57 protein-coding genes (2 of these 57 only partly in view) are annotated in these 55888 nt (G+C 63.1%); 17 read left to right on the forward strand and 40 right to left on the reverse strand.

Annotated features, from left to right (window positions below):
• The 5 genes from ARC23_RS04550 to ARC23_RS21015 all read right to left on the reverse strand — a co-directional run.
• Window positions 1-100: the 5' portion of a hypothetical protein gene (locus ARC23_RS04550; protein WP_057496147.1), read on the reverse strand. The gene continues 755 nt to the left of window position 1, outside the view; 100 of the gene's 855 nt are visible here — the first part of the coding sequence; it begins with the start codon at window positions 98-100; the stop codon falls past the left edge of the window.
• 789 nt (window positions 101-889) lie between these two features.
• Window positions 890-1654 carry a GntR family transcriptional regulator gene (locus ARC23_RS04555; RefSeq protein WP_019338253.1) on the reverse strand — a complete coding sequence of 255 codons (765 nt, stop codon included), beginning with the start codon at window positions 1652-1654 and terminating at the stop codon, window positions 890-892.
• 61 nt (window positions 1655-1715) lie between these two features.
• The gene (locus ARC23_RS04560; RefSeq protein WP_019338252.1) at window positions 1716-3308 is read right to left on the reverse strand and encodes an EAL domain-containing protein; all 1593 of its coding nucleotides are present in this window, start codon (window positions 3306-3308) and stop codon (window positions 1716-1718) included.
• A gap of 52 nt (window positions 3309-3360) precedes the next feature.
• Window positions 3361-5490, reverse strand: coding sequence for a methyl-accepting chemotaxis protein (locus ARC23_RS21285; RefSeq protein ID WP_019338251.1), 2130 nt, complete (start codon window positions 5488-5490; stop codon window positions 3361-3363).
• A gap of 428 nt (window positions 5491-5918) precedes the next feature.
• Window positions 5919-6137 (reverse strand): hypothetical protein, encoded by a 219-nt coding sequence (locus ARC23_RS21015; protein WP_019338250.1) that lies wholly within the window; start codon window positions 6135-6137, stop codon window positions 5919-5921.
• A gap of 678 nt (window positions 6138-6815) precedes the next feature.
• Here ARC23_RS21015 and ARC23_RS20320 point away from each other — a divergent pair.
• Entirely contained in the window at window positions 6816-7202 is a 387-nt protein-coding gene (locus ARC23_RS20320; protein WP_238985198.1) for an HNH endonuclease, read from the forward strand.
• A gap of 117 nt (window positions 7203-7319) precedes the next feature.
• Here ARC23_RS20320 and ARC23_RS04575 read toward each other — a convergent pair whose 3' ends face one another.
• The gene (locus ARC23_RS04575; protein ID WP_152985203.1) at window positions 7320-8006 is read right to left on the reverse strand and encodes a hypothetical protein; all 687 of its coding nucleotides are present in this window, start codon (window positions 8004-8006) and stop codon (window positions 7320-7322) included.
• Between the two features lie 796 nt (window positions 8007-8802).
• Window positions 8803-9903, reverse strand: a complete 1101-nt coding sequence (locus tag ARC23_RS04585; RefSeq protein ID WP_050815688.1) for a pectate lyase family protein — start codon at window positions 9901-9903, stop codon at window positions 8803-8805.
• A gap of 734 nt (window positions 9904-10637) precedes the next feature.
• Here ARC23_RS04585 and ARC23_RS04590 point away from each other — a divergent pair.
• From ARC23_RS04590 to ARC23_RS04630, 9 genes are all read left to right on the forward strand, one after another.
• Window positions 10638-10943, forward strand: coding sequence for a hypothetical protein (locus ARC23_RS04590; protein ID WP_019338245.1), 306 nt, complete (start codon window positions 10638-10640; stop codon window positions 10941-10943).
• On the forward strand, window positions 10930-12426 hold the full coding sequence (gene hxsB / locus ARC23_RS04595) for a His-Xaa-Ser system radical SAM maturase HxsB (protein WP_057496149.1): 1497 nt from the start codon (window positions 10930-10932) through the stop codon (window positions 12424-12426). Before ARC23_RS04590 ends, hxsB begins: the two co-directional genes overlap by 14 nt.
• Window positions 12413-13582 carry a His-Xaa-Ser system radical SAM maturase HxsC gene (gene hxsC / locus ARC23_RS04600; protein WP_057496150.1) on the forward strand — a complete coding sequence of 390 codons (1170 nt, stop codon included), beginning with the start codon at window positions 12413-12415 and terminating at the stop codon, window positions 13580-13582. Before hxsB ends, hxsC begins: the two co-directional genes overlap by 14 nt.
• Window positions 13583-13584: 2 nt before the next feature.
• Window positions 13585-14247 carry a His-Xaa-Ser repeat protein HxsA gene (gene hxsA / locus ARC23_RS20325; protein WP_080393021.1) on the forward strand — a complete coding sequence of 221 codons (663 nt, stop codon included), beginning with the start codon at window positions 13585-13587 and terminating at the stop codon, window positions 14245-14247.
• A 314-nt stretch (window positions 14248-14561) separates the two neighbouring features.
• Window positions 14562-15962 carry a site-specific integrase gene (locus ARC23_RS04610; RefSeq protein ID WP_057496151.1) on the forward strand — a complete coding sequence of 467 codons (1401 nt, stop codon included), beginning with the start codon at window positions 14562-14564 and terminating at the stop codon, window positions 15960-15962.
• A gap of 122 nt (window positions 15963-16084) precedes the next feature.
• A complete protein-coding gene (locus ARC23_RS04615) occupies window positions 16085-16453 on the forward strand; it encodes an H-NS histone family protein (protein ID WP_057496152.1) in 369 nt (122 codons plus the stop codon).
• Between the two features lie 158 nt (window positions 16454-16611).
• Window positions 16612-17385, forward strand: coding sequence for a hypothetical protein (locus ARC23_RS04620; RefSeq protein WP_057496153.1), 774 nt, complete (start codon window positions 16612-16614; stop codon window positions 17383-17385).
• A 268-nt stretch (window positions 17386-17653) separates the two neighbouring features.
• On the forward strand, window positions 17654-18427 hold the full coding sequence (locus tag ARC23_RS04625) for a hypothetical protein (protein ID WP_057496154.1): 774 nt from the start codon (window positions 17654-17656) through the stop codon (window positions 18425-18427).
• Window positions 18428-18774: 347 nt separating this feature from the next.
• Window positions 18775-19467, forward strand: a complete 693-nt coding sequence (locus ARC23_RS04630) for a substrate binding domain-containing protein (protein WP_057496155.1) — start codon at window positions 18775-18777, stop codon at window positions 19465-19467.
• Window positions 19468-19626: 159 nt separating this feature from the next.
• Here ARC23_RS04630 and ARC23_RS21175 read toward each other — a convergent pair whose 3' ends face one another.
• Entirely contained in the window at window positions 19627-20016 is a 390-nt protein-coding gene (locus ARC23_RS21175; protein ID WP_238985192.1) for a hypothetical protein, read from the reverse strand.
• Between the two features lie 403 nt (window positions 20017-20419).
• Window positions 20420-21199, reverse strand: coding sequence for a CHAD domain-containing protein (locus ARC23_RS04645; protein ID WP_019338240.1), 780 nt, complete (start codon window positions 21197-21199; stop codon window positions 20420-20422).
• A 367-nt stretch (window positions 21200-21566) separates the two neighbouring features.
• On the opposite strand from ARC23_RS04645, the gene ARC23_RS04650 reads away from it, so the two are divergent.
• Complete coding sequence (locus ARC23_RS04650; protein ID WP_019338239.1) at window positions 21567-22091, forward strand: DUF1993 domain-containing protein; 525 nt, start codon at window positions 21567-21569, stop codon at window positions 22089-22091.
• Window positions 22092-22305: 214 nt separating this feature from the next.
• Here ARC23_RS04650 and ARC23_RS04655 read toward each other — a convergent pair whose 3' ends face one another.
• The 12 genes from ARC23_RS04655 to ARC23_RS04715 form a co-directional block, all read right to left on the reverse strand.
• On the reverse strand, window positions 22306-23748 hold the full coding sequence (locus tag ARC23_RS04655) for a dihydrolipoyl dehydrogenase (RefSeq protein WP_057496156.1): 1443 nt from the start codon (window positions 23746-23748) through the stop codon (window positions 22306-22308).
• Between the two features lie 115 nt (window positions 23749-23863).
• On the reverse strand, window positions 23864-24229 hold the full coding sequence (locus tag ARC23_RS20330; protein ID WP_080356154.1) for a thioredoxin family protein: 366 nt from the start codon (window positions 24227-24229) through the stop codon (window positions 23864-23866).
• A gap of 57 nt (window positions 24230-24286) precedes the next feature.
• Window positions 24287-24616, reverse strand: a complete 330-nt coding sequence (trxA, locus tag ARC23_RS04665; protein WP_019338236.1) for a thioredoxin — start codon at window positions 24614-24616, stop codon at window positions 24287-24289.
• A gap of 40 nt (window positions 24617-24656) precedes the next feature.
• On the reverse strand, window positions 24657-25778 hold the full coding sequence (locus ARC23_RS04670; RefSeq protein WP_057496157.1) for an alkene reductase: 1122 nt from the start codon (window positions 25776-25778) through the stop codon (window positions 24657-24659).
• A 70-nt stretch (window positions 25779-25848) separates the two neighbouring features.
• On the reverse strand, window positions 25849-26409 hold the full coding sequence (locus ARC23_RS04675) for an OsmC family protein (RefSeq protein ID WP_019338234.1): 561 nt from the start codon (window positions 26407-26409) through the stop codon (window positions 25849-25851).
• A gap of 106 nt (window positions 26410-26515) precedes the next feature.
• Entirely contained in the window at window positions 26516-27196 is a 681-nt protein-coding gene (locus ARC23_RS04680) for a DsbA family oxidoreductase (protein ID WP_057496158.1), read from the reverse strand.
• Window positions 27197-27308: 112 nt separating this feature from the next.
• Window positions 27309-27872 carry a TetR/AcrR family transcriptional regulator gene (locus ARC23_RS04685; protein WP_057496159.1) on the reverse strand — a complete coding sequence of 188 codons (564 nt, stop codon included), beginning with the start codon at window positions 27870-27872 and terminating at the stop codon, window positions 27309-27311.
• Between the two features lie 95 nt (window positions 27873-27967).
• Entirely contained in the window at window positions 27968-28309 is a 342-nt protein-coding gene (locus ARC23_RS04690) for a carboxymuconolactone decarboxylase family protein (RefSeq protein ID WP_057496160.1), read from the reverse strand.
• Between the two features lie 23 nt (window positions 28310-28332).
• The gene (locus ARC23_RS04695) at window positions 28333-29127 is read right to left on the reverse strand and encodes an SDR family NAD(P)-dependent oxidoreductase (protein ID WP_057496161.1); all 795 of its coding nucleotides are present in this window, start codon (window positions 29125-29127) and stop codon (window positions 28333-28335) included.
• A gap of 598 nt (window positions 29128-29725) precedes the next feature.
• Window positions 29726-30220 carry an ABC transporter permease gene (locus ARC23_RS04705; protein ID WP_238985193.1) on the reverse strand — a complete coding sequence of 165 codons (495 nt, stop codon included), beginning with the start codon at window positions 30218-30220 and terminating at the stop codon, window positions 29726-29728.
• Window positions 30221-30265: 45 nt separating this feature from the next.
• Complete coding sequence (locus ARC23_RS04710; RefSeq protein ID WP_049450030.1) at window positions 30266-30628, reverse strand: hypothetical protein; 363 nt, start codon at window positions 30626-30628, stop codon at window positions 30266-30268.
• Entirely contained in the window at window positions 30625-31488 is an 864-nt protein-coding gene (locus ARC23_RS04715) for a hypothetical protein (protein ID WP_057496163.1), read from the reverse strand. Before ARC23_RS04715 ends, ARC23_RS04710 begins: the two co-directional genes overlap by 4 nt.
• Window positions 31489-31635: 147 nt before the next feature.
• On the opposite strand from ARC23_RS04715, the gene ARC23_RS04720 reads away from it, so the two are divergent.
• Complete coding sequence (locus tag ARC23_RS04720; RefSeq protein WP_074726288.1) at window positions 31636-31983, forward strand: helix-turn-helix domain-containing protein; 348 nt, start codon at window positions 31636-31638, stop codon at window positions 31981-31983.
• A 351-nt stretch (window positions 31984-32334) separates the two neighbouring features.
• Here the strand turns inward: ARC23_RS04720 and ARC23_RS04725 are convergent, their stop codons facing one another.
• From ARC23_RS04725 to ARC23_RS04740, 4 genes are all read right to left on the reverse strand, one after another.
• Window positions 32335-32943, reverse strand: coding sequence for a hypothetical protein (locus ARC23_RS04725; protein ID WP_049450024.1), 609 nt, complete (start codon window positions 32941-32943; stop codon window positions 32335-32337).
• Between the two features lie 94 nt (window positions 32944-33037).
• Window positions 33038-33460 (reverse strand): hypothetical protein, encoded by a 423-nt coding sequence (locus tag ARC23_RS04730; RefSeq protein WP_049450022.1) that lies wholly within the window; start codon window positions 33458-33460, stop codon window positions 33038-33040.
• Window positions 33461-33594: 134 nt separating this feature from the next.
• On the reverse strand, window positions 33595-34368 hold the full coding sequence (locus tag ARC23_RS04735; protein WP_057496164.1) for a hypothetical protein: 774 nt from the start codon (window positions 34366-34368) through the stop codon (window positions 33595-33597).
• An 11-nt stretch (window positions 34369-34379) separates the two neighbouring features.
• The gene (locus tag ARC23_RS04740) at window positions 34380-36263 is read right to left on the reverse strand and encodes a site-specific integrase (protein WP_057496315.1); all 1884 of its coding nucleotides are present in this window, start codon (window positions 36261-36263) and stop codon (window positions 34380-34382) included.
• Window positions 36264-36465: 202 nt separating this feature from the next.
• On the opposite strand from ARC23_RS04740, the gene mutS reads away from it, so the two are divergent.
• From mutS to katG, 3 genes are all read left to right on the forward strand, one after another.
• Window positions 36466-39021, forward strand: coding sequence for a DNA mismatch repair protein MutS (gene mutS, locus ARC23_RS04745; RefSeq protein ID WP_057496165.1), 2556 nt, complete (start codon window positions 36466-36468; stop codon window positions 39019-39021).
• A 153-nt stretch (window positions 39022-39174) separates the two neighbouring features.
• A complete protein-coding gene (locus tag ARC23_RS04750) occupies window positions 39175-39774 on the forward strand; it encodes a DUF937 domain-containing protein (RefSeq protein ID WP_057496166.1) in 600 nt (199 codons plus the stop codon).
• Between the two features lie 147 nt (window positions 39775-39921).
• A complete protein-coding gene (gene katG, locus ARC23_RS04755; RefSeq protein ID WP_057496167.1) occupies window positions 39922-42159 on the forward strand; it encodes a catalase/peroxidase HPI in 2238 nt (745 codons plus the stop codon).
• A gap of 222 nt (window positions 42160-42381) precedes the next feature.
• On the opposite strand, the gene ARC23_RS04760 is transcribed toward katG, so the two are convergent.
• Both ARC23_RS04760 and ARC23_RS04765 read right to left on the reverse strand, forming a co-directional pair.
• Window positions 42382-42789 (reverse strand): RNA-binding S4 domain-containing protein, encoded by a 408-nt coding sequence (locus ARC23_RS04760; protein ID WP_057496168.1) that lies wholly within the window; start codon window positions 42787-42789, stop codon window positions 42382-42384.
• 9 nt (window positions 42790-42798) lie between these two features.
• A complete protein-coding gene (locus ARC23_RS04765) occupies window positions 42799-43038 on the reverse strand; it encodes a hypothetical protein (protein WP_057496169.1) in 240 nt (79 codons plus the stop codon).
• Between the two features lie 62 nt (window positions 43039-43100).
• Here ARC23_RS04765 and ARC23_RS04770 point away from each other — a divergent pair, with 62 nt between their 5' ends.
• Window positions 43101-44561 carry an MATE family efflux transporter gene (locus ARC23_RS04770; RefSeq protein ID WP_057496170.1) on the forward strand — a complete coding sequence of 487 codons (1461 nt, stop codon included), beginning with the start codon at window positions 43101-43103 and terminating at the stop codon, window positions 44559-44561.
• A 69-nt stretch (window positions 44562-44630) separates the two neighbouring features.
• On the opposite strand, the gene ARC23_RS04775 is transcribed toward ARC23_RS04770, so the two are convergent.
• The 11 genes from ARC23_RS04775 to ffh form a co-directional block, all read right to left on the reverse strand.
• On the reverse strand, window positions 44631-45038 hold the full coding sequence (locus ARC23_RS04775) for a DUF1801 domain-containing protein (RefSeq protein WP_057496171.1): 408 nt from the start codon (window positions 45036-45038) through the stop codon (window positions 44631-44633).
• A gap of 38 nt (window positions 45039-45076) precedes the next feature.
• Window positions 45077-45511: a DUF1801 domain-containing protein gene (locus ARC23_RS04780; RefSeq protein ID WP_057496172.1), complete on the reverse strand. Its 435-nt coding sequence runs from the start codon at window positions 45509-45511 to the stop codon at window positions 45077-45079.
• Between the two features lie 79 nt (window positions 45512-45590).
• Window positions 45591-45971 carry a DUF6404 family protein gene (locus tag ARC23_RS04785; protein WP_057496173.1) on the reverse strand — a complete coding sequence of 127 codons (381 nt, stop codon included), beginning with the start codon at window positions 45969-45971 and terminating at the stop codon, window positions 45591-45593.
• A gap of 82 nt (window positions 45972-46053) precedes the next feature.
• Entirely contained in the window at window positions 46054-46455 is a 402-nt protein-coding gene (rplS, locus tag ARC23_RS04790) for a 50S ribosomal protein L19 (protein ID WP_005408597.1), read from the reverse strand.
• Window positions 46456-46609: 154 nt separating this feature from the next.
• The gene (gene trmD, locus ARC23_RS04795) at window positions 46610-47368 is read right to left on the reverse strand and encodes a tRNA (guanosine(37)-N1)-methyltransferase TrmD (RefSeq protein WP_057496174.1); all 759 of its coding nucleotides are present in this window, start codon (window positions 47366-47368) and stop codon (window positions 46610-46612) included.
• A gap of 8 nt (window positions 47369-47376) precedes the next feature.
• On the reverse strand, window positions 47377-47889 hold the full coding sequence (rimM, locus tag ARC23_RS04800) for a ribosome maturation factor RimM (protein ID WP_057496175.1): 513 nt from the start codon (window positions 47887-47889) through the stop codon (window positions 47377-47379).
• Between the two features lie 44 nt (window positions 47890-47933).
• Window positions 47934-48194, reverse strand: a complete 261-nt coding sequence (gene rpsP / locus ARC23_RS04805; protein WP_005415733.1) for a 30S ribosomal protein S16 — start codon at window positions 48192-48194, stop codon at window positions 47934-47936.
• Window positions 48195-48293: 99 nt separating this feature from the next.
• Window positions 48294-49106, reverse strand: a complete 813-nt coding sequence (locus tag ARC23_RS04810) for an aminotransferase class IV family protein (RefSeq protein ID WP_057496176.1) — start codon at window positions 49104-49106, stop codon at window positions 48294-48296.
• A complete protein-coding gene (locus ARC23_RS04815) occupies window positions 49103-50179 on the reverse strand; it encodes an NAD(P)H-dependent flavin oxidoreductase (RefSeq protein ID WP_057496177.1) in 1077 nt (358 codons plus the stop codon). The genes ARC23_RS04810 and ARC23_RS04815 overlap by 4 nt, the downstream gene beginning before the upstream one ends.
• An 81-nt stretch (window positions 50180-50260) precedes the next feature.
• Window positions 50261-50695, reverse strand: a complete 435-nt coding sequence (locus ARC23_RS04820; RefSeq protein ID WP_152985205.1) for a hypothetical protein — start codon at window positions 50693-50695, stop codon at window positions 50261-50263.
• A 95-nt stretch (window positions 50696-50790) separates the two neighbouring features.
• The gene (gene ffh / locus ARC23_RS04825; RefSeq protein ID WP_014036403.1) at window positions 50791-52167 is read right to left on the reverse strand and encodes a signal recognition particle protein; all 1377 of its coding nucleotides are present in this window, start codon (window positions 52165-52167) and stop codon (window positions 50791-50793) included.
• Between the two features lie 122 nt (window positions 52168-52289).
• Between ffh and ARC23_RS04830 the strand changes: the two genes are divergently transcribed.
• Window positions 52290-53084: a cytochrome C assembly family protein gene (locus tag ARC23_RS04830; protein ID WP_057496179.1), complete on the forward strand. Its 795-nt coding sequence runs from the start codon at window positions 52290-52292 to the stop codon at window positions 53082-53084.
• A gap of 41 nt (window positions 53085-53125) precedes the next feature.
• Here the strand turns inward: ARC23_RS04830 and ARC23_RS04835 are convergent, their stop codons facing one another.
• The gene (locus ARC23_RS04835) at window positions 53126-53584 is read right to left on the reverse strand and encodes a YqhG/Tai3 family protein (RefSeq protein WP_057496316.1); all 459 of its coding nucleotides are present in this window, start codon (window positions 53582-53584) and stop codon (window positions 53126-53128) included.
• A 103-nt stretch (window positions 53585-53687) separates the two neighbouring features.
• Window positions 53688-55888, reverse strand: partial view of a tetratricopeptide repeat protein gene (locus tag ARC23_RS04840; protein WP_057496180.1) — the 3' portion only. It continues 106 nt past the right edge of the window; 2201 of the gene's 2307 nt are visible here — the last part of the coding sequence; the start codon falls outside the window, past its right edge; it ends in the stop codon at window positions 53688-53690.

Genomic DNA, 55888 nt, shown 5'->3' on the forward strand with positions numbered 1-55888 from the left:
ACACGCGGTCAATGGATCCCCCGTCGGCCAGGACGTCCCGCAGGAAGGAGTAGTCGTCGTGCGGAGTCTGAGTTCTGAGGGGATTGGAATCTTTGAGCATGAGCGACCAGCCTTGAGGAGACGTGTCGCGGTTGCCTGGGCGAGGCCAAGCGCGACACGCTACCGGGCCTCTCCACAGCCTGGCTGGCCAGGCTGAGCACTTGTTTTGGCCCCGGCGCTCAGAAGCGACGCGATGGCCGGAGGCTACCCAAGACGGACATCCTCGTGAATTGGCGCGGAGAGAAGGATTCGAACCTTCCAGCCTCCCCTTGGATACGACATCACAGTGAAGCGCATTCGTCCTTCAACTTGGGTTGCAGCTCTTCCCCAACTGGGCTCCGCGAGAGGCACGCCACCAACCAACCAGACCACAGGACACTTCTGAACCACCCACGGACGGACAAACCGAAGCGCCATCCGTGCGCCTCGCTCCTTTCCTTGGCTTGCTGACCGTCGAACACTGCATCCGGACCCTTGCAAGCATCCGTGCGCCCTTCGTCTTCTGCGTGTGGAACAACGTAATCAATGTGTGTGTTTGAAGTCATATTCAGCTCCTTAGTGATGACATACGCATCGACCACCAGGGAAGCCTGCAACCCAAACCAGGACTCGAACTGCGCCTCCCTGTGCGCCGATGTTGGCACCAAGAAGGGGGGATCAGTGATCCCACGAGCCTAGTATAGATTGCCCACCACGAACTTGATCGCTGCAGGTTGGAGAATCAGACCAAGCCCGTGGGATTCCCCAGACATGTATTGCCGCTGCCCGTTGCACCCGACAAGACAGGCACCGCGCTCATATCAAGATGGCCTTGAGGACCACGGCTTTTCCCCCAGGGCTGCGGCGGTGATCACCCCGAGGGTGGGAGCGCATAGCGCACGCTTTGCCGATAACGGGAACTGGGGTAATGACCAACGGTGACCTCCACCGGCTTGCCCGTCGCCGAGTAGTAGAAGCGAACCACTTGGAGCGCCGGATCGCCTGGCGCTGCCTGTAGCAGCCGCGCGGTGTCCTGGTCGAGGACCGTCGCCGTCACATCTTGGCGGACCTCTGTCACAGCAATCCCGAACATACGCTCCAGGTTCTGATAGATCGGCCCACGAGCGACGTCGGGCGTGATCTGGGCTGCCGCATACTGGGGCGGCAGATAGATCCGCAAGACGCTCATTGGCAAAGGGGCCTGAGGGCGCCGCCGCAAGAAGCATGCCTCCGAGAGCTGGATGCCCCTTCGGCATTCCAGAACCTCGGAAAGGCGCTCGTTGACGGTGATAGGGCCCAGGGAGACCTGGTGCAGTTCGGTCTTTCCAAGAAAGTCGCGAAGGTCTTCCGCGGACGTGATCGGAGCGAAGGCCTCCGCTCCCTGGGGTGCGGGCAGCACGATGGACCCCACGCCAGGCCTGGACGCGATCAGCCCCTGCGATCTCAGCAGTGCAAGGGCCTGGCGGACGGTCTGACGACTGACTCCATGGATTGAGGTGAGGCTCTTTTCTGACGGCAGCGTGCTGCCGACGGCGAAGGCCCCGCTCTCAATGTCACTTGCGAGCGACTGTGCAAGCAGGTGGTAGAGCGGCTTGGAATGGCCATTAGAGGACAATGCTTTATCAGGGATGGTCACTTCGTATCTCTTTCCGTTCCTTTGCGCGCAAGCCTCTGAGACCAGCACGCCTCTGATTTCATCAGGCGGGCGCTGGACTGCCATTGCTGGTGAGCCCAAGCATGTCGTCGGGTAGCGAGTCGGCCTTGCATGGCTTTCCTAGCAACCAGCCTTGGCCAACCGCCTCGGGAACGAGCCGGTGCATCGCCAAGGCCTGCATCTCGGTCTCAACCCCTTCGGCAACAAGAGGCAGACTCAACGCCTTGGCCATCGCACAAATGGCTTCGACGGCGTAGCTTGCCGGTGAAAGGGTGCCCATAGCCCTGGTAAAACGACGGTCCATCTTCAGTCCTGCCAAGGGCAAGTCTGCCAGGTAGGCAAAGTTGGAATACCCCGTCCCAAAGTCATCCAGATACACGCGAAAACCTGCTTGGTCCAGTTGCCCCAGCGCATCGGCAAGATCCTGCTGTGATGCCGTTGACCGCTCCGTAAACTCCAACACTACGTCGGCTGGCGAAACACCGAAAGCTTCGGTTTGCTCGCTCAGGAAATGTCTCAGCTCGCTGTCCAAAATGTCCTGAGCGGACAGATTGATGCTGGCGTAGAAGCCGTCCCCGCGTCGTAGACGAGGCCCCATCTCTTCCAGGCTCTTGACGATCACCAGCTTCGCCAGCGCCGTTCCGAGCCCCTGTTCCTCCGCCATGGGCACGAAGGTATCCGGCGGCACGTCAACGCCGGCCAGGGTACGCCATCGCGCCAAAGCCTCCACGCCCACCATTCGCCGATCTGACAAGCGCCGCAGTGGCTGATAGACCAAATCGATATCGCCGTGCCTGATCGCCCTTGCAAGCATGCGATGAAGCGCTCGTCTTCGTCCCTGAGAGACCTTCAGCAACGCGCCCAAGCCCCCTCCCCCCACCAAAGCGAGGGCGAGTATGGAAGCGATGGTCCATGAAGGCTGATCCCACAGGCTGCCAGCCTGTGCCTGAGACACAACGCAGATATCGAACTCGTTGCTACACGCCCGAGTTGATATGTGACCGGCCAAGGGCGCGGCCAAGCCGTCCTTGCCCAATGTCAGGTCAAACGCATCTCCAAAGGTTTGGAAGTGATGCTTCCCGTCACGACTGATCACCAGCGCGCCTATGCTGCCAAGCGGCATGGAGACCCGGTCAAACGCGGTGGGCGCCGTCGTGACGATGGCACTACCGTAAGACGCTAGGTCGACCTTGATTCGGTCGTCCCCGGGAGCAGGCACGCTCCGCCAGAGCGAATAGCCGCGCACGACGCGGTGAGGTGGACCGAGCTTAACGGGCGTCGGCAGGCGGCCCCACATTGCGGTGCAAAGCAGCCGGCCGCTGATAACCCGCCCAACGTCTTTGATGTAGCGGGAGTGAAAAGCGATCAGCCGCAACTCGGCCAAGTCTCTGGGGCCACAGGGCTCTGCGCCGATCCGCAGCACCCTGTTGAGACCATCGACGCTTGCACGAGCCACATCCTCCGCATGCGCCAGCAGCCCGGTCGTGTAGTCCGCCAGGTCGACTTTGGCGCGTTGGGTTACTGCCAGCTGGGCCGCCCCAAGGGTGACGAGGACGACCGCAGTGCCCAGAAGGTATGGGGCTGATAGATGAAGAGCCCGACGTGTAAATCGCCACCTGGCGGAAGGCTTGCGCATTGGTTCCTCATGGATAGGACCCGCTGGCCACCCGGTGCCCAGCGGGATGAACTCAGCTGGCGTGAACCAAGCGGGGGCGGAATTCTGCGTTGACCTTAAAGAAGGCAACGGCTTGGGCCAGCCCAACGGCCTGCTCTTCTACCGCTCCAGCCGCGGCGGAAGCCTCTTCAACCAGAGCAGCGTTCTGCTGGGTCACCTCATCCATCTGCATCACGGCCTGATTGACCTGTTCGATGCCCGCGGTTTGCTCTTGAGAGGCCGCCGATATCTCCGTGATCATGTCGCGGACACGCTGGACGCTCCCCACCACTTGGTGGATCGTCGACCCCGTCTCACGGACTTCATTGGAGCTGTCCACCACGTCCTGAACCGAACGATCAATCAACTGCTTGATTTCCTTGGCTGCCTCTGCACTGCGCTGTGCCAGCGTTCGCACTTCGCTTGCTACCACCGCAAAGCCTCGGCCTTGGTCGCCGGCCCTGGCCGCCTCCACTGCGGCATTGAGTGCCAAAATGTTTGTCTGGAAAGCGATGCCATCGATGACGGTGGTGATATCGGCGATGCGCTGGGACGAGGCCTCAACCTTCACCATCTTCTCCATCACGCGATCAACGGCTCGCCCGCCCTGAAGGGCCAAGTCGCCGGCGTCAGACGCAAGCCTCGAGGCTTGAATGGCATGATCGGCATTCTGGCGCACGGTCGACGTCAGCTCTTCCATCGATGCGGCCGTCTCTTCCAGATTGGCGGCCTGCTGCTCGGTGCGACGGGAGAGGTCCGCACTACCCTTGCTCACTTCTGAGGCGGACACGCGGATGACGCCAGCCCCGTCTTGAATGCCCCGAACGATCCGGCCCAGCTGCTCAGAGGAGGAGTTCGCTGCATCGCGCATCGTCGCGAACACGCCGCCAAACTCGCCAGAAACGCGGTAAGTCAGATCGCCTTGAGCGACGGCCTCCAACAGTCGTGCGATGTCCGACAGGCTCTTATCACTGACATCGAACATCTGGTTGAGGTTGTCGATCATCTCGCGGAAGCTGTGACTGAAGCCATCTGCGGCGCCGCGCTGAGAGAAGTCTCCCGCCGCAGCGGCTTGGACCAGCCGGCGAATCTCCTCGTTGATGGCCAGCATGTTAGTCCGCGTAGTCTCCATGGCCTCGGTAATGGCGGCCTGATCGCCTGGCAGCAGCGGCATGCGAGCGCTCATGTCCCCGACGGCATAGTGCTGGGCAATGCCTACGATCTGCGAAGTTACTGCGTTGGAGCGCTCCACCATGCCGTTCGTGTCGCCGACCAGTTCACCAAAGGCACCTGGATGGCGAGACTCATCGATGCGGTGCGACGTCCGGCCTTCGGCCTGGGCGGACGCCATTGCCTTTTGATCCGCAATCAGGCCCTTGATGCGCTCCTGCATCGATCGCATGCTTTCAAGCAAGGCAGAAGTCTCGTCTCGGCCTTCCACCTTGATAACGTTTTCAACGTTGCCCGACGCAATGGCGGTTGCGGTTTTGGTCGCCTCGCCCAATGGTATGGTCAGGCTTCTCGTGATGGTGATTGCCAATGCGATGCTGAGCAGGACCGCCAAGACCCCAGCGGCGACCAACATCTTCCGGGCGCTTGCTGCAACGGCCTGAGCGTCTTGGTAGCTCGCGTCAGCCAAACGCTCCTGAAGCTCAGCGTTGGCGAAGATGGCCGCCTGCCATTCGTCGAGCAGGGCGTCTCCTTCACTAAGCAGCTTCGTTGCCGTCGACACGTCGCCGTGCGTCGCAGCTTCGACGACCGCATCGTTGACCCGGCGAGCCGCAAGCCGCTTCTCGGTGATCACTGCACGAATCTTTTTTCCCTCTTCGTCGGCAGGCGTCGCATACAGAGCGTCGCGGGCCTTGTCATAGATGGCCCTTTGCTCTCCGATCTCTTTCAGCAGGGATGCTTGGATCTTCTTGTCCTGCAGCATGATCAGCTCGCGCAATGAAATGCTGATCTGCATGTTTGCACTAGCCATCGTCTTGGAGAGACGGATGCGCTCCATGCTCTCTTTCACGATGGTGTCCATGCTGGTCTCGGCGCGAGACAGCGCCCAAAGGCCAGATGCCACGATCGACATCGCCACCGCGATCAACACCACGAAGGCCGCACCCAATCGGGTGCCGACCCTGTACCGCATCAAGAAATTCTTCACATTCATACCTCTCATGGGGGGAGGAGCACGCTCCTGGCCGACAGCGTCGGCGAGCGAGTGATCGGCCCCACGAAGAACAACCTTAATGCGCCCCATTTATGCAGCTAATTCGCAGAAATGGGCTCACTTAGCGGGCAAATGTCCGCTTTTGACCACAAATAGCACCATTTCAGACAACAGACATCCATCTAGGAGACAGGATTTGTCGCCCGATAGCGACCAACTATCGAAATTGGAGAGCACATGTATCTTTCGTTTGTCCACCATCGGTTGAGGTGAGCATGGCACTGACTTGGAACATGCACTGGTGCTGGGCGACGCCCCGGTAGGTCATACGTGTGGGCGCACCATTAAAGTCGGCGATGACAGTTGAACGGTACGCCCTGGCCAGCCTTAAGGCGCTTCCGCTTCCTAGAGCGCTCCGAGGTCTTTGATCACCGACTGACCTCGCTGAAGGAACCCAGCAGCAACCTTCCCCATGCCACCTTTCGCCCGATGCGCTCGTTGAGCCGATTGGCCTGCAGCCGGCCCGCCTCAAACAGGGCCGGGGTGGCCATCGAGGGCGGCCAGGCCTGGAAGGGCTCACCGGGCGACGAGAGCTGCCCCGTGATCGGCTGGACCACCGCAGGCACGGCCACGTCGGTGTTTGGCATAGGCGGTTGCCACCATGCAACCGTTTTGGCACGACCACCCTCCCAGCACCAACAGCGGCCCTCAGTGTGCTGAGTGACCAAGTCAGTGCATTAGCTCGATCATCCGCCCTAGACTTGAACGGTGGCGAAAGCACGGACCAAGAAGGTTATCTGGGCCAACGGGACAAAAATGATCCCCAAAAGAGCTGAAGGTGGTCCATGGCTGGAGCGGGCACTGGGCCCGGACACGAAATTAACCCTGTCCAGTCCGCTCGCGCAGCCCTCCGCAGTTGGGCCGGATCGGTCAGCAACCACTGCATTGCCCAACAGGGCAGCAAGGTTGATTTCAAAGGCAGCAAGCAGCGGCAAGGAACCGCGCATCGTTTGCTTCCGCCCAAATCGCTCATGCCTGGCACTGTTCTTAGACTCGGGCGCATCAGCAGCACAGCCTTCAAATGCCGAGATGCTCAGCTAGTAGTTGTTTCGGCGATCACCCTCGGCTATAAAATAGACGCCGGTCGCAGAAGCGTCGGTGTTGTGCCCGCATGCCAGTAGGCTCCGGGTGCCCGAGGTCCACCCAATGGGGGCGCGGGAATCCTTTCGATTCCGGAGCCATCCATGACGACCAAGCGCCTCAAATCCCTTCGCACGTCTGCCTTCCATGCCCAGTCCGGCCACTGCTATTACTGCGGCCTGCCGATGTGGCTCGCGTCTCCTTCAGAGCTCGGCATAAAGCCCAGCAGGTCCCGGGCATTTCAGTGTACCGCTGAGCACCTCGTGGCTCGGCAAGATGGGGGCCGGGATGTAATCGGGAACGTGGTGGCCGCACATGCCAGGTGCAACCAAGGTCGCCACAAGCGCCAGGGGCAAGCCCCCTCTCCCGAAGCGTTCCGGGCCTTGGTTCAGAAGCGGCTGGGGGTGGGAAGGTGGTGGTCCAGACTGCCGCCAGGGATTGCGCGCGCTTCTGTAAGCCCCCATCAGGCCACACGGGCCTTCGCTCGACACGTCCAAGGCCAAGGTTCATTTGGCACCTCACGACCAGATCAGCCAACCCATCCACGACTGGCCGGGTGCTGCCTTCAATGAATGGCAACGCACACAGACCACCAACGACTTCAGGCTCAACCTGGTTTGTGTCGTTTATCCAAGGGCAGGAGAAAAGGATCCCTCTCCGGTCACGAGGGAACGGACCCAGATCGCGACTCACGCGGACGGCATAGGAACGAAAGCACCGGACTGGTTGCGAGCTAGGCCTTTCGCATGCTCAGGCCAATCGATGAAGTCGTGGCCCGGGACACCAACGCACATGTGGTAAGCGCACGCCCATGCGGGGACCGCCAATACAAGCCAAGGCGCCCATGGATGCCATTGGGCAAGGGCTGCGATGCCCGAGCCGGCGATGTTCCAGTCCAGCGCCACCAATGCCACGCCAACCCAACTCGCTCCCACCAAGGCGTGCCAGCGCCCTACCTCAGCCGCGCGCTCCGCGAGCTGCTTCTCCACTGTCTTTGGGCGAACCGACTCGTCCATATGAGCCAAGGCCTTCTCGGCTTCCCATTGATGGACATAGCGCTGGGGGTCGGGGTTCTCCTGCACAACTGAGACGTCAAGCCAGCTCTGAATCTTGCGCACAATCGGTCCCAGCACGACCATTACCAACGTTGCGATAGCGGCGGCACCCAGGGTCATGATCACGCTGTAAGCAAGCACCAACAGCAGCCACACACCCGGGCGCGAGGTGACATCGTTCCATTTAAAGGTCCACAGGTTGGATCCCGAGACCGCCACCAAGAACACATCCAAGAGCGCCGCAAACGCCAACAACGCAAGGCATACGCGAAAATCGCGAACCTTTTCCAGCAGATTCAAGTTTTCAGCACTGAAGGCCATGACGTCACTTCCGAACGGGGCGGCTACGATGCCCCAGCCATGTCTCAACAGCTGCGACACCTAGTGCGTAGGCAAGCACCATTCCCACTCCGGGATGCCATCGACCGTGCGTCCGGTAGCAGCTGCCCCCACCCGTAGGAACAGCTGTCCATATGCTGACGAGAACTTGCGAACACGAAAAACGATCCGGGTAACCCCGAGTTCGCGCTGAACTGACTCAGCGAAGCCCCTTAGCAGCGGCTCGCCAAATCCCTTCCCCTCCAGATCCTTCGCCACAGCAAAGTGCCCGACCATGACGGTGCTACCTCTCTGCTGCCATTCGTGGACGTAGCCGGCGTGCCGCCCCGCGAAGTATACGTAGAGGTTAGGGGACGCCTCATTGGCGCTTTCAAAGTGCATGAGACCACTCTGGCTCCTGTAGGTTCGTGCGTAGCGCAAGAACCGCGTTCGCAGCTCCGTCCTCATTCTCTCGGTGCCCCACACGCCTCGCTGACGCCACTCCCACATGCTCATTGATCTCCGTGCAAACGATCAGCGATCCAATCCATCCACCCGGATCGTGACCTATCGCGTTAGCGTTCCAAGCCCCATGTCCTGGGATGAGTTTAAGGGCGTCGGACTCAAGGCGGAGCTGATCGAGGGATGGGGGATTGACGCCCATACACCCACATGACCGGGCCGACAGTGAGATTGCGCCGAAGGCTGAATTCGCACCCGGTTTCAGTCCGTTTTTCTGCGTCCTGCACTAGGAAAGGACACGAGGCCGCATCAAGCGGCCCCGGATCCACGAGCGTTGTCAGAGTTTTCCGGCTCCCGCCTTAGCAAGAACATCAGCCTGGACTTGACTCGCATTGAGCGGGATGTAGGAATACGGCGGCTTCCAGCCGATGTTGCGATTCCAGCTGCAGACCAGAGAGGCACCGTTCAGCACTGAACCGTCATCTCGGTAAACGCTGCCGCCGTAATCTGCGGCGATCTTATCGCAGCTGCTAACGCCGCTGATCTGGAAGACATTTGCCTCTGAGAAGATCTTTGAGTCTTTGCCAACCCCGTGTGCGTGGGAGAATGGATACACCGGGTGAGTGGTGCTCCCGGTGTGGTAGTTGTTGTAAAGATGGACTTGGCCGAAACGCACACGCGGGGCTCTGGCGCTGATGTTCTCAAAGAGCGTGTTGTGGATGGTAACTTTCAACTTGCCGCTGTCTTTGCTACCAGCACCGTCGCTGGAGCCAATGAGATTGTTCTTCTCATGTGAGCGGAATACGGAGTAAGAAACAGTGACAAAGTTGGCACCGTTCTTAACATCCATGGCGCCGTCATGGTGTTGCTTTGGCCTACCGTTGGCAGAGCCGTTCTGATCATCCGTGCGGCGACCGTCAGTGAAAGTCACATGATCGATCCACACATTGCTGGCGCCATCAACGGTCAGTCCGTCCAGCTCCGAATTCCAGTTGCCATCTTTGCCATCGTTGCGGTCCCAGATTGGCTGTGGGTCCCATGGATTCTCGATCGTGACGTTGCGAATGATCACATCATTCTGCTTCACAACCAGGTATCCCTCTCGGATCTGCGCTGTGCTCCCCACGCCGATTAGCGTGGTTTTTTCCGGAATCTCAACCCTGCCCCGGACCTTCATGTCAGCTGTCGTGGTGTAGGCTTTGCCCTCACTCATATCGATCACGCCGGTCACCCGGATGATGCGACCACCGTTGCCGACCGAAGCCTTCAACGCGTTCTTGAGGGTGGCAGCAGAGTTGACGTTGAAAACAGCGGTAGCGGCAGCATTCGAGCCACCGCGCGTTCCGCCGTTTTGGGTTGCCCAGCCGGTCGTTGCGATTTCCCTGCTGCGGTCAGCCTGAGCGTACGCTTGAGTTGCGGTGGCCCCAATGGCCGACATGGTCAGAACGAGTGCAATCTTTGCCAAACGATGTGCGTTTTCCATAGATCAGTCCTTTGTTCCTTTGTGTTCACGGAAACTTCCCAGCCTCATAGGTGAGGCAGTTCAGCTTTCACGGGCCGCCACGACCCCACGGCAGATCTAAACGACTTAGCAATCGAACGCAGCGCATTGGTCCTCTACACATGCCGTTGCACAGGTGCGGGGCGGGAACGCAATCGAGCCCCGCTGTCCCTCCAGTCAACTTAGGACAACTGCAAGATCGCACGGCGTTCGATATGCGGCTGAGACGAGTCGGCCCCATTGGTCGCAGCAGAAGCTCTCATTGCTACGCCCGGGTCCGATCTTACGGAGCTGCGGATGCTTCAACGGTGGCAGCTCAAAGGTCAATCGCACATGTTGCCTTCGCTGCGCAGTCGGCGTCGGCAGAGCATAAACAAACGGCAAATACATGTTCTTATGTCTCATCGGTGGATCACTGCCCGTGGCTGGCAAGGTGCATCTCTCCAGTGCCAGACCCGCAGTTCCGGACCGCCGATTGCGCTCACTTAGTGACGCTCCTCTCGTTCACCTGGAAAGTCCTGCGGGATTGCGGGCGGAACGTCTCCCACTTAGCCAGCTGGGACTCGAAGGGGCCGGAAGACCTGGATTCTGGTAGGCGCATGTGCAAGTGGGGAAACTTGCAAGAGCCGCCCTTCAGGAGCAAAGTTTCCCCATCCAAGGGGGGATGAGCAATGGAACGCTCGCAATTCATTATCGATCGCGCACTGTATTCAGACGACGTCGTGGCTCGGGCCGTGCATCGCCATACCGGCGAGCTTGGTGTGGAGGTGCGCAGCCAAGGCGCCAGCCTCACCGTTGGCTTTTGGTCTCTGGACGGCTCCGACCTGCCAGAGAACCTCTGGACCCGGTTTTCCCGAGACTTGCTGGACGAACGCCTGCGGGCGGCTGTCCGAGCAGAGACGAGCGGGCTGCAGCAGGAGCTGCTTCGCGCAGCGCTGAACCAGGCACAGCCGGTGATGCCCCATGTCGAGGTTTAGGCCCGCTGAGGCTTTCGCCGCTCCACCGGACTACCAACTGTTGCCTCTGCGGTTCCGGCGCTTGCCGTGGGATCACGATCGGGCTTTCGTCTCGTCGATGGCCGGCGACTGGCTCATGATGAAGATGGAGGACGTTCAGCGCCTGGTGACCCACCAATTGCCGACCAACTCAGCCCTCTTTGCAGATTTGGAAGCCCGGCACCTGGTCATCGGCGGGACCGACCGAAGCAGCTTGGCGCCCCTGCTTAGTCAAATTCGCAGCCGAAAGTCCTACCTGATGGGTGGCCCCGCTCTCCACATCTTCGTGGTGTCGCTGCGTTGCCACCACACCTGCAACTACTGCCAAGTGTCGCGGCAAGAAACGAACGCCACTTCCTTTGACATGGAAGGTGCGCATGCTGAACAGGCGGTCGAACGGTTGTTCGAATGGCCGAGCCGAGAGCTGACGATCGAGTTCCAAGGGGGGGAGCCCCTGCTCAATTTTGGGCAAGTGAAGGCCATCACTCGGCGGATCGTCGAGCGCAATCGGAGCGCCCGACGCACCCTGCGCTTCGTGCTTGCTTCCACCCTGCATGACCTGACCGACGACCAGCTGGCGTTTCTGGCCGAGCACCGCTTCAAGCTCTCCACCTCGCTGGACGGTCCCGAATGGCTCCACAACGCCAACCGCCCCCGGCCCGGTCGCGACAGCTACCGGCGGACCGTGGAAGGGATTGAACGCGGACGCCGTTGGCTGGGAGAGGATGCCGTCTCGGCGCTGACGACGCTGACCCGCCAAAGCCTCGAGGTTCCTGAGGCCATCATCGATGAGTACCAGAAGCTCGGGTTCCACAGCATCTCTCTACGTCCCTTGAGCCCCTACGGGTTCGCCACCAAGACGGCCCGGCGCACCGGCTACCCCACGGAAGACTTCCTCGCCTTCTACCGGCGCGCCTTCGACCACTTGCTGTCGATGAACCTGGCCGGCTACGCCATGGAAGAGTCCTACGCGTCTCTCCTTCTCTCCCAGCTATTCACTTCGTTCGGGCACGGTTACGTCGATCTCCGATCGCCCTCCGGAGCCGGGTTGGGCGCCGTCATCTACGACCACGACGGGCGGGTCTATCCGTCGGACGAGGCACGCATGCTTGCCGCCATGGGGGACGATGCCTTTGCCTTGGGCCACGTCAGCCAACCGGTCAGCCAATGGCTGTCCTCGCCCGCCATGGCCCGCTTGCTGGACGCCGGGGTCGCCGAGGCCCTACCCACGTGCTCCGACTGCGCGTTTGTGCCGATGTGCGGCGCCGATCCGATCGAGCACTACGCCCGCCAAGGGGATCCGATCGGCCATCGGCCCAGCAGCGACTTCTGCCAGCGGAACATGGGGCTCTTTGATTTCCTGCTGGAGCGCTACGAGAAGGCTGACCGGAACATCCAAGGGTTGATGCGCTCCTGGGCCAATCCGAAGCCATCGGTGGAGGCCGCCGTCCATGCTGCCGCTTGAAACCAGAGCGGAGCTGGCGCCGTCGGCGAAGGCCAGCCTGCTCAAGGTCGTGTCCCTGGCAGAGTTTGCCCAATCAGCGCTTCCCTTGGAGCGTCTGGCGCTGGACCTGCGGGACGTCCCAGCGGACCACTTCAGCCGTGACCTGCTAAACCTGCCTTGGGGCGCTGTCTTGCCTTCAATCGGGTTGCGTTCCCCCGGTGAGGTTCCTCTCGTTCGCCTGGAAGGTCCGCCGGGTGTTTGCAAGCCTGGGGATGTGGTGGAGCTCAACCCCCTGCAGAAGAAAGTGGCGATCCGCTATCGGCGCGGAGACACCGGCAATGTCCTGTTCGCGACCGAGCGCTGCAACAGCTACTGCCTGATGTGCTCTCAGCCGCCCCGAGACGTTCAAGACGATTGGCGGGTGAGGCACCTCTTGGACCTGATCGAGCTCATCGATCCGGAGGAACCTTCGCTGGCGATCAGCGGCGGGGAACCGACCCTGCTGGGTGACGGGTTGGTCGGCGTGGTGACCAAATGCGCGCACGTGCTGCCCAACACCCACCTGCACATCCTGTCCAACGGCCGACTGCGTGAGCCCGGCCTGCACGCGAAATTTGCGGGCCTCCATCCCAACCTGAGCTGGGGCATTCCGCTCTACGGGGACCGCTATGCTCTGCACGACTACGTGGTGCAAAGCGAGGGTGCGTTCGCTCAGACCCTTCGTGGGCTTTACGCATTGGAAGCCGCCCAGCAGCGGGTGGAGATACGGGTCGTGTTGGTCAAGCCCACTGTCGAGCGGCTGGTACAGCTGGCCCGCTACATCTGGCGCAACCTGCCCTTCGTCGAACACGTTGCACTGATGGGCATCGAGCCCATCGGGTTTGCCAAAGCCCATCAGCGTGAGCTTTGGGCCGATCCAGCGGACTACGGTGACGTCCTGTCCGAAGCGGTGGGGCTGCTGGCCGAGGGCGGAATTCCGGTCTCACTCTACAACCTGCCCTTGTGCGCGTTGGACCGATCGCTTTGGCCCTACGCCGTGCAGAGCATTTCGCCTTGGAAGAACGACTACCTGCCCGCCTGTAGCGGCTGCTCGGTTCGGCAGCAGTGTGGCGGCTTCTTCTCTTGGGTCACGCCGGCTTGGACCAGCCGGTCCATCTCTCCCGTCTTGGAAACCTGATCATGCCCAACGCACTGATGATCGTCGGCGCCGCCACCTTGGGCACCTTGGGCACGGAGCCGCCCAAGGGCCAGTCCGACCTTTCCAGGCTCTCAGAGATGGACGGGAAATACGCGACCGTCCTGAGCACCTCGTTGAATGCAGGCCGGCACAACCTGTATGCAGGGCACCGCAGCCACAGCTCCCATCGATCACACAGTTCCCATCGCTCCCATTCGTCCGGGTCGGGAAGCTCGTATCGCTCCTACACCCCACCACCGGCGACCTATACCCCACCGCCCACCCGCTACACCGCGCCAGCGGCACCGGCGGCGCCCGTAGCTCCCCGAACTACCGGGAGTGGCGCCAGCCATTTGAATAGCTACCCGACCCAGAATTTGGAGCCGGCCGCTCGAGCAAACTCCCGGCCTGCAAACAACCTGACCTTGGAGCCCGGCACCTACGACAAGCCGGTCACGGAGGGACGGGACGCCGATGCGCTCAAGCTGCTGATCATGCGTGTCCAGGCAGCGCTCTATTCCAAGGGCTACGATCCAGGTGCCATCGACGGGGTCCTCACTCCTGAGACCCAATCGGCGCTGCGGATGTTCCAATTGGCCCACGGCATCCGGGCCACCGGAACGATGACGACTCCCACCCTGGACGCGCTTGGCGTGCGGATCTAGCCCTCAACACCTTCAATCCCGCGGCTCCGGGAGGCCAAAAAGCGACCGGCCTCCAGAAGAGTGAGACACCCGTGGCATTTAAGGACCGAATCGCAAACGGAATTGACTGCGATAAATCGAAATAAATTTCTAGAAAACCCCTTGTTTTATAGGGTTTCGCACTGATAACGGATTCAGTCGTTTCCGAGAAGCAAGCTCGTCAGAAACGCAACGCCTAGGGCGGTTACCCGGCATGCAAGTTTTTGTATCAGGCCGGTTGACGAAATCGCCGCCTGTTTTATCCGTACTTCCATCCCCCAGATGGAAGTGAACCAATGACCGCTCTACCCTCCTCAGCACTCACCGACTACATCGCATCGCCCTTCGGCACCCTTCATTTGGAAGGCATCCACATCGGTCGCTTCCGCATTGACCGAGCCACCATCCAAGGTCGCGAGGCGGCGATTAATCTCCAGGAATGCATCTTGGCTGCCTTGGACGAGACCGGCCGCAAGAACACCCTGAAGAGCGGCACCCGGTATCCCCAGCAACTGCCCATGGGGACACCGGCGCGTCCCTTGGCCAAAGAGATCGATGATCACCTCGCGGACATGCGCCGCCGGCAGCTGGATCCCAAGACCGTGCTCGCCACCGAGCGCACCCTGAAGCTTCTCCTGCTGACCTGCGGCAACATTTCGGCCTGCCGCGTAGATTACAAACACATCCAAGCGTTGTGGCAGCTGCTGCGCTGGGCTCCGAAAAACCTGTTGTCGGATCCCTTGCTGAAACGCCTCAGCTTCGATGACGCGATCACCTTGGGCAAAGAGCAGGACGTCCCGCCCTTGGCTCCGGCCACCGAAGAGCGCCATCGGCGCTTCTTGGTCGCCTTCTTCAACCACCTGGTCAACGGGCAAGCCATCGCGTCCTCGCCCATGAAGGCCTTCCGCAAACCAAAAGAAGATCACGCCATCGATCCCGACAAGGCCATCCGCCTGTTCGAGGACGGAGACCTGCAGGCCATCTTCGACCCGGCCACCTTCATCCCTTGGGCGAGAAAGCCGCAGCACTGGTGGGCACCGATGATTGGCCTCTACACGGGTGCTCGCGTCAACGAGGTGTGCCAGCTGAAGCTAACCGACATCCTCCAGGAGCGCGGCGTCTGGTGCGTCGCCTTCCAAAAGACCATCGATGAAGACCTAGCCGCGGATCCGAAGCGCCAACGGCGGAGCCGGCAAAGCATGAAGGGAGCCGGGTGCATGCGCATCGTCCCCATCGCAAAGCGCTTGCTGGACGCCGGCTTCCTCGAGTTCGTCGAAGACATGAAGGCCACTGGCCACCCACGGCTGTTCCCCCTCCTCTCCGCTGGAGTGAACCGCAAGACTGGGGAAACCAACGCGCGTTACAGTCAGCAGTTCGTGGTGGATTTCGGCCGCTACTTGAAGCGCCTTGGGTTCGCCAAAGGTATCGGGTTCCATGCCTTCCGCCACACCCTAGCAACCGAATTGGATGTCAACGACGTTCCAAAGAAGGAGATTGCGCTTGTTACCGGCCATAGCACCGATCCACGGGATAGGGTCCAGGTGTTGCGCAAGCACTATCTCCACAAGAAACCGCAGGTAACCCGGAGCAAGCAGATCAGCGCCCTGGAGTTGTATCAGCCTAACGTGGAACTGCCGCGCTACGAGCGCGGGCAGTTTGCGGAACAGTTGCGGGACCCGACCAAGTTCCATCCGTGATACCAGCAGCTGTTGCCCAGGTCCAACCAACTCACGAAGAGGGACCTGGGCTGGTCAAGGGAGCATTCGCATCGAATTCCATTTGGAATTACGCTAAAGCCCTCGACACTTGGACCACACAGATGACGATCGATGTCAGCGGCCTGTCGGCCAAAGAACTCAAAGCCCTGATCGCTCAGGCAGAAAAGCAGCAAACCAAGGTGCTGACCCGGCCCAAGGCTGCCGCCATGCGAGCCAAGATCAACCAATACGTCAAGGACCACGGTTACACGATTGAGGAGCTTTACGGAGCGGTTTCAACGGTTTCTTCCGAGACCCCCAAGAGGCCCTCCGGCCGCAGGCCCAGGAAGTCCGCCGGCAGCAAGGTCGCCCCTAAGTACCGCAATCCGGCCAACCTCAGCGAAACGTGGTCCGGACGTGGCCGCCAACCAAGGTGGCTTGCTGCACTGGTCCAGAAGGGGAAAGAGCCCAGCGAGTTCTTGATCAAGTAGTCCAAAGTGCAGGTCGAAGATCGAAGGCGAATCAACGGCCAGGACCTTTATCGGCACGCACGCGGGCGCATGGGAAGGTCTGAGACCGGTTGCCATGAACGGCGGATACACTCGAGCGAAGGCACCGATCAGTTCCACCCAACATTTCAGGACAGGACATGCGCCCACTCGCAGGCGTGCTCAAGGTGGAGTTCCTCGATAGGGTGTGCCAACGGTGGACCAAGCCTCCGCTGCGGCGACGCTTGGAGGTGCTTCAGACGTTGTCAACACTGTTTGACCAGTTTCATCAGATGGGGTTGGCCGACCCTCATTTCTCCAGACTTCTGGCTCGGGGTTCTCACGCGGAACACCACCAAAGGCTCGCGGAGATGCTCTTGGCAAAGCACCTTTGGGATGATGGCTTCTCGTTGACCAGCGCCCCTGCTGGACCGGACTTCAACGCAGCGAAGAACGGTCATTCGGTGTGGATCGAGCTGGTTACTCCCGAGCCCAAGGGGATCGACCCTCACTGGCTGAACGTGTCCCACCAAGAAGGCGTGTGGACCTATCCCCACGAAGCGATCGCACTGCGCTACACCAGCGCGCTGAAGGAAAAGCACCAGAAACTCGTGGGAGATCCAGCGAAGAGCGCCGGCTATTTGGCCAAAGGCATCGTGTTGCCGGGCGAGAGCTACGTTGTCGCAATTAACCAGCATCTCCTGCAGGGCGCCTTTCGTTCGCTAAGCGGCATCAGCCAAGCACCTGTGGCTGGTGAAGTGGTCTATGCGATTGGACCGCAGCAGTTGCATCTAAGCCGCTCCACCGGACAGGCGCTCCATTCAGACCATGCCCACCGACCTTCGCTGAGCAAAGCCGGCCAAGCCGGCGGAAGGGTGGGCGTGCCTGCGGACAGCTTTCTCAATTCGGCATACGATCCCGTTTCAGCAGTTTGAGCGCTTGACCTTCAGGAGGCAGCCCTGATCTCCAGCACCGCGCCGCACTTTCCCGCTGTTCATTTGTCCGCAATGATCCACAACGAAAGGGCCACCTCGAGAGTGCCGCCCCACTTGCTGCCTGCGCAGGAGGACTGGATCGGAAGGACGACGGCCTCTTCCATAGAGTTGTGTCGACTCTAGCAATCGAGAACCGGCTTGTTGTGCTCGGAAATGAAAAGAATGGCTCGGCGAAACGAATCACTCTCTGCTTGCTGAAGGAACCAGGATGTTCGACATCCCGCGCAACATGAAACTGCTTCATCAAGGCGAAGAGGAACTTCATGAGCGCTCCGTTGCTCTGATCGCATCCCATCGAGATCTTTCAGATCACTTGGCCTTGGTAGAGCGGGCCATGGACGTTCTGGACGTGCTCCGCCAGCACCACCAAGCCAATGATGACGAGCGTACCGTGAGCCACCTCGCGATACGCTGTTTCAATCACTTTGCTGGGTCATGGAAGTTGACGGCCTCGGGCTACTACCAAGCGGCTGCGCTCCTTCTCCGAGACGTTGTTGAAACCACCTACTTGATCAACGCCTTCCACATCGACCCTACCCACATTGCCATGTGGCGTACGGCTGACCGCAAGACGAAGAAGGCACTCTTCGCTCCCGCAGCGGTTAGGAAGCGCTTGGACGCGGACATGGGAGTCGCACGCAGTCGACGGGAACAGATCTATGCCACGTTTTCCAGCCTAGCTGGACACCCCTCGGTCGAAGGGTTTGCGATGCTTCGGCCAATGGGGATGGACGCGCACAACGGCCCATTTCTCGACCCGACGGCGCTGCGCGCACTTTTGAAAGAGCTAGGCAAGCTAGCGGCCCAAACCGGACATGCGTTTTGTGCCTTCCTTGACTTGTCTAAACCGGCCGCCGCGCAAGTTGCACACCGATTCATCGCACTTGCCATGGACTATTCAGGACTCTATCTAGGCCACTCTTACACCGACGAGGAACGCTCAGAGGTCGATCGACTGTACTCAGAAATCACTGAGACCTGACCACGCCTGTTCCAATCTGGCGGGACACGACTTCCCGCCCATGCGGACCATCTGGCTCCCCGCGTGCTCGAGTGGTCTGGTCCGTCCTACCTACGGAAGCTTGGCTTCTCCAGCCAAGGGAAGAAGGTCCAGTTTTTAAATAACGCCGAGGTCTTTCACCACGGCTTGACCCTGTTGCAGAAAACCTAGCAACAACCGTCCTCCGGCCACTCGCCTGCCCGCCCTTTCGTTGAGCCACTGCGCCTGGCGCCGGCCCGCCTCAAACAGGGCCGGCGTTGCCATTGAGGGCGGCCAATCCTGCAAGGGCTCACCAGGCGACGAGAGCTGCCCCGTGATCGGCTGCCCGCGTGGCCCTAGCGGTGCTGGAGGAAGTGCAGGAACTGGCGACCGGCGGCAACCAAGAACTAAGCGGCATCATCCGCCTGACGGCCCCCATGCCGTTCGGGCGCAAGTTCGTGGCCCCAGCGATCCACGATTTTTGTCGTCTACATCCCCGAGTCGGCTTCGACCTGCGCCTGTCCGATCAGGTGCAGGACCTGTATAGCGGCGATCTGGACTTGGCGATCCGCAAGGGCGAACTGGCCGACTCACGCCTGGTGGCGAGGCGCGTGGCCGACAATCGGCGGATTCTTGCGGCGTCTCCCGCCTACCTAAAAGTGAATGGACAGCCCGCTCAGCCGGAAGATCTGGAGCGGCACAACTGCTTGGTGTTCGCCTATCCGGGGCTGTTGCAAGACACCTGGCCGCTGCGTAAGGGCCGGCGGGAGAAGTCTGTCACGGTCAGCGGCACGCTCTGTAGCGACAGCGGCGACGTCCTACACGCTTGGTGCCTTGCCGGACTGGGCGTCTCGCTACGCGAAACCTGGGACATCCACGAGGAACTCCGCGACGGTCGCTTGGTGCGCGTTTTGCCGGACTGGGAGGCCATCCCCTCGAAGATCAGCGTCGTGCGGGCGCGGCGAGAGCCTGTGCCCCGCCGACTGACTGCCTTCAGCGACTTCCTACTGAGGCGCTGGCAGCAGGCGCCTTGGGATCAATGACAGCCTAAAGCTCGGACCCAGCCACTCAATCGAACCAGGTTGCCCCCCCCTCAGCTACCGCTGGGAACACACTGGCATTGAGCCGTTCTTCCGCGTGAAGCTTCGACGTGGCGCCACCCCAGATGGCTTCCTGCTACGGAAACGCTATATCCAAGCAAGCTACGGTTTTCTCAAGGCAGTGAGCATCGATTCCAGATTTGCCCCAGCCGGGGCCGCCAGGAGCGCAGTCCTCTCCGCCGAGCTGATCGCCAGATAGGTCATGCGACCGCCCGATGCCGTTGTAAACAGGTAGAAGCCTGCCAACTTCGGCTGATTGGTGACCTCATACACACCCTCGTCCTTAATGACGAAATGAATATTCTTGGGCTTGGCCTTCTCATCGCCTTTTCGAGGGTGCCACACCTTCACCTCACCCAAGACAGCCTGGGCTGCTCCTTTTGGAAGCAAACGAAACACTTGGGATACGGCCTCGGATTTATTGCATTGCAAGAAGATGCCCCGCTCGCCGCCGATGACCTCAAACGTCAGAGTTTTCCTGTAGTCAGCCACTTGACTTCCTTTCCTTTCGCCGTATCAAGAACAACCTCAACTGCGGCGGTTTATTTGTGTATTGGCTAGAAATATTCAATCATGAAGGGCTCTCTAGCCGGCTAGAGAACCTTGAGGAAGGGCAGCTCCAACCCCTATTTTGCCTTTTCCTAAGCACCGAACTCGGCTGGCAATATGGAACCATGGAAAGCGAACACGTCCTGGGCGGCTGCCTCTTGGCGGCCAGCGATCCGCAGAACGGCCATATCCTGTCCTTGGAATCTCCAGACTCGGATGTGAGCGCTCCGCTCCCGCAGTAATTAGTGCATTCCAAAACCGGGTATCGGCCGGGCGCTCCGGTTCTTTAGGGCCCTCTCTAGACGCCAAAGGACTGACTCTTGAGCCTGATGTTGAGTTCACGAACTCAGTTAGGCACCGCACGGGCCAACTCTTCCTCAATGGCCGCGATGAGCAGCTTTCGGTGCTCGATGCCAGTCATTACCCTAACCAAATTGCGGAGCATCCGCAGGTCCTGGCGCCGCCCGAGGCGGTCACTGAGCTGGTGAAGCACTTTGGCCTTCCCAACCGCCTTCTTAGATGAAACATCCACGCCGAGGGCCTGCATGGCTTCTATTTGCATACGCAGCCTGCGCACCGCCCTTCGCCAACGGTGGAGGACTTCGACGTCGTCCGAGCCAGCCGCTTTCTTTCGCACCTTCACCACACGTCGCTCACTGCGCTTATAGCCAGCCCAGATCGCATCGCTCTTCACCTCGGGCCAAGGCTGCGTGCTCAGTAGCTCAGCCACCTTCTGAACTGCCTTCCGACGGCGGGCAAAGCTTGGGTCCTTGTCGAGCTCCGCTGCCAGCACGTGCTCACGTCGGGCATCCAGCCTTCGCAGAATCGTTCCCCATGGCAAGTCTGGATACTTTTTTTCCATCCCTCGCGCCGATTCGATCACAACATGGCTGTCTCGTAAGGCCGAGAGGCCCTTTCCAATCCTGCGGAGGCGTTGGTCCTCTGTAGCCAGATCCAGATCGGAGGCATCGAAAAGCCGCAGCAAAGCCCGCAGCCGCCGGATGCCTTTGCGCGCGCCATGCACGGATTCATGGACGCCGTCGCCCGGGCACAGCGCTGCAGCGATAGCTGAGCACTCGTGTTGCGCCAACTCGAGCGCCTTTGCGCCAACCGCACTGACTGGCATCTCTACGTCTCCGGAGACTGCTTGAGAACAGTAGTTCTAACCCCAGTCCTTTGCAATTTTCTGAATCCCAAGCCTGACATCCGCGGCTTGTTGTCCTAAACGTCATCCCCATGTCTACCCCTTGCGTGGCGCGCAGGCCTTGCAGCCAATGCAGAGCGGCTCGGAACCTGCGTATGGTTCCATACGGTGTTGAGCTCCGTTGCCGTGCCAGACCTATGGGCCACTCAAGCAGGCGTTTCGTCTCTGTTCCACGATGGACAGTTCTCTGCGATCCCTCGGTAGGCAGCTTCCAGTGAATAATGGTCGATAGCAGGCCAACGCCCGCGCCATTCACAACAAAGCCCTGTCTTAAGCACTAGGAAGCACCATGACCATCTATCAAATGACCATCTGCGGTTTTGCGCAGATGCTTCGCGCGCTCAAAGGCCAGCTGGACAAGGCCGACGCACATGCGCTGGCCATCGGCTATGACCCGCGCAACCTGCTCTCAGCGCGCTTGGCGCCGGACATGCACCCGCTGTCCAAGCAGATACAGTTCGCCTGCACCCAGGCACGCGAAGCGGGCTGCCGACTCAGTGGAGAGCCGTTGCCGTCACTTCATGCACCCCACGACATGGATCAGGCGCGTGCGCTGATCGATCAGACACTGGACCACTTGGCCGCAGTCGACGCAGCGGTCATCGATGCCAGCGCCTCGCGTGAAGTGGCAATCGAGCTGGCTGACGGCCTTGCCTTCGACATGAACGGAGGCGAATACGCCGCAAACTGGGCCACGCCGCAGTTCTACTTTCACCTGATCACCGCTTACAGCATCCTGCGCCACAACGGTGTGCCGCTGGGAAAAGCCGATTACGTGCCGCACATGTTCGCCTGGATGCGACAAGGCGGTTGAACCATGCAGCTAGCCCCGACGAAGTCTGCGGGGCGGCAGCCGATCTGGACAACGTGGCAAGTGCATAGTGAACATCGCCTACGGTTTTGAGGACAGGAGGATATCGGCGCCCTGCCCCGAAGCGGCTGGCCCTGAGCTAGCCAGGGAGCAGATCCCAATGCCGGAGAGAGCCATCAGGATTCTGCTGGCCCCCGGGTCGACCGCACCTCTCTACTCAAGAGCCTGGCAAGCAATCCAAACAGGCTTCCGGCGGTGGCGGTGGGATGACCAGCTTGCGCTGTATTTGACGCAAAGCCGTCCGAACACCTTCCTCGACAACCGGGTGATAGAACGGACTGTCGATCATCTGCTGGACGGTATCTCGCCGCTGAACGCTCCACGAAAGCAGGTGGCCAATGTGTTCGGCCGATGGGCCAACCATCTCTGCACCCAAGAAGGTTCCTGTGGCGCTGTCGGCGTAGACACGGATTACCCCGTGGTTCTCCAGCATGACCCGGCTGCGCCCCTGATCAGCAAACGATGCCTCTCCAACCTCAAAGGCCGCGCCACTCTCGCTCAACTGCCGGAAGGTGGCGCCCGCCATCGCGATCTGGGGGTTGGAGAACACGATCCCCAGTGGTGCCCTGCGTGGACGGGGGCGCACGTTTGGATAGCGGCCCGCGTTGTCACCTGCGATGCGGCCGTCGTCTGCGGCCTCATGAAGGATATCGGCCATCCCATTGGCATCCCCGGCAACGAAGATGTGCGGGCAGGTGCTCTGACCGGTAGCGCGGTCGACCATGGGCAGTCCGTAGCTGTCCAAACCAATACCGGCTTTGTCCAAGCCGATTCCGAGCATGTTGGGCTTACGACCTGTCGCAGCAATCAAGAAGTCGAATGTCTCAGTGCTGCGAACACCCTCAGAATCCTCGGAAACCACTAATACGCGGCCATCCTCCGTGCGCGAGGGTGTGACCTTTGCGCCCAGGCTCACAGGAACTTCTTCAGAGAAGATGCGCGTGGCCTCCGCCGCAACCACTGGGTCGCTCAGCGGTCCGATGAGCCGGCTGCGACCGTAAAGGCGAACCGTCACTCCAAGGCGATGCAGGGCCTGTGCCAACTCAAGGCCGATGACCCCGCTGCCAACAACGGCCACTGAGCTGGGCAGATCAGTCCACTCAAAAACGTCATCGTTCACAAGAAGCCGGTCGCCCAGCGTCTCACGCCATCCCTCCGGAACGAAGGGGCTGGACCCTGTCGCTACAACGATGCGATCAGCTTCGACGATGGTGGATGACCCGACTAAAAGCTCATGAGGGGAGAGGAACGTCGCCTTGCCGCGCAGGCGGTGCTCCTCCGGCCACGCTTCTACCGACTCCACAACGAAGCCGACGAAGCGATCACGCTCGCGGCGCACCCGAGCCATTACTTCCCGTCCGTCGACCTTGATTGCTCCAGGCATGACGCCAAAGCTCGGCGCCAACGCCAGCATATGAGCAGCATCTGCGGCACTGATGAGCAGCTTGCTCGGCATGCAGCCAACCCTCGCACAGGTGGTTCCGTAGACGCCACCTTCAATCACCACGATGCTGTCGGTATGCGCTTTGGCCGCGCGGTAGGCTGTCATTCCGGCACTGCCGGCGCCAATGATGGCGACATCAACCTTGATACGAGTCATCTGAGACCTCTTTTCGCCAGTGCATTGCAGTTGCCTGCAGCACGATCAGCGGAGAATGAATCGACCTCAACTTGTGGACGGCCGATTCGAACATTTCGGAGCATTCGGTTGTCGACTATTGGCGTGCGCTATCGAGTCGCTTCTGAGCCCACTGCGCGATACGCGGTGCGGACAACGAGCCCAGGAGCCTGCCTACTTCTTGACCTTGCTCGTCATACATCAGGAGCATCGGCACAGCAGCGACCTTCAACGAGTCCAACAGCTGCGGATCCGTCGCTGCATTCACCTTGAGGAATCGGGCCTTTGTGCCCATTGCCTCGGCGGCGGTAGCGAAAGCAGGCTCCATCGTCTTGCAGGGAGGACACCATGGTGCCCCTATGTAGAGCAGAAGAGGATCGGCTGTAGAGCGCGCAATGCGGTTGAATCCCATGGCGTTCACTTCTTCCACCTTCCCAACCCATGAAGGCACGGACGTGTTCATCGCTTCACCTTCTTTGCTACGCGGGCGCCCCATAGAGGACGCCCGCTTGGTTGTGGCTTACTCGCCCTTTACGAACGGAGCGATCTGCTCGTGCAAAGCCTGCTTAGGCATCGCGCCGACGATCTCCTTGGCGACCTTGCCATCCACGAACACTTTCAAGGTAGGGATGGACCGCACCCCAAATCGCTGAGCCAACTCCGGGTTCTGATCGATATCGACCTTGACCACGTGGAGCTTGCCTTCAAGCTCATCGGATATCTCTTCCAAGGAAGGGGCGATGGCTCGGCAAGGCGGGCACCAAGGGGCCCAGAAGTCCACCAGCACCGGCGTCTTGCTTTCAATGACGTCGGACTCGAAGTCGAAGGTTGTCGTGCTACGGGTTGCCATGTCACACCTCATCTGTAGCCCGCATTAGCGGGGTAGTTGATCAGACGACTTCTGCGGCGGCGCTAGCGCCATCGTAGGTCGGATAGTCCGTGTAACCCTTGGCTCCGATCACGCCATAGAAGGTGGACGGATCAGGCTTTGCCAGCGGCCAGCCGTTCTTCATCCGCTCCACCAGGTCGGGGTTGGAGATGAAGTTGGTGCCGAACGCAATCAGGTCGAGCTCGCCCTTGGCCAGTTCCGCCTCGGCCAGCTCCTGGGTGAACCCACCTGCACCGATCAGCGTGCCCTGATATGCCTTTCGGAACGCGGCGCCGAAGCCAGCCGGCGTGCCCGCTGCCGAGATCGTGGTCTGGTAGTTCAGATGCACGAACGCCAGGGTCCGCTCGTTCAGAGCCGAGGCCATGCTTGCCCACGCTTCAGCCTCGCCTTCGAAGGCCTCCATATCGTAGATGCGACCAAACGGGGACACGCGAACGCCCACCTTCTCGCCGCCAATTTCAGCCGCGACCGCGTCGATGGTTTCCAGCAGCAGACGCTGACGGTTCTCGATCGACCCACCATACTGGTCGGTGCGGGTATTGAGCTTGCTGCTCAGGAACTGGTCGAACAGGAACGCGTTGGCGGCCATCAGTTCGACGCCATCGAAGCCCGCATCCATCGCACGACGCGCAGACGAGGCGAAGTCCTGAATGACACGCTTGACCTCATCGGTGGTCAGTGCACGCGGCTTGCTCGGAAGCACCGGGCCTTCCTTGCCAGGCTCGACCCATGCGTAGACCATCGTGGTGGTCGCCGGCACGTCGCCCGACGACACCGGCGCGACGTTGCCCGGCTGCAGCGAGACGTGCGACAGCCTACCGACGTGCCAGAGCTGGGCAAAGATCTTGCCGCCATTGGCATGCACCGCATCGGTGACTTTACGCCAGCCTTCGGTCTGCTCATCGGTGTAGAGGCCGGGGGTATACAGGTATCCACGACCCTCATCGGAGACCGGAAGGCCCTCGGTGATGATCAGACCGGCCGAGGCGCGTTGGCCGTAGTAGAGCGCCGTCAGTTCGCTCGGGATGTTCTCCGGCGTGCGGGTGCGGGTCATCGGGGCCATGACGACGCGGTTTGCCAGCGGCAAGCCGGAAAGGTCGTAGGTAGTGAACAGCTTGCTCATGATGGTCTCTCTTTATTGAATACGCAGTGCGAAGGGGCTGCTGCTACAGGTGCTGTAAATGGAGGAAGGCTCAGCCCTCGACGACTTCGAGCTTCGGAACCATGCGGATTGCCTTGGAGAAGTTGGCGTAGTTCACCGAGGTTTTAGTAACGGTTCTGTGCAGCTCTTCCACTTGCTCGCGCGATCCATCTGTGTGCAGCCGAACCACGTAGCTCACCTCGTCGTAGCCAGGATTGACGCTCTCATCCAGGCCCAGCACGCCGCGCAGATCGAGCTCGCCATCGGTTTCGATTTCCAAGCTGTGGATCGTGATGCCCATGGCAGCAGCATTGACCGCATAGCCCACCGACAAGCACGCATTGAGGGCGGCCATGAGCAGTTCCTGCGGATTCGGCGCCGTGTTCTGACCCAGGAACTCCAGCGGTTCATCCGCGGCAATCTCGAAGTGGCGCTTGTACTCTTCACCGCGGATCGAATACCGGCTCACGGTCGCAACGCTGCGGGTCTGGTTCTCCCACTTCGTCTTCACGTTGAAACGGGCACTACGCTTTGCAGGCTCAGTGGTTGCGGCGACTTCTTGTGCGACAGCCTGAAGAGCAGAGACGTCAATGCCGTTGAGGTTGGTGGTCATTTGAATGGTCCTTTCAAGAATGCGCCCTTGGCGCGTTGAAGTGCATCGGAAGGGCATCGAGCCACTTCCTTAGATTTATCGATATCTCGTTGCGTGTCCGGAAGGCTCAATGGCAGCCGTCGATGCCGCAGCTTTCGCCTTCGCCGGCGACACTCATTGGCGCTGGCATCTCACGGGCTGCTTCAAGGATGGCGCGTTCGAACACATCCACTTCTCGAGCACCGGAGACAAACACCTTGTTGTTGAACAAGAACAACGGAACGCCATTGGCGATCTGGTTTGCATCCATTTCATCGCGTCCGATCTCAGCGGCGATGCGCTCAGAGTCGAACTCGAACAAGGTGTCCGTCACGCCGACCTCTTTGGCAAGCGATGCCAGGACGTCCTGGTCAAAGATGTCGATGCCATCGGTGGTCGCTGCTTTGTAGATGCGCTCGCTCAGCAGCTGGGACACCACCGGGGAGCGGATACTCTTGACCAGCGCATGCGCAACCGTCGTATCACCGAAACGCATGGTGTCGAAGTTGTAGACCAAGCCTTCCAGGATGCCATTCGTGCTGACGGCCGCCATCATCCGATCTGCGCCCGCCGGCCCGCCCAGCTTCTGATACAACGCGGTCTTGTAGTCCATGGGCTTGCCCCCTCGCGCAAGGCGATAGGCCTTGTGAGTCACCTCAACCTGGACCTGCCCTGCGAGCGAGACAACCGCCTTTTCAAAGCGTTTCTTCGCAATCCAGCACCACGGGCAGACGTAGTCCGACCAGATGTCCACCTTGACCGTTTTCATGACGCTCTCCATTAATCCGAGCAGATGCGAACTACCATTCAGTCGGTAGGCTAAGCATCTGTAAAAAATGCCGTGCGAGCCCTCAGTGCTTGAAGGCAGCACCGCGATAAGGTCAGGCGTTTTCGACGATCAGCCTGATGACACTTGGCTGCAACGAGTCGGCGTCTTTGGTGGCCCAGTTGATGAAGCTGGAGCCCTCCAGAACACTGAGAAGCAGGAATGCTTTCTGCCTGGCGCCACTGCCTTTGGGGATTTGCTTGAGCTTGATGCCTTGCTCCAGCATTCGGGTGAGCCAAGTCAGCTGCATCTCAAAGAACCGCTGAGTCAATTGCTGCATGCTCGGTGGCAACGCGGACATCTCTGCAGCCAGCGCCCCGCATAGAGGGAGCAACTTGCCGTCGTCACCAGATTTAAAGATCTGGAAAAAGGCTTCAAGGCGGGCAACCACATCGCTGTGCTGAACCTCAACACGATCGAACTCGGTGCGGACTCGTTCAATGTAGTCCTCCACGATTGCCCCGCCCAAGTCTTCCTTGGTCGGGAAATGGTGATGGATGCTTGCCTTGCGAATGCCGACAACCTCAGCGAGGTCCGCGTAACTGAAGGCGCTGTAGCCGCGGGTTCGCATCAGGTTTTCAGCGGTGTGAACCAGGGCGTCGCGTGTGCCAACGGCCATCTCGATACCTCCACTTTGATGAGATCAACTCTACCTACCACATGGTAGTTAGTCAATGCCCAACGACAACCTCATTGCCGTCGTTGGGCTGCGGTTTACGCACCAATCTCGTCATACGCCTCAAGAGCGCGCGAGGAGTAGACATAGGCGGCGCCGGCATTGAGTGCGATGGCGGTGCCCAGGGCAGCGGCGATTTCTTCCTTGGTCGCCCCGGCCTTCTTGGCCGCGCCGGCATGTGCAGCGATACACCCATCGCAACGGGTGGTCACAGCCACCGCGAGCGAGATCAGCTCATGGGTCTTGGCGTCCAGCACGTTGCCCTCACGGGTAGCGAGCTCCAGCTTATGGAAGGCGCTGGCCACAGGGGCATTGGCCTTGTTGAAGCCACTGACACGCTTGATGAGCGACTTCAGCTCTTCGGTCCACTTCTTTTCCATTTCGTTCACCTTTGTATGTTGGATTAATTGCCGAGCTTGCGAGCAGCCATGACGCCGCCGTCAACGTCCCAGACCGCGCCGGTCACCCAGGAGGCCTTGTCAGACAGCAGGAAGATGACGGTCTCTGCAACGTCGCGCGGTGTGCCATTGCGACCCAGCGGGTGGAAGCTCTTGAATGCATCCAAAGCCCCAGTGAGTTGCTCGCCGGGGATGAAGCGCTCAAAGATCTTGGTTTCCACCATGCCGGGGCTGACTGCGTTCACGCGGATGCCGTGCTCCGCCAGCTCTGCAGCAACGTGCCTGGTCATTGCATCCAACCCCATCTTGGCCATCGAGTAGGCGGGCGCCTTCACCGTTTCGATGGCCTGGCGGGCCGCAACAGCGGTGACGTTGACGATCGAACCCGGCTTCTTCTGCGCGACCAGCGAAGCGGCCACCTGCTGGGTGATGAAGAACAGCGAGCGATTCAGGTCGAGGAAGTTGTTGTAGTCCTCAATCGAGTGCTCCAAGAATGCCTTCGGATAGAAGATGCCTGCCGTGTTGACGAGGAGGTCAATGTCGCTGTGTTCCGCCGCCAGCTTTGCAAGCAACGTCTGCACGCTTTCCGGGTTCGAGAGATCTGCGGCGAAAGCAGCTGCCTTGCCCTCCCCCGCTACGGCCGCCAACTGCTGGCGCGCAACCTCTGCCTTTTCCGGGCGATTGCCGACCACAACGACCGCGCCGCCCTGCTCGGCCACCATTTGGGCGACCTCCAGGCCGATCCCACTGCTGCCACCCACGACCAACAACTTGCGACCGTCGAACTGTTTGATGTCCATCTGATTGGCCCTTATGCCTACCTAGTGGTTGGTAGGCTATGCCGATGATCGATGGGTGTCAAGAAAGACTCGCGGCCTTTTCATTCAGCTTGTTCAGGTCTAGCCCTGAACCACCTAGGGAGCCCTGGGCTGACCTTGGTCAGCCATAGCAGGTCGATAAATAGTGGAGCGCCGCAAAAGGACGTCAGAGAGTCCCGATCTCGGAAATGGTTACCTGTGCTTCTACAAGGACAGCGACCAGCATCCGTCCCCCGGCAACGGTCCGCCCCACGCTTTTGTTGAGGTAGGCCGCCTGCAGCCGGCCGGCCTCCAATACGGCGTCAAGTTCGAAGCTGCCCGGACGCCCGCGCAATGGTTCCCCGGGTAACGCCAGGCCACCTTCCAGCGGCTGCAGCCGTGTCGGAGCACCGCCCGCATGGGCACCGACGCGTTGATCGCTGCGGCCAAAACGGGCCTCAGGGACGCCTGCGAGAACTACCGGACGGCGCTGATCGAGCATCGAGGGACGTAGGCGGCCATCGTCGCGGCGTCTTTTGCGGACCGCCCAAAGGCGACATTTCCCCTCCCTTTGACGGTTTTTAGAAGTTCGTGGCCCGCCCTACAGACTGGTGGCGCGCCACGCGCGCCCGATCAACCCGCCCACCAGTGGCGCAATCGGGAAGACGGTGTAGAGGGCGGCCAGCGCCAGCGGCGGGACGGAAACAAAGAAATTGCGTTCCGATTCAATCAGACCGGGGTAGAAGATTCCCACACCGATGCTCGCCAGCTGGATCGCGACCACGACCAGCGTCCCCATCAGTGCCCCCTTCCAAAAGCCCCCGCGCCTCGGTTCCAAGAAGGGATTGACCGCCTTGGCTGCCCGAACGCGCGCCGCCCGCCAGTTCAGCACGTAAAGCAGCAGGAGGAGCGCCAGCGCGCCGACACCGGCAGCGAACGCCGCCACAGCCTGCCAGGCAAACCCCAACTCTCCAGAAATTTCTGCACCTCCTACGAAGGCGAGCAGGCCAGCGCCTCCAAGAAGGACCGTTGCGGGTGCGAGCAGGCCCCACTGCATAGTGGACGCGGTCGAGTGAGAGCGAACGTGAACATTCATGGAACCTCCAAATGAGCGAAACCGAGGGCGGGTTACGGGGGCCGATCAGGGCTTCTTCTGTGCGTCGATGAGCACCCACTGTCCTGCCCGCTTTTCAAAAACCAGGTCTACCCGGGCCGGCACAGGTGCAGGAGCCTCCTTCAGTTGGCGACCGCCCTCGAAACCGATCACATCGAGGGTGCCGCCCGTCACGCACGTCGTTCGCTCGGGCCCGGTCTGACTACAGTCGGCGCTCAAGTTGTCCCAGCCACGCACTTCCACGCGCTGCCCCAGTTCGGCCACCAAGTTCGCGTTGAAATACTGCTCGTACCCCTTCGCCACCTGCTCTACCGACGGGCCCTGCTCCGCCTTACCGCATGCGCTCAAGGCAACGGCTGCTACCGCGGCGACCACCATTCCACGCTTCATGCACCTTCTCCTTGGTTCCTGGTGACATCCACTTCGATCGTTTCGTTCCGATAGCCCAGGCTCACCTTCTCGACAGTCACGTCCATCTTGGGCTCCGTGCCGTCGATCCAAACCCGATTGACCGAGAAGACCACGCGGTCGTCCTGGAACGACCGGCCTTGCCGCGCGAGGTTGGCCGCTTCAGCGGGGTCCATCCGGATCAGCAACCGGTAGCGCCCCGCGTTCGGAGGACTGGACACGCCCGTCGGCGTCTTGCGGATCCAGGGGACGAAGTTCTTTCCGGTGACACTCAAGCCAGCAACCGAGATCTGCGGCATCGGCACGAACACTTCCATGACGCCCCGATCCGGGTTGTAACTGACCCCACCCAGTGCCTTGAAATTCGGGCGTACGGCATACCGCCGAATCCCTTTGAACCGCTCCAGCCGGGCGTCGAAAGCAGGCCCGAAACGCTTCTCGATCGCCGCCGCGGATGGCTCCGCCTCTTGGCTGCCGGTCGTCCTCTTTGCAGCCACCCACGCCTGCCGTAAGCACCACTGCCGCTTTTCCGATGGCAACTGATAGGAGGAATGGGCCATGGCCAACAGGCCCATGTCGCACATGTCGATCCCTTGCGCGCCCGTGGAGGACAGCCCTTCGCGCAGGTGCTGAGCACCCTCAAGGGTGTCCCCGTCCAGGTCCCAGTAGATGCCGGCCGGCTCGGCGTACAGGGGATGGGATACCTTGGCCTGTGATCCGGACTTTCCAGAAAGGGCCCCTCCAACCTGCCGTAGCAAACCCGATGGGGTCTTGGATTGGGCGCTGGCACCCGTCGATAAGGCCAGCGCGATCGCGCCAGCCAGAACTGCCCCGTTCTTCATACAGCCCCTCGTTCCTTTGGATGGACTTGCCACATACTTACGTGGCACGTAGAGTCTACCCGGGGCGTAGGCCTTGCGTCATGATCGGTGCATGCTTGCACTGCATCCGTTCAGCCTGTGACTACGCCGACAACTCCGCGAGCGATCGTGGCCGCGCGCTTGCGCCAAGCCAGGATCCTTCGAGGCTTCAGCCAGCGCGAAGTGGGGGTCAGGATGGGCCTGGACAAAGACACCGCATCGGCTCGCATCAGTCGATATGAAAGCGAGTCGATGACGGTGAGCCTGGAAGCACTGTTTGAGCTTGCGCAGGCACTGGACGTGCCGCCGGCCTACCTGCTGGCGACGACGCCGGCGATGGCCGACGCGATTTTGGCACTGGGCGTTCAAAGCGAGACCCAGCAGGCCAAGCTGTCTCAAGCCCTCGAAGGGCTCGCCGCGCTCCCACCCGGCAAGCGGAAGCAAGCCATTGACCGACTCTTGGCAGACTTCACATAGCCGATAGCGATCGTTCTGTCGGTTTCAGTCGCCTGCGCGCGGTGACGCCACGGATGCGGGTCGTTGCCTGTATGCCAGCCGCCTCCTCCAGCATTCGCTCACCCAGCCTTCAGTTCCTGCGATCCGACTTCGAGGTCCCGCTGCAGGTTGTTGCCAACAGGATTTAGACCTACTAACGAAGGGCATATTCTCCAGAGCGATAGCTCCTCATGCAGCCGAGGGGCCTTGACAGGCTAGAAATTCAGCATACCTTTCCAAAATGAAGAAGCACTCCCAAGCTAGAGGAATTATTGCCGTTGCTCTCGCATGGCTTGCTGTAGCCATTGTTCTTGCAGATAAGATCATGGCCAGCTAAATGAGAGGAAGCGCTGCCGCCGCAAGAACCATAGCAGTTCCATAGAACGTATTGTATGAGGCAGACAGTAGGCCTTCGGCTATATCTTTCTGAGACAGCCACTCTCGCCTTTGTTTTTTGGAAGACTGCTCCATGACGGCCTGTTCGTAGTTGGATATTAAATCATCAACATCTGAGCGCCACTGCTGAAGCGAGCAGGGATCACAGTTGCGCAGACCTTCTAGCAACTTGACAAAGGCCCGGCTCTGCATGACCTCTCTAACATACACTGTCGGATGCTCTTTTTCGTTATCTATCAGCCGGTTAAGATAATTTCTCTTCCAGAATCCGACATAGACACCCAAGAGGATCTGAAGACCACCGGCGAATGTGAGAATGAGCTGCGCATCCTGTATCGTCCGCGGGGAATGGACATACTTTCCGTACACAACGACAGCAATTGAAAGTATGCCCGCCACTATCCAGGTGTACCTACCAAGGAAATTTGCCACCAGCTCTATTTTGGCCCACTTCCCCGCCATCTGCCTGCCTTGTGCTGCGCGAATCTCCCACTCAGCACCCATGTCTACCGGCTCAGTATTCGCATCTTCCATATTCAGCCCCATTTATCGTTCAAGGTTCACACCTCGGACACGCCACCCAACTAAATAAAAGAAAATTTAAATCGACCCAGCTGCTGCGACTCCAACTCTGAGACTATCATCTGGATTGTAGGTAATCTGCTAAATCATAGTCGCCCGCCGAGCGAGCGGCCTCAGCCGCCCCTCCTTCTTGAACGTCCGCCCCTGCAGCAAAGAGTGCCTCGGCGATCTGACGCTTCACCTCGAAACCAAGCTCGGTGTCACGGGCCAGCCAGACCAATGGAGGCTGATCCTCATCGTCGTCTGTGTAGGTATAGGCATCGGGGTCCAGGCCAGTAGCTAAGAGCGCCGTCACCAGTTCGGCATCCCCCATCGCGCAGGCATTGTGCAGTTGGGGATACATCAGTGACCGCCCACGCTCCTGGAGGCTTTCTGGCAGCGCCTTTACCGCATCCAGCATCTCATCGAAGCGCTCACGGAAGGCCTCATTTCCGCTGTACAGGTCGTCGAAGCCCATGGCGGCTGCAATGCGTGCGTTCATATCTCTTCCTCTCTAAGGTTGAAGGACCATCACCTATCCAAGTGGGTGCTACGCGCTACGACTACGGCTTTGGCCAACTGCGCGCTGTCTGTCAAACGTGCCCTTAGTCGCCTCCCCCAGGCCCATCTGCCGCGTCACGACACTTCTTTGTCTCGGGCAAAAGGCCGCACTGGCACACCCATCGCATCCCCTGGTGCCCAACGCGCCTCCAGATCATTGGCTCGCTGGACGGCTTGCGCTTCGCAGAGTTCACGCATCGCCGCCTGCAACACCTTTGCGAAGGCGGCATGGTAGGGCTCACGCGTCTCCCCGTTGACCCAAGGCGCCTGCAATGCAGCTTCAACCGTGGCGTCCCATAGGTCACCCCGTTCAAGCGCACCGCTGAGCACTTGGTCGCTCACCACCAGGACATGCCCAGCCACCCGGCCATCCACCAGTGCCCACTCATGGGGAACCAGGGCAATGTCATCGAGCGTGGCCAGCGTTGCGATACGCCCCAACTTCTTCTGAAGCCGGCTTGCATCGTCCCGGGCCTGCCGCAGGGCCAGTTCTATTTCCAGCTCACGAACCCGTTGTTGGGCTGCGTCCAGTTCGTCGATCAGGCGACGCTCTTTGACACTGCGCCCCACGCGGGAGGCCTGCCAAGCGACAAGTTCGGTGTAAGGGTAACGGACGTGCTCGTTGGCCCCTCCACCAGCGCGGCCGGCGCCTTTCACAAAGGGCGGCCCTGCAGGAGGCGTTCGGCGGCGCCACTCGCCAAGCGTATCGAAGTGGACCCCGAGGTAACGCGCCGCTGCTTTGGTGCTGACCGTAGGAGGCGGCAAGCCTGCGGCGGCTTTGTTCAGCTCAGCATCCAGTGCCGCAGAGCGCTGCTCCAGGTAATCCTCTTCTTTGCGTTGGCATTCCATTGGGTCGCTCCTTACTGGGCGTCGCGCCGGTTTCTTGCTGAGAAAATGGAGACTGGGGCATCGCCGGACTCGTCCAACCGAGGCTTGTCCGTCCCCTTCAAGCGATTCCAGACACGAGGACTGGTCGCGACCATGTGCTCCTCCACGCGGCCCATAGCCTCGCGAAGCTTTGACCATTCCTGCTCGGTGTAGCGTTCGGAGACAGCGGCCATGCGATCCTCGCCTCGCCCCAACGTTCTGTGGTGGAGCAGTTGGGACACGATTCGACTTTCGCCGAACAGGAGGGCGGCGTAACGGCCGAGCGTCCGGCGCAGATCGTGGAGGGTCAGCCCAATGTCCACCTCTGCCCGCAAATCGAGCAACCCCGCGTCCCGGCGCACGTTTGCCACGATGCTCTTGCTGTCCGAGTAGTGCCCCGTGGTGCTTCGGTCCGATCGGGCGGGGAACACGAACATGGTTTTGGCCAGCGCGCGGCGTGCCCTCTCCACCTCTTTTTCCAGCCGGTCCAGCAGATCCCGGCGTGCACGCCTGGCTCGAGCGGCGCCCAACACTTCTTCCGCGTCCGCCAAGTCTTGCTTGAGCTTGGTTTCGTCCGCGCGCTCGTCGAAACGCCGCTGCAAAATCTTTTCAGCAAAGTAGGCCACCGGCAGGTAGCGCTCCTCGCCATTCTTGGTGTCAAACAAGTAAACCTGAGAGCCCGCTCGCCTCGTGTAAGGGTTGACCTCCTCCGGCCCGGCCAACCATACCCAGGACACTTCCGACTGGCGCAGCTCGCCCGGGGAGCACCGGTCAAACCAGCGCAGGGGAGCGGCCTCGCCGCGGCGGGTACCCCAGAGCAGGGTCAGCAGCAAGTAGTCCGCGCCGGTCGCGTTCAAGCCGCCTTGCTCGTCCCGCCGAGCCAAGATCACTTTGAGGACCGTAGGCAGCGTCTCGTCCCCTAACGGATTGCGCACTTCGGCGCGCTCGTAGTGTCGGCGCAGTGCTTGCGAGTCCCGCAGCATGTCGTCGTCGTGGATGACTTGGAACGGGTTGTAACGCAGCACCGGCTCCCGCTGCTGCTGAGCCGCCGCTTTGCGCTCCCGCTTCAACACCAGGTCGACCGCCCTCTTCGCGTCTGTGAACGCGTGCTCGGTCGACGCCAAACCGGCCGCTTTGACTCGCTGGATGTATTTCCCGGTCACGCCCAACGCTTCGAGCTGTTGCGTGGAGAGCTCGGCCCAATCCGACTGGTCGGCCAGTGCTTGGCGCATCGGGGTGGGGATCCGATTGGAGCGCACCATGGACGATCGCCGCAGGCCGTCGAACGCACGGTGGATGTCCTTGTCCAGAAGCTGAAGGATCGGTTTGTCCGCGAGCCCGACTTCCGGGCGGGCAAACCGCGCCAAACTGTCTTGGATCGCCCGGATGCTGGCGGGCTTGGCTTTCTTGTTGCGGACGCGCTTCTGCAGGTCCTCAACGTAGGCCGCAAAGCAATCCGCCAGCGTGAGCCCCTTCAGCTCCACGAGCTGCTCGGCTCGGGCCTCTTCCTTCGAAGGATGCTCGCCCGTTTCTCGAACCACGGCCAACTTCCGCCGCGCCAGCTCGTAGGCTTGCTCCGGTCCGATGTCGGTGACGCTGCCCAGGGAAAACCGACGAACCCCGGCCGGGCCTCGGACCACGACTTCATAGGTGGTGCGGGTAGTGCCCACGTAGAAACCAAAGCCCGTTGGCGCCCCCTGATTGCCGTCCAGGACGCGGTAAGGCTTCCCGGCGTCTTCGGGCAGTCGAGGGGCGATGACCACCCTTCCCTGCTTGCCTTCGACCGGGCCTCGCGCCACGCTCAACTCGCAGATTTGCCGGTAGGTCAGCTTAAACTTGGTGCCTCGGCGGCGCGGGGCCGCAACAACCGTATCCATGGTCGATCCGCCGTCTGTCCGTCGCAACATCGATTTGATCCTCTTTGAATGACTGGCGCAACCGCGGCGCAACGAAGAACCCCGTTACTTGCCGCAAGTCGCCTGGATTGATCGCTACAACCCGTAGGAAGTTCTCTTGCAAACCACTGATTCAAAAGCGAAACCGTCTGCATCGAAGTCCAGCGCAGAGCACACGCCCCTCATGAAGCAGTTCTTCGCAGCCAAGTCCGACTACCCGGACCTGCTGCTGTTCTTCCGCATGGGCGACTTCTACGAGCTGTTCTACGACGATGCACGCAAGGCTGCGCGCCTGCTCGACATCACCCTGACCCAGCGCGGCAGTTCCGGCGGCGCGCCGATCCCGATGGCCGGTGTGCCGGTGCATGCCTACGAGGGCTACCTGGCGCGCCTGGTGGCGCTGGGCGAGTCAGTGGCGATCTGCGAGCAGATCGGTGACCCGGCGCTGGCCAAGGGCCTGGTCGAACGCAAGGTGGTGCGCATCGTCACCCCCGGCACGGTCACCGACGAGGCGCTGCTGGATGAACGCCGCGACACCCTACTGATGGCGCTGTCGCGCAGCAAGCAGGGCTACGGCCTGGCCTGGGCCGACTTGGCCGGCGGCCGTTTCCTGGTCAACGAAGTGGAGACCGACGACGCGCTGGAAGCCGAACTGGCGCGCCTGGAGCCTGCCGAACTGCTGGTGCCCGACGAAGAAAACTGGCCGGAGTTCCTGCGCCAGCGCACCGGCGTGCGCCGCCGCGCACCGTGGCTGTTCGACGCCGACAGCGGTCGCCGCCAGCTGCTGGCCTTCTTCAAGCTGCATGACCTGAGCGGTTTCGGCATCGACGACAAGCCACGCGCCACCGCCGCCGCAGGCGCCCTGCTTGGCTATGTCGAGGAAACCCAGAAGCAGCGCCTGCCCCACCTGACCTCGATCGCGATGGAAACCGCCGGCGAGGCGATCGCGATGAATGCCGCTACCCGCCGTCATCTGGAACTGGATACGCGCGTCGACGGCGATACCCGCAACACGCTGCTGGGCGTGCTCGACAGCACCGTCACGCCGATGGGCGGCCGCCTGCTGCGCCGCTGGCTGCATCGCCCGTTGCGCCTGCGCGAGGTGCTGGTGCAGCGCCACCACGCGGTGGAAACGCTGATCGACCGCGGCAGCGACGCCGACATCCGCGAGCAGTTCCGCCGCCTGGGCGACCTGGAACGCATCCTCACCCGCGTCGCGCTGCGCTCGGCGCGCCCGCGGGACTTTTCCACCCTGCGCGATGGCCTGGGCCTGCTGCCGGCCGTACGCGAAGTACTGGCGCCACTGGATTCACCGCGCCTGCAGACCCTGCACGCCGCGCTCGGCGAGCACGACGAATGCGCGCAGCTGCTGGCCCGCGCCATTGCCGAAATGCCGCCGTTGAAGCTGAGCGATGGCGGCGTGCTCGCCGATGGCTTCGATGAAGAACTGGACGAGCTGCGCCGGCTGTCCACCCACGCCGACCAGTTCCTGGTCGACCTGGAACAGCGCGAACGCGAAAGCAGCGGCATTCCCACGCTGAAGGTGGGCTACAACCGCGTGCACGGCTACTACATCGAAATCAGCAAGGGCCAGTCCGACCGCGCGCCGGTGCACTACACCCGCCGGCAGACGCTGACCAATGCCGAGCGCTACATCACCGAAGAACTGAAGGCATTCGAGGACAAGGTGCTGTCCGCGCGCGACCGTTCGTTGTCGCGCGAGAAGTATCTCTACGAGCAACTGCTCGACACGCTGGGCGGTCAGCTGGAACCGCTGAAGCAGTGTGCCGCCGCGCTGAGCGAACTGGACGTGCTGGCCGCCTTCGCCGAACGCGCGCAGGCGCTGGACTGGGCACGCCCGGAACTGCAGACCGAGCCGTGCCTGAAGATCGAACGCGGCCGTCACCCGGTGGTCGAAGCGGTGCGCGAACAGCCATTCGAACCCAACGATCTGGACCTGCATCCGGAGCGTCGCATGCTGGTCATCACCGGCCCGAACATGGGCGGTAAATCGACCTACATGCGGCAGAACGCCCTGATCGTGCTGCTGGCCCATATCGGCAGTTTCGTGCCGGCCAGCCGCGCCGTGATCGGCCCGATCGACCGCATCCTCACCCGCATCGGCGCCGGCGACGACCTGGCGCGCGGGCAATCCACCTTCATGGTGGAAATGGCCGAGACCAGCTACATCCTGCACCACGCCACCGCACACTCGCTGGTGCTGATGGACGAGATCGGCCGCGGCACCTCCACCTATGACGGCCTGGCGCTGGCCGACGCGGTGGCCCGCCACCTGGCCCAGCAGAATCGCTGCTACACGCTTTTCGCCACCCATTACTTCGAACTGACCGCGCTGGCCGACGAACAGCATGAGGGCGGCCGCAGTGGCATCGCCAACGTGCACCTGGACGCCGTCGAGCACGGTGAGGCGCTGGTGTTCATGCACGCGGTGAAGGATGGCCCGGCCAACCGCAGCTTCGGCCTGCAGGTGGCGGCACTGGCCGGCCTGCCGCGGGCTACCGTGGCGCAGGCGCGTCGCCGCCTGGCCGAGCTGGAACAGCGCGGCGGTGAAAGCCACGCGGCCGAACTGGCACCGCAGGCACTGGATGCACCGCAGCAGTTCGGCCTGTTCAGCGCGCCGTCCAGCAAGGCGCAGGAAGCGCTGGCGGCGATCGATCCGGACGAGTTGACGCCGAAGCAGGCGCTTGAGGCGCTGTACCGGTTGAAGACGCTGCTGTAACCGCGCCCGCTGGCAGGCCTGGGCCGAGCACGGGCTCGGCTCTACAACTCACGCCCTGCCTGTAGCCGGACCCATGCTCGGCTGCCTTCGCATTCCCGTAGTGCACGCAGCGTTATGCTCGGGCCGTCCTTCCTTCACAGAACGGAGACTGCCATGAACACCGAATCGCTCGCTGCATCCCTCTTCCAGCAGCTGCAGCAGGGCCAGGGCCTGCAGCAGGTGTCCCAGCAACTCGGCCTGGACAGCAGCCAGACCGCCCAGGCCGTCGGCAGCGCCCTGCCCCTGCTGCTCGGCGCGATGGGGCAGAACGCCAGTGAGCCGCAGGGCGCGCAGTCGCTGCTCAACGCGTTGCAGCGCGACCACAGCAGTGGCGGCGGTTTCGACCTGGGCGGGATCCTGGGCGCGGTGATGGGCGGGGGCGGCAGCGGCGCCACCGATGGCGCCGGCATCCTCGGCCACGTGTTCGGTGGCCAGCAACCGCAGGCGGCACAACTGCTCGGGCAGAAGACCGGTCTCGACAGCGGCACTTCGGGCAAGCTGCTGGCAATCCTCGCCCCCATCGTCATGTCCTTCCTGGCCCAGCGCTTCGCCCAGGGTGGCAACGCGGGCCAGCTGAGCCAGGCATTGGGCCAGGAAACGCAGCAGTCCGGCGGCATCGGCAACCTGCTCGGCGGCGTCCTGGACCAGGACGGCGACGGCCAGTTCGGAGCCAGTGACTTGATGAAGCTGGGCGCGGGCCTGCTGAAGCGTTGATCGGACACGACCGTCCTAGTCGGACGGCTCCATAGGTCGCCACTATCGCATCGGTTGAATCAATCGAATTTACCCATTGGTAGGCGCCACCTATCGTGGTCAGGCCTCCCCCGATTCCACCTTTCGCCAGTCCACAGGTAGAGACCCATGAAAAGCGAAGCGAAGTGCCCGTTCAACCATGCCGTCGTCGGCGACGCGACGACCAACCGCGACTGGTGGCCGAACCAGTTGCGCGTGGACCTGCTCAACCAGCATTCGGCACGCTCCAATCCGCTCGATGCCGGCTTCGATTACGCCAAGGCCTTCAAGGGGCTGGACTACGCTGCGCTGAAGGCTGACCTGAAGGCGCTGATGACCGATTCGCAGGACTGGTGGCCGGCCGACTTCGGGCACTACGGTGGCCTGTTCATCCGCATGGCCTGGCACAGTGCCGGCACCTATCGCATCGGCGACGGCCGCGGCGGCGGCGGTCGTGGCCAGCAGCGCTTCGCACCGCTCAACAGCTGGCCGGACAATGTCAGCCTGGACAAGGCCCGGCGCCTGCTGTGGCCGATCAAGCAGAAGTACGGCCAGGCCATTTCCTGGGCCGACCTGCTCATCCTCACCGGTAACGTCGCGCTGGAATCGATGGGGTTCAAGACCCTGGGCTTTGCCGGCGGCCGCCCCGATACCTGGGAGCCGGACCAGGATGTGTACTGGGGCCGCGAGACCACCTGGCTGGGCGGTGACGTGCGCTACAAGCATGGCTCGGAAGGCGTTGAAGAGAACCATGGCGTGCTCGTGTCCGATGACGATGCCGACGGCGACGTGCACTCGCGCACGCTGGAAAACCCGCTGGCCGCAGTGCAGATGGGCCTGATCTACGTCAATCCGGAGGGGCCGGATGGCAACCCGGATCCGGTGCTGGCCGCGCATGACATCCGCGATACGTTCGGCCGCATGGCCATGGACGACGAGGAAACCGTCGCGCTTATCGCCGGCGGCCACAGCTTCGGCAAGACCCACGGCGCCGGCCCGGCTGACAACGTCGGCAAGGAACCCGAAGCCGCCGGGCTGGAAAACCAGGGCCTGGGCTGGGCCAGCAGCTTCCGCAGCGGCAAGGGCGGCGACGCCATCACCAGCGGCCTGGAAGTGACCTGGACACGCACCCCGGCGCAGTGGAGCCACGATTTCTTCGAAATCCTGTTCGGTAACGAATGGGAGCTGAGCAAGAGCCCGGCCGGTGCCCACCAGTGGGTGGCCAAGAACGCCGAAGCGGTGATTCCCGACGCGCACGACCCGTCGAAGAAGCACCGCCCCACCATGCTCACCACCGACCTGTCGCTGCGCATGGATCCGGCCTACGAAAAGATCTCGCGCCGGTTCCTCGCCGAGCCCCAGGCCTTCGCCGATGCCTTCGCCCGCGCCTGGTTCAAGCTGACCCACCGCGACATGGGCCCGCGCGCACGTTACCTCGGCCCGGAAATTCCGGCCGAACAGTTCATCTGGCAGGACCCGCTGCCGGAAGCACAGCACCCGCTGATCGACGCCAGGGACATCGCCGCGCTGAAGCAGCAGATCGCCGCAGCGGGCCTGAGCGTCGCCGAGCTGGTCTCCACTGCATGGGCATCGGCTTCGACCTTCCGTGGTTCGGACAAGCGCGGCGGCGCCAACGGTGCGCGCATCCGCCTGGCGCCGCAGAAGGACTGGGCGGTGAACCAGCCGCAGCAGCTGGCCAAGGTGCTGGCCGCGCTGGAAAAGGTGCAGGCCAGCTTCAATGCCGGCGGCAAGCACGTGTCACTGGCCGACCTGATCGTGCTGGCCGGTGGCGTAGGTGTCGAACAGGCGGCCAAGGCCGGTGGCCATGAGGTCAGCGTGCCGTTCACCCCGGGCCGCACCGATGCCAGCCAGGAACAGACCGACGTCGAATCGTTCGCGGTACTCGAGCCGGTCGCCGATGGCTTCCGCAATTACCTGAAGGGCGCCTACAGCGTGCCCGGCGAGGCGCTGCTGATCGACAAGGCGCAGCTGCTTACGCTGACCGCGCCGGAGATGACCGTGCTGGTCGGCGGCCTGCGCGTGCTCGGTGCCAATGCCGATGGTGGCAAGCACGGCGTGTTCACCACGCGCCCAGGCACGCTCAGCAACGACTTCTTCGTCAACCTGCTGGACATGGGTACGGAGTGGAAGGCCACCGGCCGCGAAAGCTACGAAGGCCGTGGCCGCACCGACGGCGCTGTGCGCTGGACCGGTACCCGGGCCGACCTGGTGTTCGGCTCAAACGCGGTGCTGCGCGCATTGGCCGAGGTCTATGCCAGCGCCGATGGCGAGAAGAAGTTCGTGCAGGATTTCATCGCCGCCTGGACGCGGGTGATGGAACTGGACCGCTACGACCTGCACGGTTGAGGCGATCGGGGTAGTCGCCGGGCATGGCCCGGCGCTACCGGCGCGCTCCAGCGGGTGCGAAGCGTCGGTTCGCATGCTCTCCGCAGCAGGTACGCCATCTCGGCCGGCGTCCCGCAGCGCCTGGACGCAGGCACGGTCCGGCGGCGAGCTCTCATGAAGCCGTTGCCACCGCGCTGCGGCGTATCCCGGAAGGCGATATCGCCGGCGAACGCCGGGGCTGCGTCACAGCGCGTCGATGTCCCCCAGGGCGCGGATCAATCGCCGCGCACGCTTGTCCGGCTTGTGCTCCGGCGGCTGGAACCCGTCACGCGCGGCGATACGCAGCGCGCGCTGTTCGGCGCGCCGGGCCTTGGACGCCTCGCTCTCGGTATACAGCTGCTGCGCGGCCGGCGCCGGCCCGCGCTGATCGCTCAGGCCCAGCACCTGGATCTCGAAGTGCTCCTCACCGCGATCCACCTGCAGCTGCTCGCCCACGCGCACCGCGCGCGAGGATTTCGGGCGCTGCCCGGCCACGCTGACCTTGCCGGTTTCGATGGCCTGCTTGGCCAGGCTGCGGGTCTTGAAGAAACGGGCCGCCCACAACCAGATGTCCAGGCGGACACTGGGCGACGGCGGTGAAAGCTCGGGCATGAGGCGAAACTACTCCGGTGGCTTGTTCAAGGGACGCGGATTGTCCGGGTCGGCGCGGCAGCCGGTGCCGCCGATCAGGGGCCGCACGCCGGACGCAAGATCCTGGCGTTGGCTGCCAACCAGGCATTCGGGCCGGTCGGTGGGGCGGATCCGGGTATCACCCAACCGGTCGTCCATCGAACATGCGGCCAGTGCGGCGCCGATCAAGGCCAGCGCTACGCTCCACTTCACCTGCAGTCGTTGATGCATTGCCACATCCCGCAAACCGGCTTGGTGCTAGTGTGCGCCTCCCGGGATTCGATCACCACTCCATGGCCAAAGCGCCGCTTGACCTGACCTCCGGCCCGATCGGCCGCAGTCTCCTGCTGTTCTCCCTGCCGATCCTGGCGGGCAACATCGCACAGTCACTGAACGGCTCGGTGAACGCGGTCTGGGTGGGGCGCTTCCTCGGCGAGGCGGCGCTGACCGCCACCGCGAACGCCAACAACATCATGTTTTTCCTGATCGGCTCGGTGTTCGGCTTCGGCATGGCCTCCACCATCCTGATCGGCCAGGCCATGGGTGCACGCGACATCGCGCAGGCGCGGCGGGTGGTCGGCACCAGCGCCACGTTCTTCATCGGGCTGTCGGTGATCATCGCCGTCGCCGGCTGGTTCATGGCCCACCCGCTGCTGGCGGCGATGGGCACGCCGGCGGCCTCGTTGCCATTGGCCGAGGCCTACCTGCAGATCATCTTCCTGGCGATGCCGACGCTGTATGCATTCGCCTTCCTCACTGCCGCGCTGCGCGGTGCCGGCGATTCGCGCACGCCGTTCCGCTTCCTGATGGTGTCGGTGGTCCTGGACATCGTGCTCAACCCCCTGCTGATCTTCGGCGTGGGCCCGCTGCCTGCGCTCGGCATCGCCGGCTCTGCCTGGGCCACGCTGGTCGCGCAGACGCTGTCTCTGGCCGGCCTACTGCTGTACATGCGCCACAAACGCCACAGCCTGTGGCTGGGCCGTGCCGACATGCACCTGTTCAAGCTCGACCTGGCCATCCTCAAGTCGCTGGTGGTGAAGGGCGTGCCGATGGGCTTCCAGATGGTGCTGATCTCGCTGTCGATCATCCTGCTGATGACCATGGTCAACCGGTACGGCACCGACACCGCCGCCGGTTATGGTGCCGCGCTGCAACTGTGGAACTACCTGCAGATGCCGGCGATGGCGATCGGCGCGGCCTGTTCGTCGATGGCCGCGCAGAACGTCGGCGCGCAGCGCTGGGACCGCGTGCGCGGCACTGCGCGCCAGGGTGTGCTGTTCAACTTCCTGCTGACCGGTGCGCTGATCCTGCCGCTGGTGGTGTTCGACCGGCAGCTGCTTGCACTGTTCCTGCCGCCGGCCAGCCAGGCACTGGAGACGGCCCGGCATCTGAATCACGTGGTGATCGGCTCGTTCCTGTTCTTCGGCGTCAGCTTCGTGATCTCTGGCGTGGTGCGCTCCACCGGCGCGGTCATCGCCCCGCTGCTGATCCTGGCCGCATCGCTGTGGGGCGTGCGTGTGCCGTTCGCCGAACTGCTGCAACCGTACTGGGGCGCCGATGCAATCTGGTGGAGTTTCCCGGTCAGTTCGCTGGTCTCGATGCTGCTGTCGCTGGCCTATTACCGCTGGGGCGGCTGGCGCAAGGCAAAGATGATGGGCAGCCCATCGCACGCTGAAGAGCTGGCCACGCCCTCGGAAGTGCCTGCCTGCCCGCCCTCGCCGGTGGCCGACCCGGATGCCGCACCGCCACGGTAGTGCCGGCCGCTGGCCGGCAACCTCATGCCTCTCCGGAAGCATCAGGCAACAGCCGGCCAGCGGCCGGCTCTACCGTTTCTTCCTGGCCGCGTTGAACGTCGCCGCCGCACGCAGCAAGGCCTTCAACGCAGTCGCATCCGGCATCGCCCCTTCATGGATGTCGATCGCGCGCCGGGTGTTGCCGTCCAGGCTGGCGTTGAACAGGCCCTTCGGGTCCGGCAGCGCCGCGCCGTGGGCGAAGGTCAGTTTCACCGCCTGCCTGTAGGTTTCGCCGGTGCACAGAATGCCGTCCTGCTCCCACACCGGCGTGCCGCGCCACTTCCAGGTTTCCTGCACGTCGGGCAGGGCTTCATGGATCAAGGCGCGTACGCGTGCCAGCGATTCGCCGCGCCAGTCACCCAGTTCGGCGATGCGCGCGTCGATCAGTTCAGCGGCCGGTGTTCCGGCATCGGCAGGGTTCGGTGCATGCGTGGCCATCAGCGGCTCTCGTCGGGAAGGGAATCGGAACGTCGGGGTTACATGCGCTCGCCGGGCAACGCGGCGGCCTGGCGCACCCAGTCGCGGAACTGCGTTTCATCCAACGGGGCATCTTCGAAGATGTGCAGGTAGCGCGTGTCGGCACTCCTGGACGGCTCGGGTGGCATCGGCTTCAGTGCAGCGCCACGGAAGAACGCCACCTTGATGTAGCGGGTGAAGCAATGGAAGCTGAGGAACCAGCCTGCGCCCGGGGCCACCGCATACATCGGTGAGTTCCATTTCACCGCCTTGTGCAGGCCGGGTACGACCTGTTCGATCAGCGCATCCAGCTGTGCGCCGATCGGGCGTTTCCAGTCCGGCATGGCGGCGATGTACGCCTGCACCGGAGCATCGCCCTCGCCCTTGGCGATCTGCGGGTTGCCACCGGACAGCAGCGTGGGCGCAGCGGCGGGCGCGGTTGGCTTGGCAGGCATCGCACGGTACGAGCATCGGGATGAAGCTGCAGCCTAGCGCGGCCCGTAGCCGCCGGTCACGGCGCAGTGCGCCATCGGCTCAGTCCGCCTGCCGCGCCCGGAACCGGCGCCAGTCCGGCAGCTTGCGGTGGCGGCGCAGCGAGCGCATCAGCGCCGCCATCACCATGCCGAACAGCGCTCCGGCCAGCAGACCGACCGCCAGCAGCAGCCCCAGCGGGCGCTCGCTGCCCTGCCACAGCATCAGCCACATCAGCGCGGTCCAGAACAGCCCGAACAGCAGGCCCTGCACCAGCGCGTTGGTAGCAAAACCGGCCAGGATCGGCGGCGGCAGTGCAATGCCCAGGCGCCACAGCAGGCGATGCAGCAGCGGTGCCGACTGCACGCGCGCCAGCCCCTTGCCGTCGAGAAAGCGCAGCGCCGCCTGGATCACGGCGGGATAGCGCGGGTTGATGTCGTTCATCACCCGATCGTGGCCGATGCCGTGCCACAAACGCAAACGGCCGCCCGAAGGCGGCCGTCGCGGCAACAACCGAAGTTGTTTATCAGGCCTTTTCGGCCAGGCGGGCAGCCTTGGCGGCAGCAGCGGCAGCCAGGTCTTCCTTGATGCGGGCAGCCTTGCCTTCCAGGCCACGCAGGTAGTACAGCTTACCGGCGCGGACCTTACCACGACGCTTCACTTCGACCGAGTCGATGATGGCGCTGTGGGTCTGGAACACGCGCTCGACGCCGTAGCCGTGCGAGATCTTGCGCACGGTGAACGAGGAGTTCAGGCCGGCGTTCTTGGTGGCGATGACGACGCCTTCGTAGGCCTGCACGCGCTCGCGGCTGCCTTCCTTCACCTTCACGTTGACGACAACGGTGTCGCCCTGGCTGAACTTCGGCAGTTCACGGGTGATCTGGGCGGATTCGAATTCCGCGACGATGGACTTGTTCAGCTTGCTCATGGGTTACACCGATTCTTGTTCGGGTGGGCGTGTCGTATCGACAACGTAGGCTCATGCAGTCACCGGACTGTGCTGCACGTTTGTTTTGGGTACTGCGCGCGCCGACCGGGGCCGGCGGGAATTGGCCATGATAGCCGATAAAGCCAGCCCTGCGCTAGGGGCCGGCCTTCTGGTTCCGGGCCTGGCGGCCCTGCTCCAGCAGTTTGCGGTCGGCCTTGCCCAGCGCCTGTTCATCCAGCAGGTCCGGGCGCCGCGCGGCGGTCCGCAGCAGCGACTGCTGGCGGCGCCAGGCGGCGATGGCCGCGTGGTTGCCCGAACGCAGCACCTCCGGCACGTCACCCAGCGGGTGCTGGGCCGGCTGGCTGTAATGCGGGCAGTCGAGCAGGCCGAGGTCGCCCTCGAAGCTGTCCTGCGCTGCCGATTCGGCGTCGTTCAGGGCACCGTCCTGCAGGCGGGCCACGGCGTCGATGATCACCGCCGCGCCCAGTTCCCCCCCGGACAGCACGTAGTCGCCGAGGGAAATCTCCTCGTCGACATTGGCCTCCAGGAAACGCTCGTCGATGCCCTCGTAGCGGCCGCAGAGCAGGACCATGCGCGGCAGTGCCGCCAGTTCCCGCACCTTGGCCTGGGTCAACGGCGCGCCCTGCGGGCTGAGGTAGATCACCCGCGCCGGGGCCGGATCGGCCTCACGGATCGCCTGCAGGCAGGCCTGCAGCGGCTCGATCAGCATCACCATGCCCGGGCCACCACCGAACGGACGGTCGTCCACCCGGCGGTAATTGCCTTCGGCGTAGTCACGGGGGTTCCAGCCATGCAGGCTGAACAGCCCCTTCTCCTGCGCACGCCCGACCACGCCCAGCCCAGCGGACTGGGCGAGGAATTCGGGGAACAGGGTGATGACGTCGAAACGCATGCTCACACTCAGAACTCGGGATCCCAGTCGACTACGACCAGGTTGGCCTCGAAATCGACGGAAACCACGAAGTCCGGCTGCACGAACGGAATCATCCGCTCGCGGTCACCGCGGACCACCACCACATCGTTGGCGCCGGTGCTGAACAGATGCGAGACCTGGCCCAGGGCAACGCCCTCGGTGGTCTTCACGTCCAGGCCTTCCAGGTCCACCCAGTAGTATTCATCGGGCTTCGGCGGCGGCAACGCGCTGCGGGCCACGTAGATCTCGGTGCCACGCATCGCTTCGACCGCATCACGGTCCTCGACGCCGGGGAACCGGGCGACCAGGTGCTTGCCGCTGTCGCGGCCACGCACACCTTCAATCGTGGTTTCCACGCCGGACGGGCTGCGCACGATCCACGGCTGGTAACGGAAAATGGCGGAACGTGGCTCGGTCCAGGACTCGAGCTTGATCTCGCCGCGCACACCAAAAGCGCCGACAACCCTGCCCAGCAGGATGCGGCGCTCGATATCTTTCATCTGCTTCAACCAAGAGGGCCACGCCGAAGCGTGGCCCGTCAGGATCAGGCCGCAGCGGCCTGGGACTTGGTCGCTTCCTTGATCAGGTTGCGGACCTTGTCGGTCGGCTGGGCGCCGTTCTTGACCCAATGGTCAACGCGGGCCAGGTCCAGCTCGATGCGCTTCTCGGCGCCCTGGGCGACCGGGTTGTAGAAGCCAACGCGCTCGATGTTGCGGCCGTCGCGCGCGCTGCGCACGTCGGTGACGATGATGTGGTAGAACGGACGCTTCTTGGCGCCGCCGCGGGTCAGTCGAATCTTGACCATGGTGTTTTTCCTATTGCCCAGTCGCCAGGATGGCGAGGTAAGCGGGCGATTATAGCGGCAGAGCCCGGCCGAGCCAACCCCGGGGACGTACTCCTGGGGTCAGATCCCTTTTGCGCCGCAGAAGGGATCTGACCCCAGCCTGTCCCAAGCCACCGCCGCCAGCACCGCCCTGCCCTGTTCAGCCAGCGCCTGCGAGCCGGGCAGCATGTGCCCGTCGATGGCCTCCAGCGCCCAAAGGCCGCTGGCGTTGCAGGCAAAAGCGGCCTTCACGCCGGCCAGTGCGGCCCTCGGCAAGGGCCGGGTGGCCTGCAGACCGGGCCAATGCTGCTTCAGCAGGCTCTCGGCCGTACCGCGCAGGGCAGGCGCACGCGGCCAGAGCAGCTGGTGGCCATCGTGCACGGCCAGGTTCCAGGTCGTGCCTTCGCTGACATGATCATCGGAACCGACCAGCAGGGCATCGTCGAAGCCCTCGGCCAGCGCCGCCCGGCGCTGCGCGAACAGGCCGAACGTACCCACATGCTTGATCTGGGGCAGCTCACGCTGCCAGGCCACGCAGCGCACCTGCTTGGCCGCGCTCAAGGCCACCGGCGCCGACACCGCCACCAGCACGTCCACCGGCACCGCCGCCAGCGGATTGCGGAAATCGAAGTGGCGCGAATACACGGTCACCCGCAGCGAGGCATCGGCCTGCCCTGACTGCCGCAATGCCTGCGCCATCCACGCCTGCACCTGCGCCGTGTCGAGCTCGCTGCCGAACAGTTCACGCGTGGCCTGTGACAGCCTTGCCAGATGCAGGCCCAGTCCCTGCACTGCGTGGTCGCGCACCTGCAGCGAGGTGAAGTGGCCGTAGTTCACCAGCGCCGGCAGCAGATCCTCGACCTGTGCCGGCAGGCCGTTGCAGGTCAGCGTCATCGCAGCAGCGCCTGCGCCTGTTCCCACATGCCGCGCAGCACGTCGGCGGCCGGCTGTGCCGGCGCCATCCACGCCGACTGCCCGGCCCAGGCCTGCATCGCGGCCAGCCGGTTTTCCTGCACGGCCTGCCTGCGCATCGGCGCGGTCAGCCCGCGCTGCACCGGGTACGGGCGTGGTGCCGGGGCGCCTTCCGCAGCGACGGCGCGCACATAGGGTGTCGCCAGGCCACGGCCCAAGCGACCGCTGAAGGCGCGGGTCGGCCAGGTGTCTTCGGGTTCGCTGGCGGCCAGCCCATCAGCCCACGCCGAGGCGATCGCCGCTTCGGGCGTGCGCAGGAAGGCGGTACCGATCTGCACGGCGCTGGCCCCCAACGTGAGTGCGGCGGCGATGCCACGGCCATCGGCAATGCCGCCGGCGGCAATCACTGGAATCTGCAGGTGATCGGCCAGGCGTGGCAGCAGCGCGAACAGGCCGACCAGCTGGCGTTCGGCCATCGCCGGATCGAACGCACCGCGATGGCCACCGGCCTCCATGCCTTGCGCCACCACCGCATCGGCACCGGCATCCTGGGCGGCGCGTGCTTCAGACAACGTGGTCGCGCACGCGATCCAGGCGATGCCGGCGTCCTTGAGCTGTTGCACGTGGCGCGGCAACAGTACGCCCATGATGGTCGAGGCCACCGCCGGGCGCGCCGCCAGCAGTGCGGCGAACTGTTCTTCGAAGTCGGCGGGCGTGGCGTCGGCGGCGCTGGCTGGCACGTCCGGGCCCCACTGCGCGAGGAAGGCGCGGCTGGCGGCCTCGGCGGCAACATCACGGGTCGGTGCCGGGTCCGGCACCCACAGGTTCACCTGCGCCGGGCCGGTCGAGGCCGCGCGGAAATCGTCCATCCAGCGCCCGATGTCGGCCGACGACGACAGCACCGCGCCCATCGCGCCCATGCTGCCGGCGTTGGCCAGCGCCGCCGACAACGGCACCGGGCACGCACCGGCCATCGGTGCCAGCAGGATCGGAAGCTGCAATGAAAAACGCCGACAGAAGGCGTCGGCGCGTTCAAGGGTCGGCAATGCGTTCACGCGACATACCTGTGGGAGAAGTCGCTGCCCAGCATACGCCAGTCACTGCGGCCAGAACCCGAGGGGCTGGCCGCGCGAGGATCAGCGCGCCGCCACTGCGTAGGTGCGCACCAGCTGGCTGTCCATCTCCTCGTTGAACTGGAAGGTCACATAGCGTGCGTCGTCGGCGGCGAATTCCACCTCGGCCGATGCACGGCCGATCTCGGTACCGTCGGCGTCCAGCGCGCGCGCCACCAGCTTGCCCTTGAAGGCCTTGTCGGCCACTACGTACACCGCCGCGTCCTTGGAACCCAAGCCACGGCTCTTGCCCAGGGTCACGGTCAGGCCGCGTGCGGCCAGGCCCGGATCGGCCTGAAGCGTCACATTCATGCGCTTGTCCACGCCCTCGCCCAGGCCTGCGACGAAATCGGCAGCCGTGCCACTGATGGCACTGCCAGCCTTCTGCGACACCGAGGTGTCGTCCTTGCATGCGGTCAGGCCCAGGGCCAGGACCATCACCACGGTCACTTTGTTCATGAACATTCCCTTGTCAGATACGGCAGGTAGTCAAGCAATACGGGCGGTGGCATGCAAGTGCCGATCCCGGCACCTGCGCCTTGCCCTCGCGCTGATCAACGGAACGGCATGCCGCGGCCGCCCATGGCGCCCATCATGCCCTTCATGCTGCGCAGCATGCCCTTCATGCCGCCGCCAGCCATCTTGCTCATCATCTTTTCCATCTGCATGTACTGCTTCATCAGCTTGTTGACGTCGGCCGGGGTGACGCCCGAGCCCTTGGCAATGCGCGCGCGGCGCGAGCCGTTCAGCAGGTTCGGGTTGCGCCGTTCCTTCTTGGTCATCGAGCCGATAATGGCGATCATGCGCGGCACTTCCTTGCCCTGGCTGACCTGCTGCTTCAGATGGTCGGGGATGTTGCCCAGGCCCGGCAACTTGTCCATCAGGCCGCCGATGCCGCCCATGTTCTGCATCTGCTCGAGCTGGTCGCGCATGTCGTTCAGGTCGAACTTCTTGCCCTTGGCGACCTTCTCGGCCAGCTTGGCGGCCTTGTCCTTGTCGACCTGCTGCTCGACCTGCTCGACCAGCGATAGCACGTCGCCCATGTCGAGGATGCGGCTGGCGATACGGTCCGGGTGGAACACGTCCAGGCCTTCCGGCTTTTCACTGACACCGACAAACTTGATCGGCTTGCCGGTGATGTAGCGCACGCTCAGCGCGGCGCCGCCGCGGGCGTCACCGTCGGTCTTGGTCAGCACCACGCCGGTCAGCGGCAGGGCATCGCCGAAGGCCTTGGCGGTGTTGGCCGCGTCCTGGCCGGTCATGGCGTCGACCACGAACAGGGTTTCGGCCGGGTTGACCGCCGCGTGCAGGGCCTTGATCTCGGCCATCATCGCTTCGTCGATGGCCAGGCGGCCGGCGGTATCGACCAGCAGCACGTCCACGAACGACTTGCGCGCGTCGTCGATGGCGGCGCGGACGATGGCCTCCGGCTTCTGGTCGGCGCTGGACGGGAAGAACAGCACGCCGACCTGTTCAGCCAGGGTCTTCAGCTGCTCGATGGCGGCCGGACGGTAGACGTCGGCCGAGACCACCATCACCTTCTTCTTGCGCTTTTCCTTCAGGTGCTTGGCCAGCTTGCCCACCGTGGTGGTCTTGCCGGCGCCCTGCAGGCCCGCCATCAGGATGATGGCCGGGGCAGGAACATTGAGGTTCAGGTCGCTGGCTTCGGCGCCCATCACCGCGGTCAGCTCGTCGCGCACCACCTTGATCAGGGCCTGGCCCGGGGTCAGCGACTTCAGCACTTCCTGGCCGACCGCGCGCACCTTGATGCGCTCGATCAGGGCCTGCACCACCGGCAGCGCAACGTCGGCCTCAAGCAGCGCGATGCGGACCTCGCGGGTCGCCTCGCGGATGTTCTCCTCGGTCAGGCGGCCGCGGCCACGCAGGCGCTCGATGGTGCCGGAAAGGCGCTGGGTCAGGGACTCGAACATGCGGCGCAACCTGTCTGAAAGCGGGGGACAATAAGGCAGACAGTATAGCGGGTCCGCCCCGCCCCCCGGGCTGCGACGCCGCGGCCGTCGCCACCGCAGCGGGGGTATGCGAAACTGCAACGATGACAATCGTTCTCATCGCCGTCCTGCTCTACCTGGCCGCCAGTGCCCTGCTGGTGCGCGCGCTCGGCCGCGATGAAAGCACCGGCTCCCCCACCTGGCTGTGGCCCGCCCTGCCAGCGATGCTGCTGCATGGCGGCTACCACGTGATGGTGGCGATGCGTACCAGCGGCGGGCCGGACATGCACTTCTTCGCCGCGCTGTCGCTGGTCGGCCTGGGCATGGCCTGGCTGACCTCGCTGGTCGGTGCGCGTGGGCGGATGTCGGCGCTGGGCGTGGTGGTGTTCCCGCTGGCCGCGGTGCTGCTGCTGGCCTACCACGGCTACGGCCACGAACCGAGCAGGATGCTGGGCTGGCGCCTGGCCAGCCATGCCTGGCTGGCGCTGCTGGCCTATGCCACGCTGAGCATCGCCGCACTGCTGGCGATCATGCTGTGGCTGCAGGAACGCGCACTGCGCCGCCGCGAGTTCCGCCCATGGCTGCGCGCCCTGCCGCCACTGGCCGACCTGGAGTCGCTGCTGTTCCGGGTGATCACCGTGGGTTTCGCGCTGCTGACCCTGACCCTGGTCACCGGCGTGCTGTTCGTCGATGACCTGCTGGCGCAGAAGCTGGTGCACAAGACCGTGCTGAGCGTGCTGTCGTGGATCGTGTTCGGCGTGCTGCTGATCGGCCGTCGCCGCTATGGCTGGCGCGGCATGAAGGCGGTGCACTGGACGCTGGCGGCGATGCTGTTGCTGCTGCTGGCCTTCTTCGGCAGCCAGTTCGTGATCGAACTGGTGTTCGGGCACACGCGGTAGGCGGTGTGCCGACCAACGGTCGGCGCCCACCGGCGCTACCGTCAAGGCTGCGCCAGGATCTTCCGCACCGAGCGGCCGCTGTTGGTGAGAATGTCATCGACCTGCCAGCACCCCTGGCCCTGGCGCACCATCGGCAGGCGGGTCACGTAGGCCTTCTTCCACACCGAATAGCGCATCTCGACCTGGCCGGCGGTGGCCGAGGCCTCTTTCCAGCGGTAGCGCACCGGAGGTTCGATGTCGCCGTCCTGCGCATCCAGCCACGGATCGGAATCGATCGTACAGATGCCCTCCTCGCGCTGCTGGCAGGCGCGCTCGCCACGCAGTGCCTCGCCGAAGGCCGCGCTGACCAGCGCCGGCGGTGGCTCCAGCAGATCGCCATCGCCCGTCGTTGCCTCGTAGAAGGCACGGGCAATGGCCGTGGGTTCCCTGCAGGCCGGTGCGGCCTGCACGATGGGGGCCAGCAGCACCCCGGCAAGCAAGAACATCCCTGTCTTTCGCATGTAGTCCATTTCTGGGTGGTGGTGATCCGTGTAGAGCCGAGCCCATGCCCGGCTACTTTCGGCGTGAGCCGAGCGCAGGCTCGGCTCTACAGGAGCGTGGAGCCTACAACCCGTAACGCTCGATCACGTCCAGGTGTGGCTGGCGATCCTGGTCGCAGGCTTCGGCCAGGCGCAGCCAGCAGTGCGGATGCGGCCACTTCACGGTTTCCTGCTGCAGGAAGCGGTGCAGCGCCAGCGGCGCATGGTCCTGCGGCTGGGCCACCGTGAACAGCAGGCCCGGCAGCGTGCCCTCCTCCGCATCGGGATCGGTCACGGTGTAGTCCGGGCGGCAGTGCGACCACACCTTCCAACCCTGTGCTTCGGCCGCCTCGACGAAGGCATTCCAGGCCTCGTCGCCCGGGTGCGCGCCGTCGATCATCCAGCTGCGGGCGAAGCCACCGCGCTCCAGCACATGCACCTGCGCATAGGTCGGGATGAAATGCTCGCGAGCTTCCTCCTCCTCGGGTGCCGGATGCACCAGCGCGGCATCGAACACCACCCAGTCGCCCACCTGCTGGGCGCGGTTGGACGGCGCATTCTCGACGATGCGTGCGGTGACCGGGCCACTGCGGCGCGCGTAGTACTCCATCGGTTCGCCGTTCTCTTCGCTGCGGATGATCACCCAGCCCCACGGTTCCTCGACCACGCCCTCGTGGCTGGACAGCTCCATGCCAAGCGCCGCAGCCGAGCGGCGCACCGCATCCCAGTCGCGTGCCGCGCTGGCCGCACTCATATGGTCCCAATGCGCGGCATTCGGTTCTTCCAGCAGCTCCACCAGCTGCGCATAGCAGGCCTGTGCCTCGCTGAAGCGGCCGGTTTCCATGTACATCCGCGCCAGCGTGCTGCGTGCACCGTGCGAACCCGGCGATGCCGCCAGCAGCGCCTGCGCGGCCTGCTCCAGCGCCGGCCAATCGGACACCCGGCGGGCGCGCTGCACCTCGCACCAGTGCGCGAACACCGGCACGCTGCTGCGGTAGACCTCGGCCAGCTGCCGCAGGCCGTCGTCATCCCCCTGCTCGGCCAGCCAGCGCATCAGCGTGTAGGCCGCAGGGCCGTCATCCTGCGCATGTGCGCGCACGAATCGCCACAGCAATGCGCGCGCTTCCGCCTGTGCACCACAGGCGCTCAACGCAGAGGCGGCCATCTCGGCCAGCGCTTCGTCATCGGGCAGCTGCGCCTGTGCCTGCAGCAGCCACTGCGCCTCGCGTTCGGGATCGCGCGACTGGTTCTGTTCGCCCTGCGCCTCCAGCCACGCCAGCAACTCGCCGGCCAGTACCGGCAGCGGTGCGACCTCCGGCAACGCATCGATACGCGCAGCCAGGCCAGCCACCAGCGCAGCGGCGCCGCGGTCCTGGCGCAGCTGCGCCAGATGGGTACGGGCCAGTTCCAGCTGCCGTTGCGCCACCCAGCGCGCACCGCGCTGCAGGGCCAGCTCCAGGCTCAGTGCGGCCACCTCGATCAGCAGGCGGTGCGAACCGACGCGGGCGAAGTGTTCGATGATGGTGTTGAAGCGGGTGCCCAGATCCCAGGTATTGCGCTGCGGATCGCGCTGGCACAGCGCGGCGGCAGTGTTGGCCCACAGCCGCCAGTAGGTCGGGGTCAGTTCGCTCCACGGCACCAGCTGCTGCAGTGCTTCTTCGTCGCGCCCGAGCTGGGCCAGCGCCCAGGCCTTGGACAGGCGGCGCGGCACCGTGCAGTTGGCCGGCTCGTACTCTCCGGACGCAGCAACTTCGGCCTCCCGCTTTTCGATCAGCGCCAACGCCTCTTCAGCGCGGCCCATGCCGAGCAGGATCTTGATCTGCATCTCGGGGAAGCTGTCGAACACTTCCTTGCCGCAGGCCTCGATCGCGTCGGACTGCACCTGCAGGTAGTCCAATGCATCCTGGCCACGGCCATCATCAAGCAGCGCGTCGGCCTTCTCGCAGCTCAGGCACTGGAAACAGGCCCAGCTCGGATCGATGCGCGCCAGCGTTTCATCGCACACCTCGATGCGCTCGGGCACCCAGCCCGGGCCGTCGATGTTGCCGTAGCAGGCGGCCAGATCCTGGGTCACGCAGATCGACTGGGGGCACTCCAACGTATCTTCGCGATGGGCACGTTCGAACAGCGCTACCGCCTCGCCCAGCGCACTTTCACCTTCGACGCGGTTGCCGACGCGGTTGCGCAGCGCCCAGTGGCCGACGTAGACGTCGACCCACGGATTGTCCAGCGCCTTGCCCAGCGCGCGTGCTTCCGGCAGCAGGGCATCAACGCGATCAACGTGCA

This window comes from Stenotrophomonas beteli, from assembly GCF_001431665.1.
GTDB lineage: Bacteria > Pseudomonadota > Gammaproteobacteria > Xanthomonadales > Xanthomonadaceae > Stenotrophomonas > Stenotrophomonas beteli.

Excerpts from the sequence above, each read along its gene's own strand:
- ARC23_RS04560 (WP_019338252.1), bottom strand. The coding sequence starts at position 3,308 with ATGCGCAAGCCTTCCGCCAGGTGGCGATTTACACGTCGGGCTCTTCAT.
- ARC23_RS21285 (WP_019338251.1), bottom strand. The coding sequence starts at position 5,490 with ATGAATGTGAAGAATTTCTTGATGCGGTACAGGGTCGGCACCCGATTG.
- ARC23_RS21015 (WP_019338250.1), bottom strand. The coding sequence starts at position 6,137 with ATGCCAAACACCGACGTGGCCGTGCCTGCGGTGGTCCAGCCGATCACG.
- ARC23_RS20320 (WP_238985198.1), top strand. The coding sequence starts at position 6,816 with ATGTGGCTCGCGTCTCCTTCAGAGCTCGGCATAAAGCCCAGCAGGTCC.
- ARC23_RS04575 (WP_152985203.1), bottom strand. The coding sequence starts at position 8,006 with ATGGCCTTCAGTGCTGAAAACTTGAATCTGCTGGAAAAGGTTCGCGAT.
- ARC23_RS04585 (WP_050815688.1), bottom strand. The coding sequence starts at position 9,903 with ATGTCGGCCATTGGGGCCACCGCAACTCAAGCGTACGCTCAGGCTGAC.
- ARC23_RS04590 (WP_019338245.1), top strand. The coding sequence starts at position 10,638 with ATGGAACGCTCGCAATTCATTATCGATCGCGCACTGTATTCAGACGAC.
- hxsB (WP_057496149.1), top strand. The coding sequence starts at position 10,930 with ATGTCGAGGTTTAGGCCCGCTGAGGCTTTCGCCGCTCCACCGGACTAC.
- hxsC (WP_057496150.1), top strand. The coding sequence starts at position 12,413 with ATGCTGCCGCTTGAAACCAGAGCGGAGCTGGCGCCGTCGGCGAAGGCC.
- hxsA (WP_080393021.1), top strand. The coding sequence starts at position 13,585 with ATGCCCAACGCACTGATGATCGTCGGCGCCGCCACCTTGGGCACCTTG.
- ARC23_RS04610 (WP_057496151.1), top strand. The coding sequence starts at position 14,562 with ATGACCGCTCTACCCTCCTCAGCACTCACCGACTACATCGCATCGCCC.
- ARC23_RS04615 (WP_057496152.1), top strand. The coding sequence starts at position 16,085 with ATGACGATCGATGTCAGCGGCCTGTCGGCCAAAGAACTCAAAGCCCTG.
- ARC23_RS04620 (WP_057496153.1), top strand. The coding sequence starts at position 16,612 with ATGCGCCCACTCGCAGGCGTGCTCAAGGTGGAGTTCCTCGATAGGGTG.
- ARC23_RS04625 (WP_057496154.1), top strand. The coding sequence starts at position 17,654 with ATGTTCGACATCCCGCGCAACATGAAACTGCTTCATCAAGGCGAAGAG.
- ARC23_RS04645 (WP_019338240.1), bottom strand. The coding sequence starts at position 21,199 with ATGCCAGTCAGTGCGGTTGGCGCAAAGGCGCTCGAGTTGGCGCAACAC.
- ARC23_RS04650 (WP_019338239.1), top strand. The coding sequence starts at position 21,567 with ATGACCATCTATCAAATGACCATCTGCGGTTTTGCGCAGATGCTTCGC.
- ARC23_RS04655 (WP_057496156.1), bottom strand. The coding sequence starts at position 23,748 with ATGACTCGTATCAAGGTTGATGTCGCCATCATTGGCGCCGGCAGTGCC.
- ARC23_RS20330 (WP_080356154.1), bottom strand. The coding sequence starts at position 24,229 with ATGAACACGTCCGTGCCTTCATGGGTTGGGAAGGTGGAAGAAGTGAAC.
- trxA (WP_019338236.1), bottom strand. The coding sequence starts at position 24,616 with ATGGCAACCCGTAGCACGACAACCTTCGACTTCGAGTCCGACGTCATT.
- ARC23_RS04670 (WP_057496157.1), bottom strand. The coding sequence starts at position 25,778 with ATGAGCAAGCTGTTCACTACCTACGACCTTTCCGGCTTGCCGCTGGCA.
- ARC23_RS04675 (WP_019338234.1), bottom strand. The coding sequence starts at position 26,409 with ATGACCACCAACCTCAACGGCATTGACGTCTCTGCTCTTCAGGCTGTC.
- ARC23_RS04680 (WP_057496158.1), bottom strand. The coding sequence starts at position 27,196 with ATGAAAACGGTCAAGGTGGACATCTGGTCGGACTACGTCTGCCCGTGG.
- ARC23_RS04685 (WP_057496159.1), bottom strand. The coding sequence starts at position 27,872 with ATGGCCGTTGGCACACGCGACGCCCTGGTTCACACCGCTGAAAACCTG.
- ARC23_RS04690 (WP_057496160.1), bottom strand. The coding sequence starts at position 28,309 with ATGGAAAAGAAGTGGACCGAAGAGCTGAAGTCGCTCATCAAGCGTGTC.
- ARC23_RS04695 (WP_057496161.1), bottom strand. The coding sequence starts at position 29,127 with ATGGACATCAAACAGTTCGACGGTCGCAAGTTGTTGGTCGTGGGTGGC.
- ARC23_RS04705 (WP_238985193.1), bottom strand. The coding sequence starts at position 30,220 with ATGAATGTTCACGTTCGCTCTCACTCGACCGCGTCCACTATGCAGTGG.
- ARC23_RS04710 (WP_049450030.1), bottom strand. The coding sequence starts at position 30,628 with ATGAAGCGTGGAATGGTGGTCGCCGCGGTAGCAGCCGTTGCCTTGAGC.
- ARC23_RS04715 (WP_057496163.1), bottom strand. The coding sequence starts at position 31,488 with ATGAAGAACGGGGCAGTTCTGGCTGGCGCGATCGCGCTGGCCTTATCG.
- ARC23_RS04725 (WP_049450024.1), bottom strand. The coding sequence starts at position 32,943 with ATGGGGCTGAATATGGAAGATGCGAATACTGAGCCGGTAGACATGGGT.
- ARC23_RS04730 (WP_049450022.1), bottom strand. The coding sequence starts at position 33,460 with ATGAACGCACGCATTGCAGCCGCCATGGGCTTCGACGACCTGTACAGC.
- ARC23_RS04735 (WP_057496164.1), bottom strand. The coding sequence starts at position 34,368 with ATGGAATGCCAACGCAAAGAAGAGGATTACCTGGAGCAGCGCTCTGCG.
- ARC23_RS04740 (WP_057496315.1), bottom strand. The coding sequence starts at position 36,263 with ATGGATACGGTTGTTGCGGCCCCGCGCCGCCGAGGCACCAAGTTTAAG.
- mutS (WP_057496165.1), top strand. The coding sequence starts at position 36,466 with ATGAAGCAGTTCTTCGCAGCCAAGTCCGACTACCCGGACCTGCTGCTG.
- ARC23_RS04750 (WP_057496166.1), top strand. The coding sequence starts at position 39,175 with ATGAACACCGAATCGCTCGCTGCATCCCTCTTCCAGCAGCTGCAGCAG.
- katG (WP_057496167.1), top strand. The coding sequence starts at position 39,922 with ATGAAAAGCGAAGCGAAGTGCCCGTTCAACCATGCCGTCGTCGGCGAC.
- ARC23_RS04760 (WP_057496168.1), bottom strand. The coding sequence starts at position 42,789 with ATGCCCGAGCTTTCACCGCCGTCGCCCAGTGTCCGCCTGGACATCTGG.
- ARC23_RS04765 (WP_057496169.1), bottom strand. The coding sequence starts at position 43,038 with ATGCATCAACGACTGCAGGTGAAGTGGAGCGTAGCGCTGGCCTTGATC.
- ARC23_RS04770 (WP_057496170.1), top strand. The coding sequence starts at position 43,101 with ATGGCCAAAGCGCCGCTTGACCTGACCTCCGGCCCGATCGGCCGCAGT.
- ARC23_RS04775 (WP_057496171.1), bottom strand. The coding sequence starts at position 45,038 with ATGGCCACGCATGCACCGAACCCTGCCGATGCCGGAACACCGGCCGCT.
- ARC23_RS04780 (WP_057496172.1), bottom strand. The coding sequence starts at position 45,511 with ATGCCTGCCAAGCCAACCGCGCCCGCCGCTGCGCCCACGCTGCTGTCC.
- ARC23_RS04785 (WP_057496173.1), bottom strand. The coding sequence starts at position 45,971 with ATGAACGACATCAACCCGCGCTATCCCGCCGTGATCCAGGCGGCGCTG.
- rplS (WP_005408597.1), bottom strand. The coding sequence starts at position 46,455 with ATGAGCAAGCTGAACAAGTCCATCGTCGCGGAATTCGAATCCGCCCAG.
- trmD (WP_057496174.1), bottom strand. The coding sequence starts at position 47,368 with ATGCGTTTCGACGTCATCACCCTGTTCCCCGAATTCCTCGCCCAGTCC.
- rimM (WP_057496175.1), bottom strand. The coding sequence starts at position 47,889 with ATGAAAGATATCGAGCGCCGCATCCTGCTGGGCAGGGTTGTCGGCGCT.
- rpsP (WP_005415733.1), bottom strand. The coding sequence starts at position 48,194 with ATGGTCAAGATTCGACTGACCCGCGGCGGCGCCAAGAAGCGTCCGTTC.
- ARC23_RS04810 (WP_057496176.1), bottom strand. The coding sequence starts at position 49,106 with ATGACGCTGACCTGCAACGGCCTGCCGGCACAGGTCGAGGATCTGCTG.
- ARC23_RS04820 (WP_152985205.1), bottom strand. The coding sequence starts at position 50,695 with ATGAACAAAGTGACCGTGGTGATGGTCCTGGCCCTGGGCCTGACCGCA.
- ffh (WP_014036403.1), bottom strand. The coding sequence starts at position 52,167 with ATGTTCGAGTCCCTGACCCAGCGCCTTTCCGGCACCATCGAGCGCCTG.
- ARC23_RS04830 (WP_057496179.1), top strand. The coding sequence starts at position 52,290 with ATGACAATCGTTCTCATCGCCGTCCTGCTCTACCTGGCCGCCAGTGCC.
- ARC23_RS04835 (WP_057496316.1), bottom strand. The coding sequence starts at position 53,584 with ATGCGAAAGACAGGGATGTTCTTGCTTGCCGGGGTGCTGCTGGCCCCC.